Origin of the sequence: Lutispora saccharofermentans, assembly GCF_024363565.1 — a bacterium.
Lineage (GTDB): Bacteria > Bacillota > Clostridia > Lutisporales > Lutisporaceae > Lutispora > Lutispora saccharofermentans.
Genome location: NZ_JAJEKE010000011.1, coordinates 57,672 through 115,342, shown reverse-complemented (window position 1 = coordinate 115,342; position 57,671 = coordinate 57,672). Strand labels below are relative to the sequence as shown.

The following is a 57,671-nucleotide window of genomic DNA, read 5'->3' as shown; positions in this document are numbered from 1 at the left end:
ACCATGGGCCAGGCAGGATGAAGAACTGATACCGGTGCGAAAAGCATACTCCTCAATACTAAAGGATAGGACCTGCTTTGCTTGTGAACGCTTTTGCGTGCCATACCCTGAAGCAGGATCCAAAGTGCAAAAATTGCTGCGTTTTTTCCGGCTCTCCAGAGTAAAAAGTATAAAGCTGTCCACATGGCCTGTCCAATGGTTTTCACCGCTGGATATACATTTTGAAATACCGGACAAAGAAAGCACAAGAGAGGTTTGCTTTGTGCATCCCGGAACAGGGATCACACATACATTGTACTTCCAGGATTCGGAGTTTGTTGAAATACCGATGGACCAAGACAAGAGCCGCAGCCTTTACACCGTGCAGGCCACATATGAAATAGATCCCGCTTTGCCTCAGGGAGATTCGCTGCAGTTTAACAGCAGCATACAATATGCGGAGCCTCCGGAAGACAGATTCAGCCCTGATGCGGCCTCATCCATCGGTATTATTGGCGGTGCATGCGGTCCCACAGCCATTTTTCTTGCGGGAAATGACAGGAAAAAAACAATTCCTCGGGGCTTGCACGGATTACCGCTGCATAGCTGCTTTTCTGTTCCGAGCTTTTATAAAGAAGATAACTTGCACTTTATCCTTGAGGGCATCAATATAAAAAAACATGATGAAAAAGAGTATAGCTTTCCGCAGCGAATTATAGGATAATGCAAGCCATAGAATATTCGGTGATGGACTTGAAAGAATAATATTTTAAAGCTTTATGGAGGAAAATAGGCTTGACTGTTGAATAACAACATTGAAGTAAGATATGATGATCGGGCGTGCAGGCTTACAAAATCGGAGAGCAGCAAAGCTGTACGACATGTACAAGATGTGTGTAAGCTTGAAGAAGGAGGCAATTATGTTTTTTAATCTTGATAAATGAGTGGGGCATATTACTGAGAATGCGATAAAGCAGATCTCGGAAGCCTTCGGTCGAAGGCTGCAGGATACAGGCATAACACGTGTTCAATGGATTGCACTTTACTATGTAAAAGCTAAGGGAAGGATTTCTCAAAGAGATTTATCCAACCTCATGAATGTTAAGGATTCAAGTGCAGGCAGATTGATCGATCGCCTGGAACGGGACGGTTTGATTGAAAGAGAGCGTAATGATTTTGATAGAAGGGTTATTTATATTAAGCTCACGGATAAAGGAGATCAGCTTATTTCTGATTTAATGCCTATAGGTTTGCGATTCAATGATGATTTGCTGAAAGGGATTGACGAGCAAGAGCTGATGATATATGAAAAAGTTCTAAATAAAATGCTTTCAAATGTGATCGAGTGAGTAGGAAGGCGCATAAACACTTGCTTCTAATGGCATACTAGATGCTATTAGAAACAAGTGTTTTTATTTTGTCAAAAAAAGTTTGATATTTAACAAACTGTTTGCTATACTTAATATAAATAGTTGCTATGCTTAACGTTGCATAAGCAAACAAAATAAGGAGGAAATAAGATGGCGTATAATGTAAGAGAAATGCTTAATTCATTTGTGGGAGGATTGGAAAATCTTTCAGCAACAAATCCTGAAAATGTAGGCGCCTTTATGGGATTATTAGGCGCTTCATATGAGCCCAAAACATTGGATTTAAAAACAAAGGAATTGATGAGTGTAGCAATCGGCTGTTACAACAGATGTGAATACTGCATCGTATACCACTCCTATAAAGCTTTTGAAGCAGGTGCATCAAAGGAAGAAATCTTAGAGGCAGCTATGGTAGCAGTAGCCTTCGGCGGGGGACCGTCTATGGCATATTCGGTAACATTGCTGAAAGATTGTATAGCTGAATTTGAAGGTGATTTCAAATAGAAAGGGCTTTGCCCTTTTTTGCTTTGATTGAATTTTGGAGGAATCGAAATGAAATATGATTTGATTATAGAAAAGCTTTCCGGGCATGACACGTCCGGCAAAGTAGGTAAAATAAACAAGAAAACCGACGATATTTTAAATTCCGGAGATGTAATATTCACCATCGAATCCGGTAAGGGAACCATCAAATATATATCAAAATATAAGGGCACTCTGGAAGAATTATTGATTGCTGAGGGGGATACTGTCAAGAAAGGGCAGGTTATTGGCAGAGTAGAGGGAGAATTGATTCAGCAAGAACTGAAAAAGACAACTTACTCCTTTGGGCTTGCTAAGCCTTTAAGCAAAAGCTATGAGGTAGATGTAGCAATTGTTGGAGGAGGTCCCGGGGGTTATGTCGCCGCCATAAGGGCAGCCCAGGGCGGTAAAAAAGTGCTGATAATTGAGCAAGACAGGCTGGGAGGAACGTGCCTCAACTATGGGTGCATCCCTACAAAAGCTCTTGTCAGCAGTATCGATGTTCTAGAAAAGATAAGACACGCTCAAAGCTTTGGCATAGAAGTCGGAGGAGTAAAAGCTTCTCTTGAGAGAATAATGCGAAGGAAAAATGAGGTGGTCGATACATTGGTATCCGGAATTGAGCATCTGATGGAGGCTCACCAGATAGAGTATATAAATGGCGAGGCAGAAGTCAAAGATGCAGAAACCCTCACCGTTAAAAATAAATCTATTGATGCCACTATAAAATTCGGAAAACTGATAATAGCTACTGGTTCTAAACCGGCCATCCTTCCGATAGAAGGAGCTGGCAGCGAAGATATTCTTACCAGTCAGGATTTATTGGAATTAACGGAAGTGCCTTCTTCAGTCACAATCATTGGCGGCGGCGTTATTGGGATGGAATTTGCCTTCATTTATAATGCTTTAGGTGCAAAAGTAAATGTAGTTGAGTATTTCCCACAAATTTTAAACACTATGGATGAGGATGCAGCAGATATAATAAGAGAATCTGCTGCCCAGAGAGGAATTAATCTCTATGAGGGCGCCAAAGCATTGTCGATAAAAACTGCATTAGATGGAACGAAAATTGTTGAGATAGATGAAAATAAACAAACAAAGTATTTAATAAGCGAAAAAGTGGCTATGGCGGTTGGAAGGAAAGCAAATCTGGAATCTCTTGATCTGAAGATGCTCAAGGTTGAGCTGAATGAAAAGCGCAATGGCATCTCGGTGGATGCCCATATGCGAACAAGCAATCCAAATGTATACGCCATAGGAGATATAACAAATAAAATTCAATTGGCTCATGTTGCTTCACATCAAGGTATTATAGCTGCTGACCATATCAATGGAATACAAGATGAGATGTGCTATGATTTAATACCGAGTGCAATATTTACGATGCCTGAGATCGGCCATGTAGGATTGACGGAAAAGGACGCCGTCTCACAAAAGCTTGATTATATAACCGGAAAGTTTCCATTGATGGCAAACGGTAAAGCGCAGGCCATGGGAGAGACGGAAGGGTTCGTGAAGCTTATTGCCGGCAAAGAAACAAGAAAAATAATTGGAGGGACTATAGTGGGGGTGCATGCCACCGATATGCTCAGCACAATCAGTAATATCATTGCTTCAGGCTTAACCATAGATAAAGCGGCCCATGTGATTTATGCACATCCTACAACAGCCGAATCCATTCATGAAGCATTATTAAGCATAGATGGCAGGGGAATTCACTTTGCATAAGAAATTTAAAATATATATTTCAGAATCCTTTGATCCTAAGTTCAATCTTTCCGTCGAAGAATGGTTGATGGCATGCAGCGGGACTAACGATATGGTGCTTTTTCTTTGGCAGAATGCAAATACCATTGTCATAGGAAGAAACCAGAATCCTTATAAAGAATGTGATGTTAAAAAGCTGAAAGAGGATGACGTCCATCTGGTAAGAAGGCTATCAGGCGGCGGTGCCGTATATCATGATCGCGGGAACTTGAACTTTACCTTTATTACTCCTGATGAAAGCTACGATGTAGAGAGCAATATGGAAATTATCTTGAACGGGGTTTCGCGCTTTGGGGTCCATGGCTGTTTTAACGGCAGAAATGATTTGCTGGTGCAGGGAAGAAAGTTCTCCGGAAATGCTTTTATCAGCGATAACGGAATGAATTGTCATCATGGTACGCTGCTCGTTGATGTTGATCTGGATAAGCTATCCAAATACCTGACTGTATCCCCTTTAAAGCTTAAGTCAAAGGGCATTGATTCGGTATCATCCAGGGTGATTAACCTGAAGGAACTTTCTCCGCAAATAACTGTTGACAGCTTAAAGGATGCCCTTATAATGAGCTTTAATGAGTTTTACAAAACAGAAGCTCAACCAATCGTTTTAAATGAGAAAGCAATCGATGTCACAGCCTATATGGAAAAGTATGGCTCATGGGAATGGAACTATACAGAGAGCCCTGATTTTGCTATTACCGCAGAAGATAAATTCAATTGGGGTATCTTTGAAATTAATTTGGAGGTTTCTGACGGGATGATCAAGGATTGCCAGGTATTCACGGATGCCCTTGTACCCGAAGCCTTTAAAAGCCTGGAAAAACTATTTCAAAATAAAGAATTTAAGAGCCATAACATGCTGGAGGCCATAGAGAACTGTATCATAAATGAACAGATTAAGCATGATCTCTGTTGTCTGGTGAAGGATAAAATTTTAACAAACTAGCAATAAAATTCTATATCTAATAATATGAAGCAGATAGCGGTTTAAGTAGAGATATAAAAATCAGCTTATCTGCTTTTATTTTTATAAAAACGGAACGCATAGCAAAAGGCCTGTGAGATTAAAAGCATATAAATAGAAGTTTGACAAAATAGGAAAAGTACTTCAGCGATTTCTATGGTAACATATGATCAGCACGATATGACCGATAGGCTAAAGGGGGAATCTGTATCTGATGGACTATATAGATTTAATTCAAAAAACAATCGATTATATAGAGGATAAAATCACTGATAAAATTACTGTAGAAAAGCTTGCTGATATATCAGGATTTTCCAAGTTCCATTATTACAGAGTATTTCACAGCTTCGTTGGCATACCGGTAATGGAATATGTGACGAGAAGAAAGCTGGTGCATGCTCTTTTTGACTTGAGCAGCGGGGAGAAGATAGTTGATATAGCCCTAAAATACGGGTTTGAAACTCATGCCGGCTTTACAAAGGCATTTAAAAAGTGCTTCGGTTATTCGCCTAACTTTTATAGAATACACGCACCTGAAGGATTTCCTAAAAAAGTGAACCTGAGAAGTCTAAAAGAAAATAAGATTGGAGGAATTATAATGGAACCTAAAATAATTACCAGGGATGCTTTCAAAATAGTTGGATATGAATTTAAGACTACCTTGAGAAACAATGCCCACTCGAGAGATATTCCGGCCTTTTGGGATAAATGCAATATTGAGGGCAAGGAGAGCAAGCTGTATGCTACTCAAGATGTTCCAAGGCATGGTGAATACGGAATCTGTGTAAATACCAATATAGAGACTGATGAGTTTTCATATATCTTAGGCGTGGAGGTTAACGATTTTAATAATGCAGAGGAGGAAATGTATAAGCTTAATGTTCCGGGAACGGTTTATGCAGTTTTTACAACTCCTGCAGTGGTTGAAGAGGATTTTGCAGAATCCATTAGAGGCACGTGGAAATATATTCTTCAGGAATGGTTTCCAAGCTCGGGCTATGAAATTGACGACTCCAAATTGGATTTTGAGTTTTATGATGAGCGCTGCCATCCATGGGAATATGAAAAACTAAGCATGGACATCTATATACCGATTAAATAGAGAATATTAAAATTTAAATTTCCCTTGCTTTATGATAGAATATATCAAAGTCTAAAGGAAGGTGGGGGAATAATATGAAAACTACAGCAGCTTTTTTTGATATAGATGGAACGTTGTATAGGGAGGGCTTGATTTCCGAGATATTTAAGAAGCTCGTAAAAGCGGAAATCATCGATAATGAGAAGTGGTATAACGAGGTAAGGCCTGAATATCAGAAGTATGATAAAAGACAGGGCAACTACGATAATTATCTGTTAAAGATGGCTGAGATATATACCCAGGCTATAAAGGGGCTTCATAGATCTCAGGTTGAGTTTATTGCCAGGTTGGTAATAAACCAGAAGGGCGACAGGGTATATACTTATACCAGGGATAGGATAAAGTGGCACAGAGAGAACGGGCATAAGCTGATAACTATATCGGGAAGTCCTATTGAGCTTGTCAGGGAGATGGCTCTGAAGCATGGCTTTGATGATTTCAGAGGAGCGCTCTATGAAATTGATGATAATGGAATATATTCCGGGACTATTATTCCCATGTGGGATAGCGAAAGCAAGAAGCAAGCGATGAAGGAATTAGTTGAAAAATATGATATAGATCTTTCCGGAAGCTACAGCTATGGGGATACAACGGGTGACTATGCAATGTTCGAAGCCGTTGGTCATCCGGTATGTGTGAACCCGACGAGGGAGCTGGTAACCAAGGCATTGGAAAATCCTGCACTAAAAAGCAGGATCAGTATCGTGGTTGAAAGAAAGGATATGACATATTATCTTGATCCGGAGTGTATCGACCTGGGAAAAAGCTAATAATCCAAGATTAGCCTATTATATAAATCTGTACGATTAGCGTAATATGATCAATATTTTGGATATGGTTCCTTTATATTTGTTCTGTTCAAGAGATAATCCGTACTTGTATTATGCAAGTCCGCCAGTTTAATTAAGATTCCGGTGGGTATATCAACTTCCCCTCGTTCATAATTGCTGTAAATTCTTTGGCTGCAATTAAGATATTTTGCCACCTGAGTTTGCGTCATATCTTTATCTTCTCTCAGATTTCGAATTCTTTCAAACATTAAAATCACCTCAATATAATTATATTTTAGCGAATTATTCGCTATTGACATTTAGCGGAAATATCGCTAAACTAATTTTAGGAAAATGATTGAAAAATGGAAAGAAGGGAGAATATGAAAGCCATTTTGGAAGAATTGTATAACGGTAACATATATCCTGCTGAATTGATTGTTCCTAAAGCACCTAGATATAGGCAAATAAATAAAGAAATATACGAAATGTTGAAAGCATGGGAAAACAAGCTTCCGGAAGGTGACTACAAATTGCTTGAAGAGCTTTTGGATTTGCATTGCCAATCAAGTTCGATGGAAGCTTTTGCATCCTTTGTGTACGGTTTTAGGCTTGGTGCAATGATCATGCTTGACGTGTTGAATGAAAAATGAGCTACTTTAATTAAGAATTCCTCAATACTGTAATAAAGCCATTTAGTATTTGATGACTTATTTTGAAGCCTTTATCCAGATAGAATTTCAATGCGCTGTCGTTTCCATTCGATACAAATATGAGCAGATCGCTTATTGAGTTAAATGAGCTCAGCCAATCCATAGACTTTTCAAACAGTACGCTGCCAATGCCGATATTACGATAATCTTCTCTAATGAAAAACTGGGAAAGGCAACCCACATCATCATTCTTTACGGAATCGAAGTCGAAGAAGGCGTCGCATTGCAAGGTAGCAAAACCGCCGGAGTAGGTCTCCTTCGGGGAAATAGTGCTATACGCATATCCGACGATTTCATCGCCATCTTTCGCTGCCACTATATAGTTAGCCTTGGCACTCTTGACAGAAGGGATCACTCTGGTTTCAAAGCACATATCGTCAAAAAATTCAGGATGGATATATACTTTAGATTTTTGATAAGCCATTAAGTCATTGCACAAATCCTTAATGCATATGAGATTGTCCTCAGAAATGACTTCATAACAGATACTCATTTTAATCTTCCTTTCTAAAAAAAGTGTAAAACATATTTATTGGATCGATCAACTTTGATATCATTATATCAGCTGCAATTATTGCAACAAGTATGCAGTATTTTCTGTTTAAGGAAGTAAAAACTGAGTATCGGAGTGATTTTATGGATGGCCACGCAATGTATAAAAACAGCTTTGACAATTGCCCGCTGACATTTGCGCTGAACCTTATAGGCGGGAAGTGGAGATTGCCTATTATTTGGGCGTTAAATAAAAATGGCTCTATGCGATATAACGCGCTGAAAAGAAGTATTCATGGGATTACCAATATGATGCTGACTCAATCATTAAAGGAATTGGAAACCGATGGCATAATAAATCGAAAACAATATATGGAAATACCGCCGCGAGTTGAGTATTCGCTTACTGAAGACGGAGAGAAACTTATTCCGGCTCTCAAAGCGCTGGCAAACTGGGGCGATAGGATGAAAAGCATTGCCAATACTAAATAATATGTGATATTAAGCTCTGAAACCCCGATAATATCAACGCTGCAGCAGTTTGTTAAGCGCCTCGTCGATATTGGTACTGCCTCCATGCTCGAGCCATTCCTGAGGGATAATAATGTGCTTGCAGGCGCTGGACTTTAGATATCCGTATATTATCTGCGCTTCATCGATTTCATCTTTTGCAACCTTCGTGGATGCAGCGGATATTTCATCATGAAAATATGTTAATATATTTGCTTTTATCACCGCGCTCAGGTTTTCTATATCTGAGCTTTCCCGGATGTATTTTTCACTAAAAAGCACTTTGGCTCCCTTGATCAGGAAAAGCTTGACGGAATTGGGGCTCAGGTCCTCGATGATTGCAATATTTTTATTTTCTTCTGCGAACTCAATAACTTTTTCTTTGTTTATGAGATAATTTACTGCATCTATATAGTTCCTATACTTGGCTGCAGCTTCAAAATCAAGCTCCTCAGAAGCATATATCATTTTTCCCTTCATTTCTTCAAGTATGCTTAAGTCAGTGCCATTGAGCATAGCTATGATCCTGGCGATTATATCATGATACTGTTCAGCTGCAGATCCTCCCAGGCACACCCCGGTGCACAGGCCTAAGGAGTAGCTTAAGCATGGGGTATTCTTTTTCAAAGGATGGCTGCAAAGTATTTTATAGAATTCTTTTATGCCGTCTAAAGCACTATCTACGGTATTCTTGCTTGAATATGGCCCGAAATACAAATTGCCATCATCTTTAATGCGAGCATAGGCAGTTTCTATATCAGGATATTCTAAGCCTGTCCTAACAATTATATATGCATAAGACAGCGGACTTTTCATCTTCCTATTGTACCTTGGCTTGATCTCCCTGATTAATTTGCATTCAAGCATTAAAGCGTCAAATTCAGTGTCTGTAACAATATATTCAAAATCCTTTAAGTTTTTTATAAGCTTTTCAACCTTTGAGGAATGGGGTCTGGATTCTTGGAAATAAGATTGAACTCTTTTTTTCAGGTTCTTTGCTTTGCCGACATAAATAATACTGCCAAGAGAATCTTTCATAAGATATACTCCGGGAGCTGAGGTAAGATTTTTGACTTTTTCCTTGAGATTCACATCTATCCCTTCCTTCACCAGACAGCAAGCCTATATTATTTTAGCATAATAGTTAAATAGGACGCAATGCAGTGGAACCCTTAATAAGCAGCATGTTCGTCAAATGGAGTGCCGATGCCAAAAAGAAGGTATTGACATTATGAGGTTACAAGAGTAAACTCTTATTTAGGTTACAAGAGTAACCTGGAAGGAGGAAACAATTTGAGCAAACTAGCGTCGAGGATAACGGATGCAGAAGCTGAAGTCATGCGTATATTATGGGAAGCAGGCCGTGAGCTTCCTATATCGGATATTAGAAAAACCCTTGAGAAGACGAGCAAATGGGAAACCTCTACGATAAAAACATTGCTTCGCAGGCTATGTGAAAAGGGTGTAGTTTTAGCGAGGAAAAAAGAAGTGTTTTATTACAGGCCCTTGGTCAGTGAGGCAGAGTATAATGAGTATGCTACTCAAAGCTTAATTGACCGCTTATACTCTGGCAGTGCAAAAGAGCTTGTGGCGTCTCTTTTAGGAAGCAAGAAGCTGAATGATTCAGATATTGATGAGCTGCGTGCTCTATTTAAGGTGGGTGATGGAGATGAACGAAACAATTAAGCTTATACTGTCCCTATCTTTATCAGGAAGCATTCTGGCTGTATCGGTATTTGCTTTTAAGCCCTTTATAAAGCACAAGCTGTCAAAATCTGTACAATACTATATATGGGTAGTGGTGCTGCTCAGACTGGTGCTCCCATTCTCCTTTGAAGGAAGTATTATGAATAGTGTATTTTATGGAGAAACGGCATCATTGGGTGCAGACGTTCAAAAAAACTTGGCTTTGCCAATATCTGGTACAGGTAAGGATTTAGATTCATCAACATCGGCCATTGTCCGGGGAAAAGCAGCTAATGGTATCTACGACAGCGATATTGATCATAGCAGATATATCAGCCAGCTATTTAGCAAATATATTTTTGGCATTTGGCTATTTGGTGCTATCGCGGTATTCGCTGCTAATATAGCCGGATATGCCAGGTTTTCAAAACACTTAAAAAAAGCAAATAAGCCGGCTGACGATGCACAAAACAAAATGCTGGCTGCATTATTGGATGGATGCAGCGGTGTAGGGCTTGTGCGCAACAGATTTGCTGCCACCCCGATGCTTATAGGGCTTATAAGGCCCAGTATCATAATTCCTGATATTGATTTTGATGAAAACCAGCTTAAAAACATTCTGCTTCATGAAATTTCACATCTGAAACGCCATGACATAGCAGTAAAATGGCTGGCAATGATAGCTTCATCAATTCACTGGTTTAACCCGATAATATATTTTATTAAGAAAGAGATCAATCATTCCTGCGAACTGGCTTGTGATGAATCGGTAATAAAAAATCTCAGCCCGGCAGAAAAGCAAGCCTATGGAGACACATTGATATCTATTGTAGCGGAGCATAGATATCCTTATGGAGCATTGCAGGCAACTATGTCCGAAGAGAAAAACAATCTGAAGGAAAGATTGCTGGCAATAATGAGATATAATGAAAAACCGAAATTCATCATTGCTTTATCTGGAATTCTGCTGGGAGTTGTTATATTTAGCGCAATATACTTAGGTGCTGGGGTCGGAAAGGATATCCTGCCCGATGCTGACTTTAACAATGGGGGCGATGAAATCAAGGCTGCTGCAGGAGGTTATGATTTGAATGAGATTATAAAACATAAAACGCCCTATGTGGGCGATGCCAGTAAGGTTTATGCTATTATTTCACTCCTGCCTGTTCCTGATGATTATTTCAAGCAGCAGTATATGTCTATGAAGACCAGCGGCAGACCATACGGCCTAACTATATATTACGAAGCGGCTTCGGATGCCGAATATGAAGGGGAGTGGCCAATAGTTGCTCCTGATACTGTCATCGAGATGAATTCCAGATTCAATGCCTTAGTCGCATTTTCTATGATCGGCAACCTGGAGGAAGTAAGCTTTGCATTTCGCAATTCCCCGTCTCACGGAAGCCTGGACGAATCAAAATATAATACCGTTTTTACATTCCCAAGGGATGCTTTCGAAGAAAAATATGGAGATATTTCTGCTCTCGGTGAGAATTTAGATTTGCTTCAGGATATACTGGCTGTGAAAAAATCTGCATTTTCTGACGCCGAAGTCAGTGAAGCACGTGGGGTTGTCGAGGAATACTTCCGTGCCATTGCAGCAAAAGATGATAAAGCTATCTTGAAGACCTTAACACCATCTTATAACCACCCGAATGTAGTCTTATACGGTGAAGAAATACGCACTTTGCTGTCAATAGATTATGACTCTGATGACCCGATGAGAGAAAGCTATGTTAAACATGGAAGAGGAAAAAGCAATGGCACTAAGCTGGAGAATGTCATTGTGTTTAAGGTAAATTTTAATGTAAAGTATCCAGAGGAAGTTTCCGGCTCATTTAATGAAGGAGAGTATAAAAACTGGAGCATGATTTTGATCCGTGACGGAAAAACTTCATCATGGCTGATTGATGATCAAGGATATTAAATTTTTAGCCGTTAAAGGAGCTATATTCCTTTAGCGGCTTTTTATATATCCGGTAATTGTGTATGGCTTATGCCTTGAAAGGATTCATATAATTATGGCGAAAATAGCAGTATTGAGGTAAAATAGCCTATGAGATCAAATTTAAAATTGTGATGAGAAGTGATGAAAAATGAAGTTTATAAAAAAATTTTTATTCCATAGAGTTGCTTTTGTATTTTTTGCAATATCAATGCAGTTGTTGGTTTTGATAGGCACAATAATAAGATTCAAGGATTACTTTGCTTTTTTCTATGGGGCAAGCTTGGTTATCAGCATGATCGCGGTATTGTGGATTATAAACAACAATGATAATCCGGTATACAAAATGGCATGGATAATTCCTATCATGCTATTTCCCATATTTGGCGGATTGTTTTACATATTTTTCGGACGCAACAAGCTAAGCAAAAGAACAAGACGCAGAATGAAGTTTATTGAAGATAAGACAAGAGGGGTATTATCTCCTAAAGAGCATCTCCTGGATGAAATATTATTGGGAAATGAAAATGCTGCCAATCAGTCAAGATATATCCAGAATTATGCTTATTATCCTCCCTACAAAAATACGATAACCGAATACCTTCCAATAGGTGAAATAAAATTTGAGAGATTAAAGGAAGAGCTTAAGAAAGCAAAGCATTATATCTTTCTGGAGTATTTCATTATTGAAGAAGGGGTGATGTGGAACAGCATACTGGAAATACTGGCAGAAAAAGCATCCGAGGGTGTAGATGTACGGGTGATCTATGATGATGCAGGCTGTTTGTTCAAATTGCCCTATGGATACGATAAGAAGCTGGAGGAACTGGGGATCAAATGCTGTGTTTTTAATCCGTTGATACCTATATTGTCTCCTAGATTAAATAATCGGGATCACCGCAAGATTGCGGTAATCGACGGATATGTAGGATTTACAGGAGGCATTAACCTGGCGGATGAATATATAAATGTAAATGAAAAGTATGGGCATTGGAAGGATGCTGCCGTTATGCTCAAAGGCGAAGCGGTATGGAGCTTGACTGTAATGTTCCTGTCTATGTGGGATTATCTAAGGGGAATGGATGAAGACTTTAATGAGCATAAGAAGAATATTCCCATAGGGGTCGAAATTGAAGAGAATGGATATGTACAGCCTTTTGCGGATAGCCCATTGGATGATGAGCCTGTCGGAGAAATTATTTATCTTAACCTGATAAACAAAGCTAAAAAATATGTTTATATAATGACTCCGTATTTGATCATCGACAATGAAATGGTAACAGCCTTATCTACAGCCGCCAAGGGCGGAGTAGATGTTCGTATAATCACTCCTCATTGTCCTGACAAGTGGTATGTTCATGAGGTTACCAGATCATATTATAAAAACCTTATTGAGAGCGGCGTAAAAATTTATGAATATACTCCTGGATTTGTTCATGCAAAAACTTACATAGTGGATGATGAATATGCCGTAGTAGGGACTATAAATATGGATTACAGAAGCCTGTTCCTGCATTTTGAGTGCGGAGTCTGGCTCTATAAGAGCAGTTGTATTCGTGATATGAAAAATGATTTTATAAATACCTTGAAAGTGTGTCAGGAGATCACGACAAGCGATTTTGAAAGCATTAAGTGGCATAAAGCTCTGCTCAGCTCATTGCTGCGTGTTTTTGCTCCATTGATGTAGGCTGGCATTTAAAAAGCGGAAAGAGGTTTATTATGTCAGGATTGAAAATTGAACCAATGAAAGAGCCCGATAAGATCATTAATTATTGGAAAAAAGAAAAATTTACTGTAGCATGCATTGTAATATTCGGCCTTACCTTTAACAATGCCATTGTTTTGGGACCTATTTACCAAGGCAAGCTGCTGGATTCCATCGCCGGAGCTGAAAGCCTGGACTCAGTCATAAGGCTGGCTGTGTCTTTTGTTTTTTTAATCGGAATGATACAACTATTGCGTTATTTTAAGCGCTTTTATATAAGGCGCTTTGCCAATAACACCAGTGCCGTTATGAAGCTTATGATATACAATAATATAATGCATAAAAGCCTTGAGGCGCTGGAGAATGAAGATATAGGAAACTTGATGACAAGAGCCGTTTCGGATGTTGATGTGTGTGTCGAAGGAATGCGCAAGTTTACTACAGAGTTGTTCGACACCGGAGTGCTTATGGTATCCTATCTCGTATCAATGCTTGCATACGATGTAAAAATAACGGTCCTTTCCACACTATATATTCCCATTGCCATGGCCCTTGCTGAAAAGCTGAAAAACGTTATTTATAAATATTCAGCTTCCTTCCGCTCAAAAAGCAGTTACATAGCCGGTATTGTATACGACGCTATTGAAAATGCCATGCTCTATCGCGCCAATGGTATGGAAGCTCAAAACGGACAAAAGTATAATGATGATTTAGAGGATTTGCAAAGCAAGGCGATCAAAGCCAATATTCTGGAGAATTCCATGCAGCCCGTATACAATGTTATTGCCATGCTGGGAGTTATAACTGTGATCTATCTTGGCGGTGCAAAGGTTATTGAGGGCAGCTGGACTGTAGGCATATTTTCTACATACATTGTCATGTTTGCCGCTATGGCCAATAAAGCAAGCAAAGCGGCCAAACTCTTCAATTCTGTGCAAAAATCACAGGTATCATGGAAGCGCATCAAGCCTTATCTTGCAGAATATCAAAGTAAGGATGAGGCATCAGATATTGATAATAGCAGCACTGAGCTATCAGTAAAAAACCTTAGCTTTTGCTATCCTGCAGCCAGGGAGCCCATAATCGAAAACATAAGCTTCGAAGTTGATCAAGGAGAAATCATAGGCGTGACAGGCCCTATTGCCTCCGGCAAATCTACTCTCGGATTCTCCTTGCTGGGACTGTACCCCTATATAGGCAGCATAAGGATAGATGGCAAGGAGCTGAAAGATTATTCCGAATACGAGCGCAGCATGATGATTTCATATCTTGGTCATAAGCCGCAGCTGCTATCCGATACCATATACAACAATATCACTCTCGGGAATGGGAAGGACATAAACTCTGTTATGGAAGATGTCTGTTTCGATATTGATTTGCAATCCATGCCGGATGGTGTAGATACATTAGTGGGCAGCAGTGGAATAAGGTTAAGCGGGGGCCAGCAGGCAAGGATCGCACTTGCAAGGACACTTTTGAACAAAAGCAAAATAATAATTTTAGATGATCCGTTTTCCGCAGTCGATATGAAGACGGAAGAAAGGATCATTGAAAACCTGAAGGCTAATTATAAGAACAGTATAATAATACTTATTTCTCATCGCTTAACGATTTTCAGCAGGATCAATAAGATTATATTTCTATACAGCGACAAAACAGCAGGCTATGGAACTCATAATGATCTGATGAAAAGCTCCGGGTTCTATGCAGAGATATTCAATTTACAATGCATGGCAGGTGATAACAATGATTAAAAATAGCTTGGTAAAAAGATCTGTCATCAATGTGATCAAGCAAAATATTTTATTAAGCGGGCTTTTAATTTTTGCTGTTTGCGGCGTTGTTGTTTCAAGCTTGATTCCTCCCCAGATATTGAAGCATATTATCGATAACAATCTTGTACCTGAAAAGGGAAGCGGTTTGTTTGTATTGGCAATCGCGTATATGGCGGTGCTGCTGTTTATAGGTTTGTTTGATTTTATCAAGGGAGCAATCCTTACGATCATAGGTCAAAAGATTATCAAAGAGATCAGGCTTGAAATGATACATAAGCTGGAGAAAATAAATGCACTCTTCTTTTCTTATAATGAATCCGGTGCAGTGGTATCACGATTTACTAATGATGTTGAAGCCGTGAGTTCATTGTTTACCGGCGGCATTGTGGGAATGATGATCGATTGCTTTAAAATCATAGGCATTATTGCTTCCATTTGGATGTTCAGCGAAAAGCTTGGAATTGTCACCTTGCTGCTGCTGCCTTTTATTTATGGGATTACCAGGCTTTTTCAAAAGCGAATGCTGAAAGTGCAAATGGAAAACCGGGTTTTGGTGGGCAAGGTGAACAATCATATTTCAGAAAGCTTAAAGAATATTGAGATGATCAAATCCTGCAGCAAGGAAAGCTATATGGAAAATAATTATGCTGAGTATCTGCTGGAAAATTTCAAAACGGTGGAAAAAGTAAATTTTTATGATTCTGTATTTTCTCCCATCATACAGCTCACCCGTGCTGTTGTGATCGGCTTTATGGTAATACTGTCCTCCGGACAGCTCAACTATCTGGGAATATCATTGGGAATGGTGGCTGCATCTATTGACTTAATCTCTAACTTGTTTTCGCCTATCGAAAACCTGGGTATGGAGCTTCAGAGCATTCAATATGCAGTATCCGGCATCCGCAGAGTCAATGATTTTTACAATGAGCCTGAGGATGAATGTAAAAATAATCAAATAAAAGCGGATGATGTCATCCAAAACCGTGAGGAAATAAATATATCATTTAATGATGTAGCCTTTAATTACGAGAAAGATACTGATGTTTTACAGGGTATCAGCCTGCAGATAAAACCGCAGGAGAAGGTTGCATTTGTCGGAAGGACGGGAGTAGGAAAATCTACATTATTCAAATTGATCATGGGCCTGTTGAAACCGGCTAAGGGAAGCATCACCATAAACGGATATGATGTATACGGCATACCGAACTCTGAAAAACGCAAAATATTCGGATATGTAGACCAAAGCTTTCATATGATAAAAGGCACAGTTGCCGAACAGATAAGCCTCCAGGATGAGAGCATAACAAAAGAGCAAATCTGCAATGCGCTGGACTTTGTGGGTCTTGCAGATTATGTAGAATCTTTGAAAAATGGTATTGAAACGGAGATTGCAGGTGATTCTCTTTTTTCACAGGGCCAGAAGCAGCTTCTATCTATAGCGAGAGCCATTGTGACCAATCCTCCCATTTTATTGCTTGATGAAATCACTGCAAACCTTGACTCAATAACAGAAGAAAAAATTGTGTCAGTTCTGCAAAAGGCAGGACACGCCCATACCATATTATCTATATCCCACCGCCTGTCTTCCGTGGTTTTCAGCGATACAGTCGTTATTTTGGAAAACGGGAGGATAAGAAGTATAGGCTCGCCTGAAACGCTATTGAAAAATGATGATTGGTATAGGAAGCATGCCGCATTGGAGAGGTTGACCTGGGGATAACAAATAGTATAGTGTTTGTATGTTTTTATTCCCATGAATGCTTGACAGGCATAGAAATATTTGATACGGTATTACTGTACCGTCCAGACGGTTGAGAGGAGTTGTTAGCTCATGGATATCTCTGTTAAGGAAAGAATTTTATGTGAAGCAAATAAAGTTATTGCGAATAAAGGATTGAATTGTTTCACATTGGAAGAGGTAGCCAGAAAAGCCGGTGTAAGCAAGGGCGGCCTTTTATATCACTATCCGAGCAAAGATAAGCTGATAAAGGCCCTGATTGAATATCATATGGAGCAGTTTGAGTGTCAGATCACTTCTGCAGATTGGCTTACATCTTTTATCAAAGAGCAATTCAATCAAAATACGGCAGATACAAATACCATGGCAGGTTTTCTTGCGGCAATAGCGATGGATCACGAGCTTTTGGAGCCGGTAAGAGAAAAACGGAAAGAGTGGTTTCAAAATATCAGCAACATGGAGGACCCTATAATGGCCATGATCATCTGCTTTGCATGCTATGGAATTGCATTTTCCAATCTTTTTGGCCTTGAGGCGCTTTCTGATGATGATATGAAAAAAATAGAGGACAGGCTGATCAATCTGTCGGAAAAATGTTAGCAAGCATATGATCAGAACTATAATGATGCTGAGGAGGGGGATATATGTTGCCCAAAAAAGAAGGCTTGCCTAAGTTTATTGTAGTAGCTCTTATTATTACCCTGGCAATCAATTGGATGATGTCGTTAATTTCGCAATCAGCTTTCCAGGAGATCGAATACAGCGAATTTCTTAAAATGCTGGATAATAATGAGATAAAATCAGTTCAAATCACTGGAGATAGAATCATAATAATTCCTAAGACTGATAAGGATGCTTCCATCGGGGATAAAAAAATGTTTTATACGGGCAGATTGGACTATCCGGAGATTTATGATAAATTATACAGCGCAGGCGTGGGTTTTAAAACACCAGTTGATAATAAGCAGTCCCCAATCGTAAATTTCATACTTTCATGGATTTTACCGTTTGGTATATTTTACTTGTTCAGCTCCATGCTCATGGGATCGCTCAGCAAGAAGATGGGCGGCGGTACCATGTCCTTCGGGAAAAGCAATGCCAAGGTATATGTTGAAAAAAGCACCGGGGTTACCTTTAATGATGTGGCCGGCCAGGAAGAGGCCAAGGAATCCTTAAAGGAAATAGTTGATTTCCTCCATAGCCCGGGGAGATATACCAAGATAGGAGCAAAGCTGCCAAAGGGAGCTCTCCTGGTAGGCCCTCCGGGTACAGGCAAAACCCTTCTGGCCAAGGCTGTAGCAGGTGAGGCTAAGGTGCCGTTCTTTACACTGTCAGGCTCAGACTTTGTAGAGATGTTTGTAGGAGTCGGTGCTGCAAGGGTCAGAGACTTGTTTAAACAAACCGAGAAACAGGCGCCATGCATAGTTTTTATTGATGAAATAGATGCAATAGGCAAGAGCAGAGAAGGCAATATCGGAGGCAATGACGAACGAGAACAGACCTTAAATCAGCTTCTTGCTGAAATGGACGGCTTTGATTCTTCAAAGGGAGTGGTTATACTCGCAGCTACCAACAGGCCGGAGGTTCTTGATAAAGCCTTGCTGAGGCCTGGGCGTTTCGACAGAAGAGTCATCGTTGATAAGCCGGACCTGAAGGGAAGGGAAGAGATACTTAAGGTTCATTCGAAAAATATAGTGATGGATGAAGGGGTGAACCTCAAGGAAATCGCGCTGGCTACAGCAGGCGCTGTAGGGGCGGACCTCGCCAATATGGTCAATGAAGCGGCCCTCAGAGCGGTGAGGATGGGAAGAGATAAGGTGAGACAGGATGATCTGTTTGAAGCGGTGGAAACTGTTATTGCAGGCAAGGAGAAAAAGGACAGGGTTATGGGGCAAAATGAGAAAAACCTTGTCGCTTTTCATGAGGTAGGGCATGCATTAGCATCAGCCCTCCAAAAGAAAACCCAGCCTGTACACAAGATCACTATAATACCAAGGACTATGGGAGCCCTAGGCTATACGATGCAGATGCCTGAGGAAGAAAAGTTCTTGATGACCAAAGATGAAATAACCGAACAGATTGTTGTGCTGTTAGCGGGAAGAGCTGCCGAAGAGCTTGTGTTTAATGAGATAACTACCGGAGCGTCAAATGATATTGAAAGAGCCACACAGCTTGCAAGGCAGATGGTAACCATGTACGGCATGTCTGATAAATTTGGGATGATGGGCCTCGAATCTATTCAAAACAGATATCTTGACGGCCGCCCGGTTCAAAATTGTTCAAGCGAAACCTCTGCTGAGGTTGACCGGGAAGTCCAAGAAATTTTGAAGAACTGCTATGAAAAGGCAAAGGATTTGCTGAAGGAAAATATGGAGGCATTGGGAAAAATATCATCATACCTCATTCAAAAAGAAACTATAATGGGCGATGAGTTTATGGATATTTTAAACTCCGTTTCAAAGGAATAGCAATTTGTGGAAGTATCTGTGCTCTGGCACAGATACTTTTCTCTAATTGGTGCTAAACTGCTATTGAAGTCTAAACAGCCTTTTGCTATTATTTAAGTGATATAGTTATTTGAAAGGTTTTCCATAGCTTAAACCATTATGGTAAAGCTGCCAGTTGCGATTGCGTATGGGAATACCTGTCATGAAAATGGTTTTAAGAAATTCGCAATTGCTGAATATTTTTGAAAGGAGGATGGCTATGAAAAAAATAGTTAAGTTTTTTAACAAACGCTCGCTGTCAATACTAGCTTTATTCGCACTATTTGTTGGGACAACCTCTGCTTCAGTAGCAACAATGGTGTTATCACAACAGCCAAAGTGCCCGGAAGAACTATTAAAATAAGGGGTTAAAACCCCTTATTTTAATCATTTGTGGAGGGAGCCTTTCATGAAAGAGCTTATTATAAACGAGATTTTTTTTGCCATATTGGAAGGAATATTTATTTTTTTGATATTTTCAATAGTTTTGATCAGTGAACGGAAAAAGTATATACATGAAAACAAGCATAAAGTATGGCTTTTTATCGCAATTTATACGACTTTTTCATTCTGGATCACCTTAAGCTTTCCTTTTGGCTATCATACTTTGATATTAAATATTTTTTCCGCTATAGTATTGAGCGTGATAACAAAGAACAGCCTTATATTGGCAATCGTGGCCTTTACGATACCTACAATATTACTAATTATTACAGAACTGCTAATAACGGTTTTGTTAAATTTATTTTTTCAAATAAGTATAAACGATATTATAGCCAATCCGGCAATAAAAATGAAATTTTCTGTGATTGCAAAGACAGTTCAAATGACCATCGGCGTATTATTATTCAGAAGCAATTTAAAACCGGTAATAAAAGCTTCTGAAAATAAGGAAAGTACAAATTTGCTTAACTATTCTGTTCTCGGTATTTTTCTGATGAGCATTTTTTTACAAAGCTTAAACTATATCATATATAATCCCAGAGATCTGCTTCAGTATGAAATATTGCTGTTCTTTATATTTTTAGTATATATTCTTTTTGGAATTTTTGATTATCTTGACAGAATAAAGCTGTTATCCATAAAGCAAAAATATACTTTGCAAATAGAATATATAAATAATCTGGAAGCCGTGGTCAACATTTTAAGAAGAGAAAAGCATGACTACCTAAATCACCTGAATGCAATAAATGCCATATGCACACTGAATAAGCCCAATTCGGCTGAAAACATAAAAAGCTATGTGGGCAAGCTTGCCGATGATCTAAAGGAATCATATAAAGTTTTCGATACAGGAAATGTTTATATAGACGGACTATTGGTTGTAAAGAGCAACTTTGCTCATAGGAATGATATAAGCTTAGATGTGGAAATTGAGGCGCCATTAAGCCATTTAGATATTAAAGACAATGATATAATAAGCATTATAAGCAATATACTGGACAATGCTTTTGATTCCATAACCTCCATCGAAAACCACGACAGCAGAGTTGTGTCACTGTGTACATATATAGAAGGCAATGAATACTTTATTTCTATCGCAAATACCGGGCCTAAAATACCGGAAGATATACTTCCGAAGATATTTGAAAATGGATTTTCAACCAAACCGCAGAAATCCGAGCATGGATTAGGACTGTATATTGTAAATAATCTAGTGAAAAAGTATGACGGACATATTGAAGCATATAGCAGTGATATCGAAACACAATTTTTAATCAAATTTCCCCTAAAGGATGAGAAGCATGGATAAGATTGCAGGATACCTGACAAAGCATATTAAGAATAATGTACCGGGCCTCACTGATTTGCAGTTAATAAAGATAAAGTTCGGGTTTGAATGCCTTTTTAGCGAAGCTTCAAAGATTATAATTTACCTGGTTATTTTTTCTTTTTTTTCGTACACTTTGGAATTTATTACTGTATTAATATTTTTTACTGTAACAAGGTCTTTTGCCGGAGGATATCATGAGGAAACATACTGGAGATGCTTTACTACAACATTGGCCATTTTTACCGCATGCTTATACATCGGTATAAGCTTCGAAATGGCAAGGTCAGTAAAAATAGCTCTTTTGCTTGTAAGTATTATTCTTGCATATATCTATGCTCCCGTGGATCATCCCAATAAGCCCATTATAAGCGCAGACAGAAGAAGAAGGTTAAAAAATTTTTCTGTCATTATAATTATAATTTTAGGCCTAATAAGCTTTATATTGCCTGATAGATATTCCAATCTTGCGATAATGAGCATTTTAGCGGAGGCTTTATCTCTCATTCCCGGATATCTGAAGAAGTCGGATAAAAATCTCCTTTGTAGAGAAGCTAAATAATAGATAAACAATAATCCGAGGAAGGAGATAACCGACATGTACAGCAGTATTATAGAAAGAAGAAACGTAAATGATGGCCGGCACAGCGTGGTGCTTGAGATTCCGGCAGATGAGTATAATAAAATTTATGATCGGTATAGTGATGAGATTGCATCAGAAATTTTACAAAATCACCTGGAGAACAGAGGCGATGACGGAAGGCCATCGGATGTTCATATCCAGCATCCAAACAACAGTACGGTTGTGAGGATCAGCGCAAATATAGATTACTTGGGAAACGACCATACAGAATTCAGAGGGCATTGGGAAGCATGAAATAAATGGCTTGGGAGAATCACAGGAGCAATCATAGAACTGATTTATGATTGCTCTCTTTTATAAACTTACATGTAGTTAATAATTATGTTAAAATGAAAGCATTTCAATATGCATAAACTTGGAGGGATATTATGAATAAGAGAGACCTCACCCTTGCTTTATTAGTAGTAACAGTTTGGGGAGCTAACTTTACGGTCATCAAGCTGGGGCTTGGCGGCGTACCGCCTATGCTGCTTGCCGCTATGAGATATACCTTTACGGCTTTGCCTGCAATAGCTTTTGTAAAGCGTCCCGCTGTGGAGTGGCGCTACTGTATTGCATATGGATTGACCGTAGGAGTCGGCCAGTTTTCCTGTTTGTTTTATGCAATGGATATAGGCATGCCGGCAGGGATTTCTTCGATCATACTTCAATCTCAAGCCTTCTTCACTCCCTTGTTTGCGGCAATAGCGCTCAAAGAACCATTAAAGGCCAATCAAATATCCGGGCTTGCTGTTGCAGCGCTTGGGCTCGTCTTAATAGGAAGTAGCGCAGGGACGGACGGCTTGACCTCGATACCTCTCGGAGCACTTTTTCTGACTGTATTGGCGGCTGTTTTTTGGGGGCTTTCAAATATAATAGTCAGGTATGCAGTGAATAGGGCGGCATTAAAGGAAGAAAAATTAGATATGCTAAGCTTTGTGGTCTGGTCAAGCCTCGTACCGCCGATCCCTTTTATTGGCCTGGCTTTGATGATGGATACGCCGCAGACATTGATGCAAGCAATAAGCAGCTTAAATGCCACATCTTTATTTGCTGTTTTTTATCTGGTCTGCTTTGCTACATTGTTTGGCTATGGCACATGGAGCGGGCTGCTTGCAAAATATCCGGCAGGCAAGGTGGCTCCGCTTTCTCTTATGGTCCCCATAACAGGTTTGATCACTGCTCGTATCATTCTTGGTGAACAACTTACCGAGATGCAGTGGTTGGGCGGCTTAGTAATAATTCTTGGATTAGTGATAACGAATATTGGGTGGCCATCGATAAAGCAAATTTTTGGGAATAAAGATATACCATAGAAACCGTTGTTGACAATGATTTACACAGCTTATATAATAAAAGTGCTGAAGTATTTAGAAAATAAGAAATTTTATATAGGAAAGGGGTAGTGTTTTATGTCTGAAATATATATAGAGGTGATTTTTAGCTAATAAAATATCGGCATAGGTATACAATGTGCCTTATTGAGGGCTTTATTTGCGTTACCTGTGCAGCTTCTTACGAGCAACCTGAATCGTGTATTTAATGAATATTGGCACGCACCGGTAGCGTGTTTTTTTATTGCTTTTGTGCAAGTCCCGCAGGTGGTCGTTATCTGCGGGATTTTTCTATGCTTTTTTGCTTGACCGCGATATAGGTGAAAACTAAAAAACGATTAAGAAAGGATAATAAAATGGGCATAAATGAATATGGGTGGAACGAATATTTTGAAAATCAATGGAATGAAAAATTCAAGGAGGGATTGTTCCCGGGCAGGATCATTGCAGACTATGGACAAATCCTGCGAGTAGCTTGTGAACATGGTGAGATTTGCGTCAACAGGCCGGTGCAAAAAACTGGTGGCGATTTCCATATGGCAGTCGGAGATTGGATTGCGCTGGAGTCAACAGATGGCATTTCAACATGCATCAGATATGTATTGCAAAGGAGGACGAAATTTTCAAGGACTGCTGCAGGAATAGAGCTTAAAGAACAAATTGTAGCATCAAACGTGGATACTGTTTTTCTTATTCAATCCTTGAACAGAGATTTCAATATGAGGAGGCTTGAAAGATATCTTATTGCTGCATGGGAAAGCGGTGCAGAGCCTGTGATTGTACTGACTAAAACTGATTGCTGCAGCGATGTTTCCGTTAAGATGGCAACAGTGTATGCTACTGCACCGGGCGTAGAGGTTCATGCGGTAAGCAGCGTTACTGGAGAGGGCATAGATGAAATAAAAAAATATTTCCAACCTGGAAAAACCATTGCTCTGCTCGGCTCCTCAGGTGTCGGCAAATCAACTTTGGTAAATGTTTTGGCTGGAGAGGAATTGCTGAAGACTCAGGAAATCCGTGAGGATGACAGCAGAGGAAGGCATACTACAACTCACAGAGAACTGGTGCTTTTACCTGGAGGAGGATTGATTTTGGATACACCAGGAATGCGCACGTTATCCCTGTGGGAAGCAGAAACCGGCATGGAGGTCATGTTTGGTGATATTGAACAATTGGTGAAATCATGCCGTTTTCATGATTGCAGTCATGGAAATGAACCGGGCTGTGCAGTCAAGGAAGCCTTAGAGACAGGTTACCTGGACGCTGTGAGATGGGAGAACTGGCTCAAGCTGCAAAAAGAATTGGCACATCTCGAAGCTAAGAAAGAGGGCAAGCTCAGACTGCAGCAAAAACAATGGGGCAAGCAGATTGCCAAGCTCCAGAAGCAATATTATAAAGGGAGGAAATAGATAATGAATATAAAAATACGAAGTGAAAGAGTAGCGGATTATAACGGTATAGCAAATGTCAATTACGAGGCGTTTCTCGGATGGCATCCCGATAATCAGTACGTTTCAGAAAGTATAATGGTGGATTTGCTTAGACATAACTCCTTGTTCGACCCTGACTTGTCTTTGGTCGCAGAAACAGGCGGTCAGATTGTCGGATACGCGCTTTTTTCTCCGTTTAAATTTATTGTACTTGGGGCTGAACAGCTGGGAGTTGTGCTGGCGCCTGTTGCAGTAAAGCCTGAATTTCAAAACAGGGGCATAGGAGGCATGTTGATTGAGGAAGGGCATAAGAGGGCAGAGAGCAAAGGCTTTTCTTTCTCCTTGCTCTGCGGCCACCCAAGCTATTATCCGAGATTCGGCTATAAGACAAGGATGTTTTCATTGTCCGGTGCCAAAGTCATGGTTGACGCAATGAGCTTTAACGGCGATAGCTTTCATGAAAGACCTGTCAGCCTAAAGGATCTTTCACGGGTAATGGAATGCTGGAAAGATATTCATGATCATGATGGCCTTGCGCTTTTTCCGGGCACGAGCATAAGCGAATGGAGCAACCATGGTCTTCAGTGCCGCTGTACCATGGTATTGAAGAATGACAGGGTGTTGGGATATGCAAGATACGTTAAGACGAATGTGCTGAGCATCAAGGAACTGCTGGCAAAAACAGAGGATGCTGCCGATCTGTTATCTTATCTGGCATGGAAAAATTACGGCAGCAAACAGGGGGAAATTCATATCCCACTTTCGGCTGAAAAAATGAACAGCCTGATCAATGTCAATGACTTTTTTAATGCGCTGGATGAAAGAAACAATCATGAGGCCTTCATGATAAAGGTCTTGAAAGAAAAAAGCAGTATTGCCGGATACTGCGAACAAGTTGAAAAAGGTGAAATACAGCCAGGTATCATTGCTTTTCCGCCAATGTTTGATGTGGACGATGGCAGGGTTGAATAAAATTTACAACCCTGCAAACCTTCTTGCCTTTTTGAGCTCCGGATTTGGAGAAAAACGATTAATTCTTTCTAAGATTTCATCCGCTGCATCCTTGGGATTTATGCTCTGTGCTTTTGAAATAAGCTCCTCGCCTGCCCACTTTTCAACCGTTGAATAGGCCGTGGCAGGCCAACCGTATGAGTCTCCTTTTGCACTGACTTTCTGTTTGATTCCATTTATTGTGATAAACATTCCCATTTGCAGTTCGCACATAGCAGCTTCAAATTTTGAATTAGATTCCCTTGTAAAGCCTGCCATTGATTTTATCTCAAAGAGGGCCAGGTTTTCATGCTTTTCAAACAAAGCATAGATTTTCTTTGCGTAGCTGCTTATAAGACCTTCCGAGTACATGTTTTCGAAGCTCCGTCCCTTTCTTCGTGCAGCAAGAAAAACAGGGTACCATTGGAGAGATATAAATCCCGGTTTCTTGTCAAACAGCTTTGCGTATGCAGCCTTATTATCCGCTTCTATCCTTATCCTCCATTGCCATGGATCTGGTGCCAGCCCTGTATGCCATTGCTCCGGCAGAGTTAGATCTGAAAGGTTGATAAAATCAATACAATTCTTCGATAAGGGCATGAAGCCCACATCTTCCACCATATCGAGAAACTCGCCGTATTCAGTTATTTTTGTATTTGTATAGTTATCAGTCATTGCTCTTCACCACACAATCAATCAAGAAAGAATTCCTCGAAATTGTTCTCAAGCCAAACCTGTATGTATTTTGCTTCGAATTTTAAAACGCAGTAATTAGGATCTGTTACCCCAAGAGGAAAATGATCGATAAACCAATCAACCCAAAGCTGCTTTTTTATATCCATATCTTCGACAATTGCAATTTCGCCGATCATGGTAATATTGCCGCCTTCTGAATAATAGCATACGCTTGCTTTGCTATTCCTTCTGAAATTCTTTGTTTTGTTTGATTTTGTCCCCGTCGAAAACCATACAGTTTTTATTCCTTCTGTTTTTATGCTGGACATTGCAGCAGTTCTGGGATAACCGTTCTCATCAATAGAAGACAATGCAGCCGTTTCTGCATTCTTTATAAAGTCTTCTGCTTTTTTTAACAATTCATTTGCCATTATAAAACCCCGCTTTCTTTTTTCATAATGCATGGGAAAGTATAGGTTAACTTAATACCTGCTTTCCCTTAAATGCATCGCAATAAAGGCCTTCTTTATAAAGAGTAGCATAACGAATATGTCAACAGCATGTCATGTTCATTTATACATATCTAAAATATTTTTGGCATGAGCTTTTAGCTTTTCGATTATATGCTCCGGCGCCAAAACTTGAGCTTTGTCGCCAAAGCCTAGTATAAACTGCATTGCATAATCATGATTGGTATACTGCAAATCAAATTTGATGCGGTTATCCTCCGTTATTTCATAAGACCCGACTCCATAGCTTTCAACTATTTGATATTCAAGGGATCGGTCTATGAGCATAGTGACGGTTTGTGTATCCCTAAAATAATTATCAAGCTGTGCTCTTTCATCTGGTATATCGCGCGTATCAAAGGTCGCATCGGTTATTTTCAGATCATCCATCCTGTTTAGCTTGAAAAGCCGGAAATCTTTTTTAAATTTGCAGTAGCCAAAGACATACCATGAAGACCATTTAAAGGTTATGAAATATGGTTCCATGTACCTTTGGGATATTCCCTTGCTGGAATAGTAGTCAAAGCTTACTTCCTTTTTGTTGTTCATTGCTTCCTTTAATTGGTTTATCTTCTGGGAAAGGCTTGTCTTATAAAAAGATGATAAATCAATAAATATATTATTGCTGACAGACATGATATCCTCTTGCTTCGGACTAAGCTTTTCCATAAGCAATTTTACCTTAATATCCTGTGATATGCTTTCAATACCTTTTAAGCCGGTAATTATATTGTCAAGCTCATCTACGGTCAATACGCTTTTGTCAAATTTATACCCTTCTGCAATGCTGATTCCTCCGGCTCCCCCTTGATAGGTCACAATCGGTATGCCTGCCATGCAAATATCTTCGATATCTCTGTGGATGGTGCGTATGGATACCTCAAATTTTTCGGCTAAATCCTTAGCCTTTACTTTATCATTGTTTAAAAGCATGGTTATTATTCCGAGCAAACGATCAATTTTCATCATTCTTCACCTCTTTCTCAAGAGCAGCTTCTTGTTTATCAGACAGTTCAGAGCTTTTCTTATATACCGGACTCAAAATGCGAATGCACCCATAGCAGCTTGCATAGCCTGCTTCCTGGGTTTTCCCAAAAATGTAAATCTGATGACTTAAAGTACATAGAATCTCCTTTTGTGAGATGATATACATCTTTATTGTTTAGTGTTATGCGTAATTTGCCGGATAACACATAGATGAACTCTTCGCCGTGGTGCTTGTGGGCTTCGGCGGAATTGCTGCCAGGTTCGATCGTAAATAGCATAGAATCAAGAGCATGGCTTTTTTGAGATATAAGAGATTCTATGGTGACTCCCGGCAAGCCGATTTCTGTCATCTCTCCCGAGCCGCTTTTCACCACATGCTTTTCGTCATCACCTTTTTCAAAAAAATCTAGAATGCTTCCTCCATAAAAATTAGCCAGCTTGTTCAGCAAATCAAATGAAGCATTGGCTTGGTTGTTTTCCAGTTTGCTAAGATATGAGGGTGATATGTTTACTTGACGGCTTACTTCTTCAAGCGTTATATTCATGCTCTCCCTATAAGCCTTCCATTTTTTGCCCAGAAACTTTTTTGAATACTCGGTTGATACATCTGCGGATTGTATCTTAGGCATCAACAATTTTTTTATTGCCTTGCCCCCCATTTTTTCCTCAATAGACAACGCTCTAATTTTTTTCAAGACCTCAATATCATCGAGGCTATAAACCCGGTAATTATTATCCTTCCTTTTTGCAGTAAAAAGTCCGTTTTTTTCCCAATTCAATATTGTAGCCGGTGAAATACCAAGTATTTTTGCTACTTCATTCCTGTTGAAAACCAACTCATCGTCTTTCGTTTTGTTGTTCATTAAAGGCCCTTCCTTTTCTATAATAAATGACATGTTGGCGAGTTATTGAACGAGACTTCATTCAGTGATATACATATTTTAACATAGTACAGTGATAAATGCACTATCCTAACAATATATATATTATTGACAATGTTAAGAAATATATGCTATTATTTACTCCAATAACATATATAAACACAATTATAGAGTTAGGAAATTAAATTAACTTGTTATCAGCTATATATAACGCATTAAATATTTTACAAAACTGTCATTCTGAACGAAACAAAGTGGAGTGAAGAATCTGGCTAAGATTCTTCGCATACGCTCAGAATGACGGCATATGCCTTTTTAAAACTACAAATGCATTTATTGCGTTATATATAGCAAACAGATTAAGTTATAAATACATGGTGATTATGATAATATAGGGAGGGGACTTGAATGAAAGAAAAATTTGAATTGAGTGAGGCGTTTGCCGCGAAATTGGATGGGGAAGATCCTATAGCAGCATTTCGGAAAAGATTTTATCTGAAAGAGGATGAAATCTATATGGATGGGAATTCTCTCGGTCTTATGTCAAAGGATGCGGAGAAAAGCTTGTTCAGGGTTATAGAAGAGTGGAAAAATCTAGGCATAAACGGTTGGTCAAATGCAGAGGTGCCCTGGTTTTATTTTTCTAAAGCATTGGCTAAGCTTATGGCTCCTCTGGTCGGGGCGGAGGAGGATGAAATCACGATTCATTCATCTACTACGGTAAATATCCATGCAGTGATATCGACTTTTTTCAAACCTGATGACAAGAAAAATAAAATATTGATTGATTCCTTGAATTTTCCTACCGACAGGTATGCAATTGAAAGCCAGGTCCTGCTGAGAGGATTGGACCCCAAGGAGCATATTGTGGTTGTGGAAAGCAAAGATGGGAGAAATATTGATGAAAAGGATATAGTTGCAAGGATGAGTGATGACATAGCCTTAGCTTTTTTGCCTGCAGTTTTGTATAGGAGCGGGCAACTGCTGGATATGGAATACCTCACCGCCGAAGCGCATAAAAGAGATATCATGATAGGATTTGACTGCTGTCATTCTGCAGGTGCAGTGCCTCATCATCTTTCTGAATGGGGAGTGGATTTTGCAGTTTGGTGCAATTATAAATATCTGAATGCAGGGCCCGGAGGACCGGCAGCCATATATATAAACAAGAGGCATTTTGACAAGGAACCCGGGCTGGCAGGCTGGCATGGATATGTTCATGATAAAATGTTTGATTTGCTGAATGAATTTGAATCGGCCGACAATGCAGGGGGATGGCAAATGGGAACCCCTCATATGCTGAGCATGGCGCCCTTGGAGGGTTCACTGAAGATGTATAATGAGGCAGGGATAGAGAATCTGCGGGAGAAATCCTTAAGGCTTACTGATTACATGATGTATCTGATAGATAATGAATTATCCCGATATGGCTTCACTATAGGAAATCCAAGGGAAGATAAGAGACGGGGAGGGCATATTGCGCTGGAGCATGAGGATGCAGTGAGGATAAACGCTGCTCTGAAGGATATGGGTGTGATTCCGGATTATAGGCGACCTAATGTTATACGATTGGCCCCTGTACCGCTTTATGTTTCTTATCATGATGCATGGGTCGTAATACAGAAGATAAAAGAGATAATGGACGATAGAATCTATGAAAAATATGAAAACAAGAGGGGCTTTATAGCATAGCCCCCTTGATATAAACTCAAAGATTAAATATACTATAACAAGTGGTAATTTGCTATACCGCGCTGAAATAATATAAGAAATCGAGTTAGTGTATTTCATCGAACTCAATCTCATGTTGAAGTATTTCATTGATGCGCTTCTCAATTCTGTCTAAGTCAAAGTCAGCTTCCTTCTTTATGCTTTTTCTAAGCATAGGCCCGATTTGCAATATATCATCCCGTATGTCATATAGAAGCTCTAGAGCCGCAGAGGCCTCCAATTCATTTCTCGGTATTTCTACCATGCTTGCCAAAATTGAATTCTCGGTGCGAGAAGCTATTATTGGAGACTTAACCTCCTCAACATGTATAACTGTCCTTCTGCCCGGACCGCGGTCATCTTCGATTGGTTCAAGGCTGATTATTTTATCAGAACGAGCAAATTTGCCATATCCAAGAGGAACCATAACTCCTTCTTTGATCTCCATTTTTACACCACCTTATTTAATATAATCTACACCAGTAATATTGTTGCTTATATTTACTTATTTTATTTATAAAAAGCTAAAGACAACACATAAAATGTGACAACGAGAGGAGGCTTATGGTCTGACTGGTGAATTCCTGCCATGCAAGTAAATGCCAGACTCTATATATTTTAAGTCTGGCACTGTATACTATGCGAACTAATTGTTATCCTCTATAGCAAGTTATCTATCTTATACTCTTCGTATTTATCCTGAAGCCAAGTGTCGTAGGCGGCTGACAGCTTCTGATCTAAAAGAGTTTCTTTGACTTGAGCCTTGCTCTCTTCATAATTGGCTTCTTTTGCCGGTTTCTTTTCCTCTACTTTGATGATATGGTACCCATATTCAGTTTTTATGGGATCGCTTACCTTGCCGATTTCCATTGAAAATGCTGCATCCTCAAACTCTTTTACCATATCTCCCCTTGAAAAAAATCCAAGTTCCCCGCCTTGGTCTTTGTTGCCGGTATCTGTGGAATATTGCTTTGCCATTTCAGCAAAATCTTCGCCGGCTGATAACTTGTTTTTAACCTCCAGGGCCTTTTCCTCGGTATCCACTAAAATATGGCTGGCCTTTACTTGCTCTTCTTCATTGAAGGTATCTTTGTTTTCTTCAAAATAATTTTTCATCTCATCTTCTGTTATAGTAATTCCAGGCTCAAGCAACTTCTTTATCTCCAGGTTTTTCTTCACATCTGCCTTTACGTTTTCCATCGAATAGCCATATGCTTCAAGAGCCTGTTTAAAGGCTTCTTCACCGCCATATTGAACTGAAATATTCTGAATCTCTGTTTGCACAGCTTCTTCCCCAACTGTAATGTTCTGCTTTTTAATCTCCAATTCGATTATCTTATCTGAAATAAGGGAGTCCAATACTTCCTCGCCATTTTGCTCTACCAGAGCATTATATAGATCATCTTTAGTAATGGTCTCGCCATTGACCCGGGCAACCGCTTCTCCTGATTTCCCATTGAAATAAACAACTCCGGCTAAAATAATTAAAAGAAATACGACCAGTATTGTTATCTGAAAACTTTTTTGCTTTATTAGTTTTGCCACAAAGCTTCACACCTTTCTGATTATTACTTTTACTATTTTACAACAAAATGCTTAAATAAACCTTAAATTTACAAAAAAAATATGTATGAAAATATTGGATCAAAAGCATGATAAACCGAATTACATTTCATCGTTAAAATTAAGTGACAAACTTTTGAATAGAATTTGTTGACAAAGTGAGCAATACTTAGCAAGAAAATGGAATCTCAATCTTTGGAAAAATCCTTTTCTATATATTACCTTTGTAATAGGAAGTAATATTCCAATAAAAATTATAGGGGGAAGTATTGTGAGTAGAAAGAGATTATTCTCAATCTTATCTGTGCTGCTTGTATTGTCAATGTTCTTTGCCGCCTGCTCTCCGCAGCAGCCCGCAGCAACAGAACAACCGGATGAAACAGCAGCAGAGCCGGCACAAGATGAGCAGGTATTGAGGCTAAGCCTGTTCCAGGAGCCAAACACATTGGATTGGCAGAGAGTTACAGCAAATATCGAACTTTATACCCTAAGCTGGGTTATGGATGGCCTTACAAGGTATAAGCATGGGAAGATAATACCTGCTCTAGCCGAGAAATGGGACATCAGCGATGACGGCAAGGTTTATACCTTCCATCTGAGAGATGCCAAATGGACAGACGGCCAGCCTGTAAAAGCCGATGATTTCAAATATGGATGGTTAAGAGCCTTAGATCCGGCAGACCCCATGGATTATGCATACTTCTTATACGATATTGTCGGTGCGCAAGAATTCAACAGCAATAAGGGAAAAGCAGAGGATGTAGCAATAAAGGTTATTGATGACAAAACCTTGGAAGTAACATTAAAAAGACCTGTGACATATTTTGACTATCTGGTTTCCTTTGCTACCTATTATCCTACGAGAAAGGATATAGTAGAAAAGTATGGCACGAAGTTCAATGCTGAAGCAGAGAATTTTGTTACCTGCGGACCCTTTAAGGTAGAAACATGGAAGCATGAATCTGAAATGACATTCGTGAAAAATATGGATTATTGGAATGCATCAGAAATCAAGCTTGAGAAAATTATTGGACCTTACATCGCAGATGATCAAACGGAATTTAATATGTATGAAGCAGAAGAGCTGGACATGACTATTGCTTTGAATGGAGATCAGAAGGCTGCCTTGACAAAGGGCGGAGTAAAGCAGTTTAACAATGGCTCTACATGGTTCTTCAACTTCAATGTAGCTCATCCTATCCTAAAGAATCTAAACATCAGAAAAGCTCTGACTTTGGGAATCGATAGGAAAAGCTTTATCGAAAATGTTGCCAAGAGGCCTTGGAAACCGGCGTTTGCTCTGGTTCAGCCTGATATAATACCCGATGCTGACGAAAACAAAACCTTTAGAGAAGTTGGCGGCGAATATTTTAAGGATAATGATATAGAAACTGCAAAACAGCTTTTAGAGCAGGGTATGAAAGAATTAGGCCTGACAAAGATGCCTAAGTTTAAATTCATGTGTAATGATAACGCTACCGGACAGCTATATGCTCAAGCTTTCCAGGAAATGTGGAAGAAAAATTTAAATGTTGAAACAGAGCTTGAACCTGTTCCATCCTCCGTAAGGATAGACAGGCAGTCTAAACATGATTTTGAAATCTCCTTAGGCGGCTGGGGTCCTGATTATCCTGACCCGATGACTGATCTTGATCTATATACCTCCTGGTCAGGCAATAACGACCCGGGATATTACAATGTGGAATATGATGAATTGATAAAGAAAGCTCAGAATGAACCGGACAGAGTTGAGAAATTTAAGCTGATGCACCAGGCAGAGGATATACTTATGAGGGATCTGCCAATAGGCCCTATATGGTATGGTTACACTGACTATGCCATAAGAGAATATGTTAAGGGCGTTTATAAAAAAGGAGTCGGAGTAGAGGTTGACGTTGTTTATGCATATATAGAGGGCAAAAACAAATAGCGGATTCTTATATTGATTAAGAAGGTATATGTGCTATGCATATACCTTCTTAAATAAGGGAGGTGTAGATGTTGGTAAAATATATTGGAAAAAAGCTGTTATATGCCTTTATAACGATTTGGATAGTGGTGAGCGCTACATTCTTCATGATGCAGGCCATACCGGGAGATCCGTTTATGAATGAAAAAAGAGTTATACCGGAAATAAAAGAAAACCTTAGGAAGTATTACGGATTAGATAAACCCTTGCATGAACAATATTTCATATATATGAAAAATCTTATGACGGGCAAACTGGGCATGTCCTTCCAATATAAAAACAGAACGGTGAATGAAATAATCACAAATGGATTTCCCATTTCGGCAAGTCTTGGAATGAGAGCGCTTATAGTGGGGCTTATTGCAGGGATCTCCCTTGGGGTGATAGCGGCTTTGAATCATAATAAGGGGTGGGACAGATTTTCAATATTTGTAGCGATAATCGGAGTATCCATACCCGGATTTGTAATAGCGGCGTTGCTGCAATGGGTTTTAGGAGTCAAGCTGAGGGTACTTCCCGTAGCTCAATGGAAGAGCTTTGCCCACACGATCATGCCTACATTTTCCCTATCCTTAGGCTTGATCGCAAACCTGGCAAGGTTCATGCGCTCCAGCATGTTGGACGTAGTAGGACAAGACTATATAAAGACTGCAAAAGCAAAGGGTCTGTCGCCTTTTGAAATAGTATGGAGGCATCAGCTAAGAAATGCTATATTGCCTGTTATAACCATTTTAGGCCCATGGATAGCAGTAATAATAACAGGCACCTTTGTTATTGAAACGGTATTTGCCATCCCGGGATTAGGCAAATTTTATGTACAGAGCATAAATATGCAGGATTATACTCTGATAACGGGAATTACAGCATTCTTTGGAAGCATATTGGTGTTGATGAACATGTTTGTAGACATAGCATATGGATTGATAGATCCAAGGATAAGAATAAGCAAGCGCAGTTCTTAGCGGGAGGTATTATATATGGAAATCAGCAGAGAAGATTTTGTAGTCATAGGAAAGAATATTGAGCAGAGCCAGGTTTTAGTGCGCCCAAGCATGACTTATTTCCAGGATGCCTGGAGAAGGCTTAAGTATAACAAAGCTGCATTGCTGGCATTGGTTTTCCTTGTGCTGCTCACTGTTATGGCCGTATTTGGCCCTATGATGTATTCTTACTCATATTCGGATCAGGATCTCAGCATGGTAGATAAGGCGCCTGGAATAGGAGGACATATTTTCGGCACTGATAGCTTAGGCAGGGATTTATTTGTAAGAATATGGGTAGGAGCCAGGATTTCGTTGTTTATAGGCATCGCAGGAGCAGTCATAGAATTCTTTATAGGCATCGTATATGGAGGTATAGCCGGCTATTTAGGCGGATATGCCGATGAAGTTATGATGAGGATAGTGGATATCCTTTTTACAATACCTAATCTGGTTATAGTAATTCTACTCATCATGGTTATGGGGCCCGGCCTTCATACAATAATTATTGCCATAGCCCTGACAAACTGGCTTGGAATGGCGAGGCTTGTAAGAGGGCAGACCCTTCAGCTTCGTGAACAGGAGTTTGTCCTTGCGGCCAGAACCCTCGGTGCTGACGGTAAAAGAATCATTATGAAGCATCTTATACCCAATACTATAGGACCAATAATCGTAAGGCTGACATTTGCAATACCCGGAGCAATATTTACAGAAGCCTTTTTAAGCTTTATAGGATTAGGAGTGCCCGCCCCCCTTGCCAGCTGGGGCTCACTAGCGGCAGCAGGTCAGAGAACATTGACCACATCTCCATGGCAAACATTCTTTCCGGCTTTATTCATAAGCTTGGCGATGCTGTCTTTCAACATTATTGGCGATGGTCTAAGAGATGCCTTAGACCCAAGGCTTAGGAAATAAAGGGAGGATGCAAATATGAGCAAGTTGTTGGAAGTAAAAGATTTAGAGGTTTCCTTCGATACCTATGCGGGAGAAGTAAAGGCCGTAAGAGGGGTAAGCTTTGATCTCAGGAAAGGTGAGGCTATAGCGATAGTAGGAGAATCAGGCTGCGGCAAAAGCGTCACTGCGCAGAGCATTATGAGGCTGATACCCTCACCTCCGGGGAGGGTAAAGAACGGTACCATTATTTTTAATGATATAGAGATACTGAGCCTTAACGAAAGGCAAATGCAGGCAGTCAGAGGTTCGGAAATGGGCATGATATTTCAAGACCCCATGACCTCCCTCAACCCTACTATGACTGTTGGCAGGCAAATACAAGAGGTGCTGACAAAGCATAGCAAAATCACAAAGAAGGAAGCTGCATTAAAATGTGCAGAGATGCTTCAGCTAGTCGGAATACCAAATCCCATTATGAGGCTTAAGCAATATCCCCATGAGTATAGCGGAGGTATGAGACAGAGGGCTATGATTGCAATGGCTTTAGCTTGCGGACCCAAGCTTCTTATTGCTGATGAGCCTACAACTGCATTGGATGTGACCATACAAGCACAAATCCTTGATTTGATGAGGGAACTGCAAAGAAAGCTGGATACAGCAATCATCCTGATAACTCACGATCTGGGAGTGGTTGCAGATTTGGCCGAAAGGGTTATCGTCATGTATGCGGGAAAGATAGTAGAATACGGAAGTGTTGAAGATATATACTATAATCCTAAGCATCCCTATACTTGGGGCTTATTGAAATCGGTACCAAGGCTCGATAGCCACAACAAGGAGCAGTTGATGCCGATTGACGGAACTCCGCCGGACTTGTTTTCACCGCCAGTCGGGTGTTCTTTTGCGGCAAGATGCGATTATGCAATGAAAGTATGCCATCACTGTGAACCTGATTACTTTGATGTCAGCAATGGGCATAAAACTGCTTGTTGGCTTATGCATGAATATGCTTCCGGCATAGAGATCAGTATTCTAAAGGGGGTAATTTAAAATGTGGGATAATGCTAAGCCCCTTATTAATGTTAAAAATCTGAAGAAGTATTTTAATGTTGGCAAAGGTCAAGTACTAAAAGCGGTTGATAATGTAACCTTTGAAATCGGCCAGGGTGAAACTGTAGGATTAGTAGGTGAGAGCGGATGCGGAAAAACTACGGTAGGGCGGACCTTGATAAAGCTGTATAAACCCACTCAGGGGGAGATTTTCTATAAAGATAGGAATATAAATGACTTAGATAAAGCCGAAGGGAAAAAATATGCAAAGAAAGCTCAAATGATATTTCAAGATCCTTATGCATCGCTGAATCCGCGTATGACTGTAGGAGACATAATAGGAGAGGGAATAGATATACACGAGATATACAAGGGTAAAGACAGGCAAAGCAGAATATATGAGCTGCTGGAAAAGGTAGGTTTGAACAGAGAACATGCTAACAGATTTCCTCATGAATTCAGCGGAGGCCAAAGGCAGAGAATTGGGATAGCCCGTGCATTAGCCATAGAGCCGGAATTCATAGTGTGTGACGAGCCGATATCGGCCCTTGATGTATCGATACAGGCTCAAATAGTCAACTTATTGATGCGGCTCCAAAGGGATATGAATCTGACCTATATGTTTATAGCACATGATCTAAGCATGATAAAGCATATAAGCGATAGAATTGCGGTGATGTATTTGGGAACCATTGTTGAGCTGACAAGCAGCCATGAGCTGTATTCCAATCCAGTACATCCCTATACAAAAGCTCTGCTTTCTGCTATCCCCATACCGGACCCCAAAATTGAAAAAGGCCGAAACAGAATATTATTGGAAGGTGATGTGCCAAGCCCCATAAACCCATTGCCAGGCTGCAAATTTAGAAAAAGGTGCAAATATGCTATGGATGTTTGTGAAATAAAAATGCCTGAGCTAAAGGAAGTTTCTAAATCCCATTATTCGGCATGTCATTTGATTAGCCGGTAGATTTCTACCGGCTTAAGTTTTGTTTATAGATGCTCTATCAACAATGACGAATGCGAACTCTCACCAGCTAGAGCAGGTTTATGTAGAAAAAACTAAAGGCATATGGTAACATTTAGCTATATAAGTGAAGGATTGGAAGCCAAGTATATAAAAGCATACAAAACTTGCAGGAGTTAACACAATATTATCTGCGGCCATCACGGCCGCCATGAAAAGAGGATGAAGATGAAGAAAGATATTAGATATTATACTGACCAAAACAGAGAAGCATGGAATGAAGCCATGCCAAAACACCAAGCTGCATCAAAAGAAAGATTGGATCAATTGTTTTCAAAGCCAGGCTATATCTATCAAGAGGACGAGAATCTTTTACAAGTATTGAAAAGGATAGATGTCCAAGGTAAAGATATAATTCATCTTTGCTGTAATAATGGAATCGAATTGTTATCTTTAAAAAATATGGGTGCTAACCATTGTGTAGGTATTGATATCTGTGATGAAGCAATAGAAGAAGCACAAGAAAGAGCAAAGAAATGTGGGATTGATTGTGAATTTATACGCTCCGATGTTTATGATATTTCAGAAGAACTTTATAACTCTTTTGATATTGTTCAGCTTACCGCCGGTTGCATTGGATGGATACCAGATTTAAACGAGTTCTTTAGGATAATTTCTCATTTATTAAGAGTGAATGGTTTTGTTCTTATACATGAAATTCATCCTTTTAGTGAAATGTTACCTTTCGATAATAACTATATTGAAAACAGGCTGCAAATTATTGAACCTTATTTTAGAGATGAGGCAATTGTTGAAAACGGCAGCCTGGATTACGTAGGAGGGACGGATTATGTTGCCAAAACGCAATACTGGTTTGTTCACACAATTTCCTCATTAATCATGGCGTTAATTAAAAATGGTATTAGAATAGAGCATTTTTCTGAACATTCTAAAGATATATCTGCCGGACATAAAAAGCAAGAGGAATTAGATGCCCAAATTCCATTAAGTTATATTTTAGTTGGTAAAAAAGAATAAAAAATATCTGTAAGCATCAGTCTTTCGTTAGGGTGGGAGTGAAAATGTTGTTTAAAAAACTTATTATAACAATAGCTTCTTTAATTATATTAGCAATATTAGCGTTTGGATATTCTGGAAATAAGTTCATTCCGATAATGTTTACAGATGACACATGGATTAATGATCTAGGATATAAAGAGAATCAAATTCATAGACTTGCATTTAACTGGCCAGGGGATAGAAGTTGTCCAGAAATACCTATAGAAATTAATAATAAAATATTTGAATTGGGATTTGATACAGGTTGTGGAGTTGGTATATTTTTTACTGATGTAATCGAGAATGAGCTCAATTATACATTATTAGGTAAGGTCGAAGCACTAAACAGAGATGGCTCTCACCGCGGCTGGAGCAAACGTATTATTATTGATGAGTTTACTGTATTTGGAGATACATATGATAATATAGAAACTACTATATCTAATTGGAATATGTATTCCTCAAAAGAGTTCAATGGAACAATAGGTCTTTCATATTTTAAATCTAAGATAATCTCACTTGATTATGCTGGACATAGAATTGCAGTAAGTAGCAATCCTATTAATTATGACAATTTAAATTCAGATAAGTATGTAGTACTCCCATTATATAAAGCAACTAGTAAAAACCAAGAATATTTACCATTTTTTGAAGCAGAATTCAATGGAGAACCTGCTATCGTATATTTAGATACTGGTAAAAATTATTCATATGTATATAATCCAGCTAGTAGACATTCTATGACTGATAAATCGAATAATTTTATCGATGTTCCTATAAAAATTGGAAACATTGAAATGATGCTAAAAGATATGATTGAAATAAACGATATGGCGCAGGCAGAGGGGCTGCCATTTCCTACGACGATTGAATTGAATTCTGATCAATTATGGAAAAATAAATTATTGGTAACATTTGACTTGATTGATCAAAAGATAATATTTAGGAGATTACCAGAATAACACTAAGCACACGAGATACTCTCAAACCAATATTGGAATAGGGGAAAAACCACCTTTCTCTTTATCTAAAGGTGGTGAATACTCTGATTCTACCTCGTAACAAAGTAGTACTAGATGATGCTATCGGACAAATTCTTTTATATTATGATTATGGTGTTTCTTTCTATAGCTGTTAGGTGTAAAACCGCACATTTCTTTAAATACTTCACAAAAATACTTGGAACTGGAAAATCCCACTGCCGCTGCAATATCGGCTATGTTTAACACGGTTCCCGTCAGCATTATCCTTGCTTCTTGGATACGGGTCTGCAGCAGAAGCTCTTTAAAGGTATAGCCTGTCTTTTCTTTCATAAGGTGGCATATATGGGTTTCGCTGAGATGAACCTCATCCGAAAGCATTGAAAGGCTTATGTCTTTTTTATAATTATTCTTAACAAAGTCTATTATAGTGCTGATCCTTCCATCATCCCGCTTTATGGCATCGATATAGGTATATGGAATGTTGTTTGGCGATATTCCCATAGCAGAAGCTGCTTCAAGATATTTTCTGTAGTACAGTTTCGTTTTTTTGCAGTTAACTGAGGAATAAAGCTTATATAGCTCGTAATATCCCATGCTTTTATATATAAGATTGCCTGAGACTTGGGCATATCTTATGCAGCGTATAAGACATTTTCTGGCTTTAATGCTGTCACCTGATGAAAGAAAGACGAAATAAGCAAAGAAAAACATAGAGCATAGCATGTATTTATGAAATCGGGATTTGGTTTTGTAGTTCAAATTCAAATCCATAATAAATCTTCCGGCTTTAAAACCAAGCATACTTCTGCATGCCATTATTCTCACATTTATAAAATCTTTCATGTAAGGCTCATTTATTTCATCATCGTAATTGATAAGCGCCTTTTCATATAATTTCATCGAATTCTTGTAGTCCTTGCACCTGAATAGATGATCTCCTGCGATGATGTATAAGCGTAAATAAGAAATATGATATAAAGGTATGGTCACCCAATAGGATCTGTTCAAAAGCTTATTAACGAGCATTTCATAGGATATATTCATGTTTTCTCTATCGCCTATTGCTTCAGATATAGGCATAAACAGCAAGTTTAGCAAGGTCTCGGTAAAATCATTTTTGAACTGGAATTTTACATCCTTTAATGCCTTATAGTAATAGCTTGCTCTGTTGAATTCGCATTTAAAAGTATAAAGCTGGATCAAATTGATATGCAGATGAGGTAAAAAAGTTCCCTCGTTTACTGATGCTTCATAAGCTTTGAGATAGCTTATTTCTGCATTTTCCCAATCTCCGATAGACATATAAGCACATCCGATCGTATTTTGGTATTCGCAGAAGATATCATTATCCATATAAGCCAGCCCTTTTTTTAAAATGCTTACAGCAGCTCTTCCCTTGTTAGCATAAAAATAATAGTTGCCGAGGATGAAGCATCTCATAGCTTTAGTTTCATTTATATCATCGCTTTCCGGCTTTTTCAGCTTTTTTGTAAGCTTGCGGTTTAGCTGCCTTGCAAGAATAAGAGCATCGCACTTCTGGCCATTTCTCAACAAAAGTATGATATAGCAGGACATAGCATCGTAATAATTTAAGGAATCATCATCATTTAAGTATTGCATTAAGCCATATATTTGAGCTATATTATTATTCATCAATTGCACATTGCAGCGTAAAAATAATTTGATAATGAAATTGATATTATCTGGCGCAAATCCGAATTTATTAAATAATGAGGCAATATGATAGCTGTCCGTAATCTCTAGAGAATCTGACGGTGTTAATGCTATATGCTGTATGAAGTCATCAAGCTTAAATTGGGTTATAAGTTCTGTGTTCCAGGCATTCTTTAATGTACATATGATAGTGAATCTATTGTATGGAATGAAACATGAAAATTCCTTAAGCAAATCCAAAGACTTGGGTCCATAAAAATCGACTTCATCTATTAGCAAGACTAAGGGATGTTCTTCTGCAATGAGCTCAAGCACATCAAGAATTAAGGTGTTTGCTATCTTATTAATGCTTTTTGCTGCTGATCTGAGATTAAAGCTTTGCATATTAGAAATTTTTTTATAAACATCCGGATACCTTGCATTGCATTCATTGAGGAGATGTTTCAGCACAGAACTGTACGAATCAAAATCTTCACCTTTGATAAAGCATGAGAATATTTCAGCTTTCAATTTCAAAACATCCTGAGTAAAATTGATCATTGTATTTCTCTCATGACTATTTTCACCGGAAATGAGCACAAGCTTTCCGCTGCCTCTCAAGGTAGAAGTTATCACGTTGTTGATAGTTTTTATTTCACTTTCCATACCTTTAAGCCGAGCTTTACTAAATGTCATAGGAATCCCCTCCTATAACTGTTTGCATTCTTTTAAATATTATAATTGAAAATTAAGAATTATTTGAAAAATATCGATGAAAATTCTGGCAATTTTTTGTGAAAAGTTTTTGAAATTTCAGAATATTGTTTAGCAAAAAAGTGGTATTCAGATTCATAGCTGAAAAATCATGCAATTGTTAACATAGATACATAAATAATTCCCCAAATTTTACTTAGGCGCTCTTCGGAGTGCTTCTTTTTTGAAATGAATCCAAATATATTAAGAAATACTAAGGTGCCGAGCACTTCTTTTAAAGTTTAACAAAATATGCGAATTAAAAAACTGATAGAATAAAACAAAGGGGAAAGTCTGCTTATTTTTAAGATAGCCCCTATAATTGGAGGTTGATAATATATGAATACATACATATTAATTTACGAAGGATTTGCGAACTTTGAAGTAGTAATAGCAAGCTTATTATTAAAAAATAAAGGCAATTGTAATATTATAACAATTGCAGTAGACAGTGATCCTATAACATCATGTGAGGGTTTTAAATATGTTCCGCATAAACTGTTAAGTGATATAGATATTGATGACATAGATGTTCTATTAATTCCAGGCGGTGATCCAAATGAATTATATGACAAAGGAGAAGTTTATGACCTCATACGACGAGCTAATAAAGCACAAGTAATTATTGGTGCAATATGTGCAGCTCCAATTCATCTAGCTAAAGCAGGAATAATTGAAGATGTAAAGTATACTGCCAGTAATGATGTTAAGACGCATAATGATTTCAATAAAGGCAATTATGAAGACTCGAACATAGTGATTGATGGAAATATAATAACTGCGAAACCAACAGGATATGTGGATTTTGGTATTGAGATAGGCAAGATGATGTCCATATATGAAAATGAGGCGGATTTAGAAGAGACCATCAATTTCTTTAAATGCTTTAGGGATTAGAAATAGTTCAGCTGTCAGACTTCACCAGAGTAATTGCATTGTTCATTTGTTTTATTATGTGAAACAAATTTTTTGAGTTTTGTGAGGAGTGAGGAAAATGGAAAATGGATATGAAATAACAATTCCGAGAGAAGATGAAGCCGAGCATATAGGCAATATGTTGCTGCAATTTAATCTCGAATCAATATCGCTTACTCAGGAAAAACCGTTTATCAGCATTAACAGATGTATAAAAAATGGGAACGGAGAGATTATTGGCGGGATTTTGGCATGCTCTGCATTGTGGCAAGTTCTATCTATTGATACATTATGGGTAAAAAAAGAATTTCGCAATCAAGGAATTGCGAAACAATTGTTGAGTGTTGTGGAAGATAAGGCGAGAAGTATGGGGTGCCATATTGCATATTTAAGTACCTACGATTTTCAAGCTAAAGACTTTTATTTTAAAAATGGATATGAAATTTTCGGTATATTGGAGGATTGCCCTAAAGGCCATAGGCTTTATCATTTATCCAAAAAATTATGAGCTATAGTTAAGGCATACTTTTCTTATTATATGAAATATGAAGCGGACACCGAGAATAAATGAAATAGACGAAAATCAGTCAGGAATAGAAGAATGTTTTACATGATACGGAAGCGAATATGTTTGAAAAGCCCGGTTCGGCAATTCTGCATGCCGGGATTTTTGCGGGGTGTGCGAGGGAACCGGCGCGCCTACTGCGACTGGGAAAATCTGGATACACGAAGGCTGATTATTGCAAGATAGGAGATGGAAAAGAGTATGATAAATTTAAGTTATGAAATCAAATCCAAAGAGAATTTATTAATATTTTTTTTAATTTCGATAGGTGCGCAAATAATAGCTTATCAAGTTCATGAGTTTGGACATTATTTAGTTGGTATGATTTTAGGTATAGAGCAACGATTTGTGTTAACAGGAGTAATGCATGAAGAATTAACCAATTTGCATCAAGCGCTACACAGCTCGGGCGGGTTAGTTGTAACCCTTGTACTTGCTTTAATATCTTTGATTTTGTTAATAAGTTCAAAAAAATCAAATTCTTATTTACTGTCATTTGTATATGCAAATACACTTTTGAGAATACAGCCAATGGTTGATAGTTTAGTTAGCAAGAATATGCAATATCAGGATGAGTATAAAATTGCAGAAAGCGTAGAAATACCTGGGCAGCTATTATGTATTATTTCTTTAGTAATATTTTCAGCTATATTTGCAACAGCAATATATTACTCAGGTAAAAAAAAGATGTTAAAGGTTATTGTATTTATTTTTGCAAGTGGAGTGGCAGCGATTATAATCAATACTTTAGGAAGCGTGTTATTTTATTAATCTAGCAAATCTGGAATTTTGTAAGTTTCTTTGCTCTTGAACCTGCGTCCAAAACCCCTCATCAATATTCTTGATATTATCCACTATGCTATCGGCAAGTAGTATTAACTGGGAATCCATGTTATTTATGACTTTTAATGCATTTTTGCATTGCTCGCTTAAATCTTCAATGTTACCGGTATTCTCCAGGCTAATACTGTTAACTGCACCGATGAAAAAGCTGTCTATTAAATCCTTTGTCTTTAACGCATCCGAAGATTGGTTAATCAGAGACATAGTGTTTTCATTGGAACCAATATATTTATTATAGAAGTCATTATATAGATTAGCCAAATTGTTGACTTTTTGAATATAATCGTTGAAAGTTCTTTCTTTAAAGGAATTATACATTTTCTCTACATACTCTGGATCTTCCATATTTTTTTCGAATTGATTTTTAATGTCATCTAATTTGATGGAATTGTTGGGAAAATCACCTTCATTAAGTATCATTTGTAGAGTTATTGGGGATTGATATGGCTTAGCCTCATTAGCTGCATCCTTGCAAGCTTGTTCGTTTACAGAGAGATATACACGTTTTAAACCTTCACGGTACATTTCCTCATTTTTATTTACTGCATCATTAATTACGTCTTTCACATATTGTTCATGGTCTTCTGATAAATTACTACAATAGTTTATCGCATCTTCCAAAGTGCCTGAAATCTCATTTAGGATATAGTGCTCAATTCCGAGAGTTTGATTGGCATATTTGATATTGTTAAGCTTTTCTTCATCTAAATGCTCGGCTTTAGATAGCTTATTTAATTTAGCTCTCATCGCTCCGGCTTCGGATAACTCAACAATATCAGTTTGCAATTTTTGCTGAATAGGATTCTTAAACTGTCTATTTTTTGAATAGAGAGGGCTGAGGTAATTATTCATACTTGAACCTTTAATTGAATAAATCATAAATATATACATTCCTTTCGCAAGCTCAAGGCACAAAATGTAATGAAAAATGTTGCCTGAGCTTCTTTTTATTTTTCTACCGTAATATTTTCCTATAAATTTAATGTAATGCTACTGAATAAATATATAGCTTATTGCGCGAAGCTATATATTTATTACTTATAAGGGGTAATAGTTACACAAATAATAGAATGGTTCTACGGTGATAGCGTTGCCACCCTGCATTATTGCATAAAGTATAACATATCCGTGAATCGATACACTGGTCTGATATGAGTAATCACCAGAACCCAGCCAAGGATTATTATGATGAATGATTATACTAAAGTTGCCATCTCTATCGGTATAGCCGGTTGCTGTGCCTTCAGTTATTTGGTTCGTGGAATCCATTGGATTAACATACTTTACAGTTGCTGTAACCGGGTAGTTAATAGAAGGAGAACCGCTGGAATTCCGTGCTGTACCGAATATTGTATAGGTCGGCTGTAAACCTTGTATTCTATAAAAATATCCTTGACCGTAATTGCATTGGTCTGCTGGAGAAATACCTCCAAAACTTATAGTTGATGGAGTATTGTTAGTACTTACAATATAAAAGGATTGAGACCATGTATTAGACCAAAGTCCGGTTTCGTCCTGGCACCTGAATGTCATGGTATAGATTCCAGGAGTAGAAATTTGTGTTGCAAATCCTATTGTATTACCGGATGAATCATTAACATATCCAATTATCGAGTCGGATGGAATTCCTCCGACTTCCATACTGACAATAGCATCTCCGTCCGGGTCATATGTAAAATCTGTGCCGGAATATGACCACAACCATGCTATTTGAGTATTTGTAGTAAAATTACCTTCAGGTGAAAGAGACGAAGAATTCAAAATAGCATATCTTAAGTCTGCAACCGGCGGATTATAAACAGCTTCAGCAACAGTAACCGCTTGACTTGAATTAATCTTGTTTGTGGTTTTTGTGTTAATGATTAAATTTGTATTTGTTTTTAGGTTTTTATTTTCTTTTATTGTCAAATCTTTGGCATCTTTTATTTGGAGATGTTCTATAGGATTATCGGTTTCTACATCTGTAACCTTTATACTGCTTTCCAAGCTTTTTTGAATATTTCGAGTTATAGTTTTAGACTTATCTGCTGAAACCATAGAAATGTCCGTAAAAGTAAATACAAACGTCATCACTAGAACCAGTGCAAGAACTTTTTTAATTTTCATAAAAACATCACATTCCTTTCGCTATGCCTTAGGCACAAAATTATATTCTTGAGTCGTTCTCTGTAGTAAAATGCAGGTAAGCTACAGAGAACAAGAAGGTTGTAGTTGTCACGATTATTACTACTAATGGCAAAAATGATACATAGTAAGCTATATACTACTTGCTCTATCTTTACCTTTCAAAGATCAAATTTAAATTATTACTATCAATAGCTGTCATTAAAATCTTACCATACCCCTTTTGGATAATGAATACAAATATGGTATTTAAATACCTGGCTATTTTTCATAAATCACTAGGTAATATCAAAAGAGGCTATAAAGATCATATTATTGTAGACGAGGATAGTGAGATAATACTTGTATCAGTTTAATTTAGGTGATGAAAAGAAGCTTGTGGAACTGGTGGAAAAAGTAGAGAAAGACTTAGAGCTGAAGCCGTAAGAAATCACAGCAGATAAAGTATATGGAACAATCACAAATATATTACTATATAAAGGTGATAATGTGAAATATTCAATTAATAATCATTCATGCCAAGGGAAAACTTCTTTTTTATAGACGCTTTTCAGTATTTTTCCAGGCACCAGAATTATATTTTACATTGATAGTGTTAATTTATGAAAAAGAAAGTTATACTTGCTTTAAGCATTCTGCTAAACCTCGCAATAAATAATATTAGACTTCGAGTTGCAAAATCAAATGTTGGCGCTAAAAGATTTTATGAAAGAAATAATTTTGTTGTGATTGCGTGTTTTGCAGAGCACACCTATAGATAAGTATTATAACATTATTAACAACAAATTCCAAAGCGTAATAAAGAGATTTTAAGGAGTTGACCTCCATGGCGACCCCTAAATAAGGGATATTCATGCTAAAGATAACAAATACATCTTCACAGGGGCGCCAAGGCCTAAAGTATGAAGTAGGTGCACATTATTGTGCTGAAAGCCGAAGGAGGCAAGTAAACTGTTGCGTTGGAAAAACGGGTGAATCGAAAAGTTCTAGTCCGGCTTGGAGGAGGGGGAAAAATGAAACATCAATTAATCCTTGTAGATGGCCATTCAACAGTTGGAAAATCAACGACATCTAATAGTGTATATAAACAAATTGCATATCAGGATAAAATATATTGGCTTCATGAAGAATGCGAAAAGCATCCGATAAGGTATAAAGAGTTTGAAGCAGGCGATATCCATTCATTAGACGGTATGGAATTAAACAGGCAGGTAATGTTGCAGAAATGGGGAAAATTTAAAGAGGAGATTAGGCAAGGTAAGCAAGTTTGTATTACAGAAGGATGTTTTTTACACTCTTTAGACAGGTATCTTTTAAATAGTGCATGGAATGAAGAACAGATAATGAACTATTTCCAACGGATCCTTGAAATAATAAGACCTTTAAATCCACTAATAGTTTTCCTATACAGACCAGATATAAGACAGAGTTTTGAAAAAGCGTTCAAGGCACGTGGTGATCGGTGGAGAGAGCTTATTTTAAGTGTTCCAGGACCTTACGGCTTTTTTAAAACACATGAATATATAGGAGATGATAGCATCTATGCTAGCTTAGCTTATGAACAGGAGCAAATGGCAAAAATATTTGATACTTTATCCTGTAACAAGTTAAAGATAGATACAACAAATGAGTGTTGGGATAGTTATATACGTGAAATAACAGAAACTGCCGGGTACAAATACTATGAGGAAGAAAACAAATTGGCGGAAATAGAAAAGTATTGCGGAACTTATCAGCTCGAAGGAGGAGCAGACACATGGAATATTAGCTTTGATGATGAAAAAAAGCTAATATATACATCGTTGTTTTGGCCATACATGCCAATGAAATATATTGGGAATGAACAATTCGAACTAATATCATTTCCTGTTATGCTTCAATTTGATATTATGGCAGAGAAAATGCAATTCACAGTTAGCGGAAATTATGACTGGCAGTATAACAATAAAAAATTTATTAAAATCTAATAGATATAGTAGTTTATTTAACTGTCCTTGCCGGTAACAAGCATGAGTTGCCTCAGTATTTGCGCAAGGTTACACGGGGTACAAGAAAACAATGACAGAAATAATGGTGAATTTGGTGAATTAGAAATTGATTATTTACGAGCAAAACTGATATAATGATTACCAAGCTAAGGCCTATTGCTTAAAATTTTCATTTTACTGCACAGGTCTAATTTCATAATATGATAGTATGATGCTATTACTATAAAAGGAGGATTCCATGATGAAGTTTCAAGATTATAAATACATAAGGCCTGATCTGATAAAAATTGGTGAACAATTTGAAATCCTACTGGACAGATTTAATGCTGCAGATTCTTTTGAAGAGCAAAATGAAATAATGAGAGAGATCAATAAGATACGTTCAGGCGTTGAAACCATGGAGAATTTAGTTTATATCAGACATTCCATTGATACCGAAGATGAATATTATGCAAGAGAAAAGGATTTCTTAGACGAAAATATGCCTGAGTACCAAAATATTGCATCTAAATATTATAAAGCTTTGGTAGGCTCAAGATTCAAAGAAGAGCTGGCGAAGGTCTGGGGCAGACAGATTTTCACATTGGCTGAATTGGAGTTGAAGACTTTTTCTGAAGAGATAATGGAGGATTTAGTAAGAGAAAATAAATTGGTAACTGAATATGATAAGCTTATTGCATCAGCCAGTATAAGCTTTGAAGGTGAAGAGAGAAATTTAAGCCAAATGGGACCTTTTATGGAGTCTAAAGACAGAGCTATGAGAAAGAAAGCTTACGAGGCCTATATTGCCTTCTTTGAAGAAAATGAATCCAAATTTGATGAGATATATGACGAGCTTGTTAAGGTAAGAAATGAGATGGCTAAAAAGCTAGGCTATAAGAACTTTGTAGATATGGGCTATGCCCGCATGTCGAGGTCTGATTATAATGCAGAGATGGTAGCAAATTACAGGAGACAAGTCTACGAAGATTTAGTGCCTGTCGTATCTGAATTGAAGGATAGACAGAGAAAAAGGCTCAGCCTTGATGAGCTTAAATATTATGATGAACCTTTGGAGTATACAACAGGTAATGCTGTTCCGAAGGGAGCTCCTGAATGGATACTGGATATGGGTAAAAGAATGTATAAAGAATTATCAAAGGAAACTGACGAGTTCTTTAAAAATATGACGGATAGAGAACTGCTGGATCTGGTCAGCAAAAAAGGAAAGATGAGCGGAGGCTACTGCACTTATATTCCCGATTACAAATCTCCCTTTATTTTCTCTAATTTTAATGGAACGAGCGGAGATATAGATGTGCTTACCCACGAGGCAGGCCATGCTTTTCAATCCTACTTAAGCAGAGATTATGAGATTCCGGAATATAATTTTCCTACTTCAGAAGCCTGTGAGATTCATTCTATGAGTATGGAGTTTATTACATGGCCCTGGATGAAGTTGTTTTTTGAGAATGAAGAAGACAAATACAAATTCAGCCATCTGAGCGGAGCCGTAAATTTTATCCCATATGGGGTGACGGTAGATGAATTTCAGCACTTTGTATATGAAAATCCGGAGGCTTCTCCTGCGGAAAGAAAAGCAAAGTGGAGGGAAATAGAAAAGAAGTATATGCCATTCAGAGATTATGCGGATAATGACTTCTTAAACCGGGGAGGCTACTGGTTCAGGCAAGGCCATATATTCCAAGTACCCTTCTATTATATTGATTATACCTTAGCCCAAGTTTGTGCTTTCCAATTCTGGATCAAGTCCAGAAAAGACAGAGAGAGTGCGTGGGCAGATTATATAAAGCTTTGCAAAGAAGGGGGAAGCAAACCTTTCTTAGAATTAGTGGAGACTGCAAATCTAAAAAATCCCTTTGTAGACGGAACTATTAAACAGGTTGTAGGACCAATAAAAGAGTGGCTTGATACAATAGATGACAGCAAGCTTTAGTCCGAAACAAGGGCAAGCCGCATGGAGAGATCCTTGCGGATGCCTGGGGCATTTGCAATCGTTATCAGTCAATATAAAAGCTATGTAACGTATTTATTGCAACTTATATAGAATAGAAAGCTTGAATAAGGGTGAGCGCATGTTTAAATCGGTAAATGTTAAATGGTTTTTGATTCTGAGCTTGGCAATAGCTTTGACAATTCCGCATATAAGGATTATTGAGGGTGAGACGGATCCTTTCTCAGAATTACAAGAGGAGCTGGCCGGGATATCCGAAGATGAAAAGAAAATATTCCAAAGTTTATTTACGCTGGCTCAAGAGATGGGGATAATAGAAGCACAAGAAAAGGAGATTGCCCAGCAAATAGAAAAAATTAACGGGGAAGCCCAAGAGCTTGAATTGGCAATCGCTGATGCTGAGCATTCCTTTGAAAAAAAGCAGGAAGGCTTGAAACAGGTTTTGAGGAGCTACCAGAGGATGGGCCCTATATCTTACCTTGAAATAATTCTCAATTCAGACAGCTTGTCTTCCTTTATATCGAGGATTAATACTTTGCGGGATCTGACCCGGGATACGGGGGTATTGCTGGAGCAGCTGGAGTCAAGCAAAGAGCAGCTGAATGGCGCTAAAGCTGAGCTCATGGAAAAGCTGGCCTTATTAGAGCTTAAGCATAAAGAATTAACGGCAGCGATTGCTAAAAAAGCAGAATTAAAAAATGATATGGAGGAATATTTGACATCCCTGACAGTGAAAAAAGGGTACTATCAAAAGCAGCTTGCTGATATGCAGCATGTATGGAAGGAACTTAAGCTGCTGTTTTCGGAAGCTGAAAAAGAGTTTTCCGGCATCATCGAAGAAGGCAATTTTCCTCCTGACGCTTTGACGTTTGATTTCTCCATATTTGGGATCAAGGCGTCCCTAAATGAAAAAAGCTTTAATGATATAGTTTCCAGCCAGGTTGATATTGCTGAGATGATATTTGATTTTAAACCTGGTAAGATTGTGATTGAACTTCCTGAAAAGAACTTGAAATTATCAGGAGTATTCATCATTGCAGAAGGGCATATTTTAGAATTTGAAGCAGAAGAAGGGGTTTTTTATGGCATGCCGCTGGCAGCAGGAACCATAGAGGAATTATTTAAAGAAAAAAAACTGTCGTTGGATCTGGAACCCTTGCTCGGCAGCTACACTCTGCAATCTGTAGAGATCATGGAAGATCACATAAATTTGACCGTTAAACCTAATTTATATTGATTAAAAATGCAGGAGGCGATGGACTTGATTGAGGCAAAGAACGTGAGTTTAAAGTACAGTGACGGTACAATAGCGTTAAACGATATAAACTTACAGGTTGAACCGGGTGAACTGATCTATATTACAGGTCCCAGCGGCTCAGGCAAAACCAGCCTCTTAAAGCTTTTTATGGGAGTGGAGTATCCTACATCAGGTTCTTTAGCGGTTCTAAAACAGCCTATAATCAGAGGACAAGCCTCAAAAATAAGGAAGCTGAGAAGATCTATCGGCCCTGTTTTTCAAGAGTTCAGGCTTATAAAAGGCAGAACAGCCGTTGAAAATGTGATGCTAGGTATACGTTTTTTGAATATTCCACAAAAACAAATGAAGGAGGATGCGATTAATGCCTTGGTGAAGGTGGGACTTAAACACAAGATTTCCACACTGGCAGAAAATCTATCCTGGGGGGAGTGCCAAAGAGTAGCTATTGCTCGGGCAATAGCCAGGCAGCCCTTATTGATACTTGCCGATGAACCTACCGGAAACCTGGATAAAGATAACGCCTTAAATATATTGGAGTTATTGACTTCTTTTAAAGATAAGAATACGGCGGTGATCATTACTACCCATGCAACTCATTTGATTGAGAGCTTTAAAGAAGGAAAGCTGATCTGCGTAAGCAATGGAAGCATCCGTCAGGAAAGGCTGGGTTAATAAATAATGAAAAATATAATATACAATATAGGATATTTTTTCAAAGAAGCCAAAACAATAATAAAAATTAATCTGCTGACTAATATATTTTCTATTTTAAGCATAGGGCTTATTTTCTTTATACTCATCATGGTGCTCTCAAGCTGGTGGATAAGCGGCCATGTAGTCGAAACAATACAGAGCGAAGCAGAAATAAACGTATTTTTTGGTGAGAGCGTTGAAGATGACGGTATTTTGCAGATGGTGGAAAGCATTAAGAAAATTAATGGCGTCAGGGATGCCCAGCTTGTTGATGAAGATGAAGCCTATAACAGGATGTCCGCAATCCTGGGGAAAGAAGCAAAAGTTCTGAAATACCTGGATGATAACCCCTTCAGCCCATTCATAGAGGTAAAGATCCAGCTTGAGGAAATGGAAAAGGTTCTTGGAGGCCTGAAGTCTGTACCCGATATAGAACAAATAAGGGACAACCGGGATGTTTTGGAGCGTTTGAGGGGCATTATAAGAGTGTTCGAAGCGCTGGGGTGGCTGATCATGGCTACTGTAAGCGTAACAACGGTGATAACGATATCACATATTATAAAGAGCGGAATATATAATAACAGGGAGCAAATAAATACCCTAAGGCTTTTAGGTGCCCCTGAAGCATTCATCGCATTCCCATTTTTGATTGAAGGCTTGATATTGACTATGGCAGGAGCCATGGCTGCGTCTGTTCTTGCAGTGCTCGCTTTAAAAGCTTTCTATAGTCAGATGGCCGGCCCGCTCCCATTTATTCCGCTGCCTTCCCGTGAAGCTTTGGAAAACAGCTTCTTTGCTCTGAGTGTATTGACAAGCCTGGTTTTGGGAGTGATCGGCAGCATTTTCGGTTTATTGTCGGCAAAGGTCGAATAAACCGCAGGCAGGCTGGTTAAAGAATCAAGAATGCCCTCCATATCGGAGGGCATTCGCTTTTACTATTTGTTTTTGTCCCATTTCAATATCAGATTCCTTGCGGCTTTGGCTTCATCTATTCTTCTTACCGGTGTGTCATGGGGAGCGGTTTTTAAGATATCCGGGTTTTCTTTTGCTTCCTCTCCTATTTTTATCATCGCATCGATGAAGCCGTCAAGAGTCTCAACGCTTTCGGTTTCGGTAGGTTCGATCATTATAGCTTCACTTACGATGAGCGGAAAGTAAATTGTAGGAGGATGGTAACCATAGTCAAGCAGGCGTTTAGCCACATCCAGAGTAGAAATATGGCTTTCATCATCGAGAAGTCCGCCTAAAACGAATTCGTGCTTGCATACTTGATCTATGGGCAGGTAGTAATGCTTCTTCAGCTTGCTCATTATATAATTTGCATTAAGCACAGCCTTTTGGCTTACTTCCTTTAAACCGTCGGCACCCATTGACAGTATATATGCATAGGCTTTTACAGCAACCCCAAAATGCCCGTAAAAGCTTTTAACCTTGCCTATGGAGTTGGGTTTATCATAGTCCAGCACATATTTGCCTTCCTTTTTTTCTACACTGGGCACCGGAAGGAATTGAATCAGATCCTTTCTGACTCCGACAGGCCCGCTTCCAGGCCCGCCTCCGCCGTGAGGAGTGGAGAAGGTCTTATGCAGGTTGAGATGAATTACATCAAAACCCATGTCACCGGGTCTTGCCATGCCGATAATGGCATTTGCATTTGCGCCATCATAGTAAAGGAGGCCTCCGGCTTCGTGCACAAGATCTGCTATCTCTTTTATGTTCTGCTCAAAGAGCCCCAAGGTGCTCGGGTTTGTCAGCATTAAGCCCGCTATTTCATCACTCAGCACGGCTTTCAGTTTTTCAAGATTTACAGCTCCGTTTTTATCAGATTCTATCTCCACTATTTCAAAACCTGCGACAGCTGCACTGGCAGGATTTGTTCCGTGAGCCGAATCCGGAACTATGATTTTATTTCTTTTTCTGTCTCCTCTATTATCATGATAGGCCTTGATTATCATCAAGCCGGTCAGTTCACCATGAGCTCCCGCAGCAGGCTGAAGGGTTACTTTTTCCATCCCCGTTATCTCCGAAAGCAAGCTGTCAAGTTCATACATGAGCTCAAGAGCTCCTTGCACTGTCTCTTCGGGCTGAAGGGGATGAATATTGCTGAACCCTCCCAAAACCGCCAGATCTTCGTTTATTTTAGGATTATATTTCATGGTGCAGGAGCCTAGCGGATAGAAGCCGGTATCCACTCCATAGTTTTTATTGGAGAGATTGGTGAAATGCCTTATAACATCGACTTCGCTCACTTCCGGCAGTTCAACTTCTTTATCCCTTAAAAATGAATCAGGGATCAAGCTATTCAATTCTGCTTCATCTACATCGCATGGGGGAAGACTATAGGCTTTCCTGCCTTCTTTGGAAATTTCAAAAATCAGCTTATTGTAATCCTTCATCATATCACCTCCATAGCTTGAGCAAGCTTATCGATTTGCTCTTTAGTCCTTTTTTCAGTGACACACAGCAGTAAGCCGTTCTTAAATTCATGATAGTCTTTTTCCAGCTCATAGCCTCCGAGAATATTATGCTTTAATAGCTCCTTATTGACCTTGCTGCTTTCTACAGCGCTTGTAACCGCAAATTCCTTAAAGAAGGGCTTATTGAATAAGGGCTTGAATTTGCCGCTGTCTGTAAGCTGTTTCATGGCATAATGAGCTTTTTTTGTGCTTTGCTCAGCCACTTCCTTAATACCTTTTTTACCCATTGTGGTCATGTAAATAGCAGCAGTAAGGGCATTAAGGCCTTGATTAGAGCATATGTTGGAGGTTGCCTTATACCTGCGTATATGCTGTTCCCTGGCTTGCAATGTAAGAACAAAGGCTCTTTTTCCGTCCACATCATCGGATTGCCCGACAATCCTTCCGGGCATTTTTCGCATCAGCTTGGTATTGGTAGCCATGAATCCAAGGTATGGCCCTCCATAGCTCATGCTGTTACCTAAGGACTGACCCTCTCCTACAACGATATCGGCGCCGGATTCGGCAGGGCTTTTCAGTATCCCCAGAGAAATGGGATCTACATAATCTATCAATACAGATTTATTTCCATGGACTATTTTTTCAACCTCAGACAGATCTTCTATTATACCGAAAAAATTGGGGTTTTGCACAATAACACCAGCGGTATTGCTTCCCACCAATGATTTCAGCTTTTCTGCATCAGTAACACCGTCTGCCATATCAGCTTCGATCACTTCAACATCGCGGAACCTCATATAGCTTTTCAATACTTTCCTGACTTCAGGATGAACTGTTTTTGAAACGATTATGGAGTCACGCTTTGCGCTTTCTACAGCCATCATAGCAGCTTCCACGCAGGCGGTTGCTCCGTCATACATAGATGCATTGGTCACATCCATGCCAGTGAGATTGCAGATCATAGTTTGATACTCGAATATCACCTGCAAGGTACCCTGGCTTATTTCGGGCTGATAAGGTGTATATGCAGTATAAAACTCGGATCTCATCGCCAAATGCCTTACGATGGAAGGTATATAATGATCATAAGCCCCTGCTCCAAGGAAGCAGACCAGATCCTCAGTGCTTTTATTTGCATTGCTCAGATCTTTCATATGAGCAGAAAGCTCCAATTCGGATAGAGGGCCTGGAATATTGAGCTTTCTGTCGAGACGTAGATTTTTTGGTATATCTACAAACAGGTCTTCAATGGATTTTGCACCGATGCTTTCAAGCATCAGCTTTTCATCAGCTTCGGTATTTGGTATATACCTATGCATATTAATCCTCCTTACTGCAGAATTCCTCATATTCCTGCGCATTCATAAGATTATCAAGCTCGGATTTATCGGACATTTCTATAAGCACGATCCAGCTTGCATATGGATTTTCATTGATAAGCTGTGGTGAGTCCGATAATTCTTCATTAACCTCAAGGACTTTGCCTGAAACCGGAAGATATGAGTCGGAAGCCGCTTTAACAGATTCTATGACCCCAAATACCTCTCCGGCATTAAGTTCATTGTCAACCTCTGGTAATTCAACATATACTATTTCTCCCAAAGAATGCTGCGCATAATCTGTGATTCCTATATAGGCTTTTTCCCCCTCGACTCTTACCCATTCATGGTCATTTGAATAAAACAAATCCTTTTTTACTTCCATTTTTACTCCTCCTAAACTTTTTTTAATTATTCATTGATCAGACTGCAAAACTTTGTTTTAACCTGTTGTACTGACTGATAAAAGAGTGCGTTGTGAAGGGACTTAGAGTTTGTTAGCGCAGTATAGGAAAAGTTGCGTCAACTGTTTGAGCCTATATGCTGTTAAATCAGAAAACTTAATAAGTTACTTGAATTTTAATAGTAATGATAAACGCTGCATGCGAGTTTTGACGCAACCCTATGCAAGCTTACAAACTCTTAGTCCCGGAGCTTTTGCAATCGTTATCAGTCAGTACAACAGATGTACCAATGAGTTATTGCAGTAAAATCTTGATTACTTTTTGTAGTGCTTGGTATAAAACTTTCTGTTGACAACCTTAGCTTTCGCAGTCTTTTTCCTTATTTGTATTTCTATTGGAGTATCAAGCTCCGAGTATTTGATATCAACCATTGCAAGGCCGATATTTTTCTTTAGTGTAGGAGAATTATAGCCTGTTGTTACAAAGCCAATAATTTTTCCGTCAGCTAAAACATCATAGCCATGCCTTGGAATGCCCGGCTCGATCATTTCAAATCCTACTATTTTTCGTTTTAAGCCTTCTGCTTTTTGCTTTTCAAGGGCTTCTTTCCCAATAAATCCAGGCTTGTTAAGCTTTACAAACATCCCAAAACCAGCTTCCAGGGGTGTGATTTCCGCGGAAAGCTCATTGCCGTAAAGGGGCAAGTTTGCTTCAAACCTTAGAGTATCCCGGGAACCAAGGCCTGCAGGCTTTGCGCCTTTATCCTTTCCGGTCTCCAGTATTTTATCCCATAAATATTCGGCATCCTCATGTTTCATGTAGATTTCAAAACCGTCCTCGCCTGTATAGCC

At 38.8% G+C, this 57,671-nt stretch carries 55 protein-coding genes (2 of these 55 cut by a window edge); 39 read left to right on the top strand and 16 right to left on the bottom strand.

The features are described from left to right. From LJD61_RS12770 to LJD61_RS12740, 7 genes are all read left to right on the top strand, one after another. Positions 1–703 carry the 3' portion of a sodium ion-translocating decarboxylase subunit beta gene (locus LJD61_RS12770; RefSeq protein ID WP_255227939.1) on the top strand. Its footprint begins 347 nt before the window's first position, so the window shows 703 of its 1,050 coding nt (coding positions 348–1,050); its start codon lies beyond the left edge, outside the window; its stop codon occupies positions 701–703. Between the two features lie 220 nt (positions 704–923). After that, entirely contained in the window at positions 924–1,328 is a 405-nt protein-coding gene (locus LJD61_RS12765) for a MarR family winged helix-turn-helix transcriptional regulator (protein WP_255227938.1), read from the top strand. 171 nt (positions 1,329–1,499) lie between these two features. Beyond that, the gene (locus LJD61_RS12760) at positions 1,500–1,853 is read left to right on the top strand and encodes a carboxymuconolactone decarboxylase family protein (RefSeq protein WP_255227937.1); all 354 of its coding nucleotides are present in this window, start codon (positions 1,500–1,502) and stop codon (positions 1,851–1,853) included. Positions 1,854–1,901: 48 nt separating this feature from the next. Then, complete coding sequence (gene lpdA / locus LJD61_RS12755) at positions 1,902–3,599, top strand: dihydrolipoyl dehydrogenase (RefSeq protein WP_255227936.1); 1,698 nt, start codon at positions 1,902–1,904, stop codon at positions 3,597–3,599. After that, on the top strand, positions 3,592–4,581 hold the full coding sequence (locus LJD61_RS12750; protein WP_255227935.1) for a lipoate--protein ligase: 990 nt from the start codon (positions 3,592–3,594) through the stop codon (positions 4,579–4,581). The genes lpdA and LJD61_RS12750 overlap by 8 nt, the downstream gene beginning before the upstream one ends. Positions 4,582–4,813: 232 nt before the next feature. Next, the gene (locus LJD61_RS12745; RefSeq protein WP_255227934.1) at positions 4,814–5,701 is read left to right on the top strand and encodes an AraC family transcriptional regulator; all 888 of its coding nucleotides are present in this window, start codon (positions 4,814–4,816) and stop codon (positions 5,699–5,701) included. Between the two features lie 74 nt (positions 5,702–5,775). Continuing rightward, positions 5,776–6,510, top strand: a complete 735-nt coding sequence (locus tag LJD61_RS12740; protein ID WP_255227933.1) for an HAD-IB family hydrolase — start codon at positions 5,776–5,778, stop codon at positions 6,508–6,510. A gap of 50 nt (positions 6,511–6,560) precedes the next feature. Here LJD61_RS12740 and LJD61_RS12735 read toward each other — a convergent pair whose 3' ends face one another. Next, entirely contained in the window at positions 6,561–6,779 is a 219-nt protein-coding gene (locus LJD61_RS12735) for a helix-turn-helix domain-containing protein (RefSeq protein ID WP_255227932.1), read from the bottom strand. 114 nt (positions 6,780–6,893) lie between these two features. Here LJD61_RS12735 and LJD61_RS12730 point away from each other — a divergent pair, with 114 nt between their 5' ends. Continuing rightward, positions 6,894–7,163 carry a DUF6809 family protein gene (locus tag LJD61_RS12730; RefSeq protein ID WP_255227931.1) on the top strand — a complete coding sequence of 90 codons (270 nt, stop codon included), beginning with the start codon at positions 6,894–6,896 and terminating at the stop codon, positions 7,161–7,163. A 10-nt stretch (positions 7,164–7,173) separates the two neighbouring features. Here the strand turns inward: LJD61_RS12730 and LJD61_RS12725 are convergent, their stop codons facing one another. Next, positions 7,174–7,716, bottom strand: a complete 543-nt coding sequence (locus tag LJD61_RS12725; RefSeq protein WP_255227930.1) for a GNAT family N-acetyltransferase — start codon at positions 7,714–7,716, stop codon at positions 7,174–7,176. Between the two features lie 143 nt (positions 7,717–7,859). Here LJD61_RS12725 and LJD61_RS12720 point away from each other — a divergent pair, with 143 nt between their 5' ends. Then, positions 7,860–8,207, top strand: coding sequence for a winged helix-turn-helix transcriptional regulator (locus tag LJD61_RS12720; RefSeq protein ID WP_255227929.1), 348 nt, complete (start codon positions 7,860–7,862; stop codon positions 8,205–8,207). 33 nt (positions 8,208–8,240) lie between these two features. On the opposite strand, the gene LJD61_RS12715 is transcribed toward LJD61_RS12720, so the two are convergent. Further along, positions 8,241–9,317 carry a GIY-YIG nuclease family protein gene (locus LJD61_RS12715; RefSeq protein WP_255227928.1) on the bottom strand — a complete coding sequence of 359 codons (1,077 nt, stop codon included), beginning with the start codon at positions 9,315–9,317 and terminating at the stop codon, positions 8,241–8,243. Positions 9,318–9,518: 201 nt separating this feature from the next. Here LJD61_RS12715 and LJD61_RS12710 point away from each other — a divergent pair, with 201 nt between their 5' ends. From LJD61_RS12710 to LJD61_RS12645, 14 genes are all read left to right on the top strand, one after another. Then, a complete protein-coding gene (locus LJD61_RS12710; RefSeq protein ID WP_255227927.1) occupies positions 9,519–9,911 on the top strand; it encodes a BlaI/MecI/CopY family transcriptional regulator in 393 nt (130 codons plus the stop codon). After that, on the top strand, positions 9,895–11,838 hold the full coding sequence (locus LJD61_RS12705; protein WP_255227926.1) for a M56 family metallopeptidase: 1,944 nt from the start codon (positions 9,895–9,897) through the stop codon (positions 11,836–11,838). Before LJD61_RS12710 ends, LJD61_RS12705 begins: the two co-directional genes overlap by 17 nt. A gap of 169 nt (positions 11,839–12,007) precedes the next feature. Next, entirely contained in the window at positions 12,008–13,543 is a 1,536-nt protein-coding gene (gene cls / locus LJD61_RS12700; RefSeq protein WP_255227925.1) for a cardiolipin synthase, read from the top strand. 32 nt (positions 13,544–13,575) lie between these two features. After that, positions 13,576–15,315, top strand: coding sequence for an ABC transporter ATP-binding protein (locus LJD61_RS12695; RefSeq protein WP_255227924.1), 1,740 nt, complete (start codon positions 13,576–13,578; stop codon positions 15,313–15,315). Beyond that, complete coding sequence (locus LJD61_RS12690; RefSeq protein WP_255227923.1) at positions 15,308–17,056, top strand: ABC transporter ATP-binding protein; 1,749 nt, start codon at positions 15,308–15,310, stop codon at positions 17,054–17,056. Before LJD61_RS12695 ends, LJD61_RS12690 begins: the two co-directional genes overlap by 8 nt. Positions 17,057–17,167: 111 nt before the next feature. Then, positions 17,168–17,674 carry a TetR/AcrR family transcriptional regulator gene (locus tag LJD61_RS12685; protein WP_255227922.1) on the top strand — a complete coding sequence of 169 codons (507 nt, stop codon included), beginning with the start codon at positions 17,168–17,170 and terminating at the stop codon, positions 17,672–17,674. Between the two features lie 44 nt (positions 17,675–17,718). Further along, on the top strand, positions 17,719–19,542 hold the full coding sequence (gene ftsH / locus LJD61_RS12680) for an ATP-dependent zinc metalloprotease FtsH (RefSeq protein WP_255227921.1): 1,824 nt from the start codon (positions 17,719–17,721) through the stop codon (positions 19,540–19,542). Between the two features lie 238 nt (positions 19,543–19,780). After that, a complete protein-coding gene (locus tag LJD61_RS12675) occupies positions 19,781–19,924 on the top strand; it encodes a cyclic lactone autoinducer peptide (protein WP_255227920.1) in 144 nt (47 codons plus the stop codon). A gap of 45 nt (positions 19,925–19,969) precedes the next feature. Next, entirely contained in the window at positions 19,970–21,313 is a 1,344-nt protein-coding gene (locus tag LJD61_RS12670) for a sensor histidine kinase (RefSeq protein ID WP_255227919.1), read from the top strand. Then, positions 21,306–21,893 (top strand): accessory gene regulator ArgB-like protein, encoded by a 588-nt coding sequence (locus tag LJD61_RS12665; RefSeq protein WP_255227918.1) that lies wholly within the window; start codon positions 21,306–21,308, stop codon positions 21,891–21,893. Before LJD61_RS12670 ends, LJD61_RS12665 begins: the two co-directional genes overlap by 8 nt. A gap of 36 nt (positions 21,894–21,929) precedes the next feature. Next, positions 21,930–22,208, top strand: coding sequence for a hypothetical protein (locus LJD61_RS12660; protein WP_255227917.1), 279 nt, complete (start codon positions 21,930–21,932; stop codon positions 22,206–22,208). A gap of 134 nt (positions 22,209–22,342) precedes the next feature. Continuing rightward, positions 22,343–23,269: an EamA family transporter gene (locus tag LJD61_RS12655; RefSeq protein WP_255227916.1), complete on the top strand. Its 927-nt coding sequence runs from the start codon at positions 22,343–22,345 to the stop codon at positions 23,267–23,269. A 374-nt stretch (positions 23,270–23,643) separates the two neighbouring features. Beyond that, complete coding sequence (gene rsgA / locus LJD61_RS12650) at positions 23,644–24,696, top strand: ribosome small subunit-dependent GTPase A (protein ID WP_255227915.1); 1,053 nt, start codon at positions 23,644–23,646, stop codon at positions 24,694–24,696. Between the two features lie 3 nt (positions 24,697–24,699). Next, positions 24,700–25,689: a GNAT family N-acetyltransferase gene (locus LJD61_RS12645; RefSeq protein WP_255227914.1), complete on the top strand. Its 990-nt coding sequence runs from the start codon at positions 24,700–24,702 to the stop codon at positions 25,687–25,689. A gap of 3 nt (positions 25,690–25,692) precedes the next feature. Here the strand turns inward: LJD61_RS12645 and LJD61_RS12640 are convergent, their stop codons facing one another. The 4 genes from LJD61_RS12640 to LJD61_RS12625 form a co-directional block, all read right to left on the bottom strand. Then, positions 25,693–26,382 carry an AlkZ-related protein gene (locus tag LJD61_RS12640; RefSeq protein WP_255227913.1) on the bottom strand — a complete coding sequence of 230 codons (690 nt, stop codon included), beginning with the start codon at positions 26,380–26,382 and terminating at the stop codon, positions 25,693–25,695. Positions 26,383–26,399: 17 nt separating this feature from the next. Then, positions 26,400–26,813 (bottom strand): pyridoxamine 5'-phosphate oxidase family protein, encoded by a 414-nt coding sequence (locus tag LJD61_RS12635; RefSeq protein ID WP_255227912.1) that lies wholly within the window; start codon positions 26,811–26,813, stop codon positions 26,400–26,402. 138 nt (positions 26,814–26,951) lie between these two features. Next, positions 26,952–27,860 carry a helix-turn-helix transcriptional regulator gene (locus LJD61_RS12630; protein ID WP_255227911.1) on the bottom strand — a complete coding sequence of 303 codons (909 nt, stop codon included), beginning with the start codon at positions 27,858–27,860 and terminating at the stop codon, positions 26,952–26,954. 56 nt (positions 27,861–27,916) lie between these two features. After that, entirely contained in the window at positions 27,917–28,741 is an 825-nt protein-coding gene (locus tag LJD61_RS12625; RefSeq protein WP_255227910.1) for a cupin domain-containing protein, read from the bottom strand. A gap of 426 nt (positions 28,742–29,167) precedes the next feature. Between LJD61_RS12625 and kynU the strand changes: the two genes are divergently transcribed. Continuing rightward, positions 29,168–30,451 carry a kynureninase gene (gene kynU / locus LJD61_RS12620; RefSeq protein WP_255227909.1) on the top strand — a complete coding sequence of 428 codons (1,284 nt, stop codon included), beginning with the start codon at positions 29,168–29,170 and terminating at the stop codon, positions 30,449–30,451. 85 nt (positions 30,452–30,536) lie between these two features. Here the strand turns inward: kynU and LJD61_RS12615 are convergent, their stop codons facing one another. Together LJD61_RS12615 and LJD61_RS20540 are read right to left on the bottom strand one after the other, a co-directional pair. Next, positions 30,537–30,917 carry a hypothetical protein gene (locus LJD61_RS12615; RefSeq protein WP_255227908.1) on the bottom strand — a complete coding sequence of 127 codons (381 nt, stop codon included), beginning with the start codon at positions 30,915–30,917 and terminating at the stop codon, positions 30,537–30,539. A 212-nt stretch (positions 30,918–31,129) separates the two neighbouring features. Beyond that, on the bottom strand, positions 31,130–32,014 hold the full coding sequence (locus LJD61_RS20540) for a peptidylprolyl isomerase (protein ID WP_255227907.1): 885 nt from the start codon (positions 32,012–32,014) through the stop codon (positions 31,130–31,132). A 289-nt stretch (positions 32,015–32,303) separates the two neighbouring features. On the opposite strand from LJD61_RS20540, the gene LJD61_RS12605 reads away from it, so the two are divergent. The 7 genes from LJD61_RS12605 to LJD61_RS12575 all read left to right on the top strand — a co-directional run bounded on the left by LJD61_RS12605 (position 32,304) and on the right by LJD61_RS12575 (position 39,913). Beyond that, on the top strand, positions 32,304–33,962 hold the full coding sequence (locus tag LJD61_RS12605; protein ID WP_255227906.1) for a peptide ABC transporter substrate-binding protein: 1,659 nt from the start codon (positions 32,304–32,306) through the stop codon (positions 33,960–33,962). A 71-nt stretch (positions 33,963–34,033) separates the two neighbouring features. Further along, complete coding sequence (locus LJD61_RS12600; RefSeq protein ID WP_255227961.1) at positions 34,034–34,963, top strand: ABC transporter permease; 930 nt, start codon at positions 34,034–34,036, stop codon at positions 34,961–34,963. A gap of 15 nt (positions 34,964–34,978) precedes the next feature. After that, positions 34,979–35,896: an ABC transporter permease gene (locus LJD61_RS12595; protein WP_255227905.1), complete on the top strand. Its 918-nt coding sequence runs from the start codon at positions 34,979–34,981 to the stop codon at positions 35,894–35,896. Positions 35,897–35,911: 15 nt separating this feature from the next. Beyond that, positions 35,912–36,925 carry an ABC transporter ATP-binding protein gene (locus LJD61_RS12590; RefSeq protein WP_255227904.1) on the top strand — a complete coding sequence of 338 codons (1,014 nt, stop codon included), beginning with the start codon at positions 35,912–35,914 and terminating at the stop codon, positions 36,923–36,925. A 1-nt stretch (position 36,926) separates the two neighbouring features. Further along, positions 36,927–37,895 carry an ABC transporter ATP-binding protein gene (locus LJD61_RS12585; RefSeq protein WP_255227903.1) on the top strand — a complete coding sequence of 323 codons (969 nt, stop codon included), beginning with the start codon at positions 36,927–36,929 and terminating at the stop codon, positions 37,893–37,895. Between the two features lie 225 nt (positions 37,896–38,120). Continuing rightward, entirely contained in the window at positions 38,121–38,930 is an 810-nt protein-coding gene (locus LJD61_RS12580; RefSeq protein WP_255227902.1) for a class I SAM-dependent methyltransferase, read from the top strand. Positions 38,931–38,977: 47 nt separating this feature from the next. Then, positions 38,978–39,913 carry a hypothetical protein gene (locus LJD61_RS12575; protein ID WP_255227901.1) on the top strand — a complete coding sequence of 312 codons (936 nt, stop codon included), beginning with the start codon at positions 38,978–38,980 and terminating at the stop codon, positions 39,911–39,913. A 120-nt stretch (positions 39,914–40,033) separates the two neighbouring features. Here the strand turns inward: LJD61_RS12575 and LJD61_RS12570 are convergent, their stop codons facing one another. Beyond that, positions 40,034–42,283, bottom strand: coding sequence for a helix-turn-helix domain-containing protein (locus LJD61_RS12570; RefSeq protein WP_255227900.1), 2,250 nt, complete (start codon positions 42,281–42,283; stop codon positions 40,034–40,036). Positions 42,284–42,679: 396 nt separating this feature from the next. Here LJD61_RS12570 and LJD61_RS12565 point away from each other — a divergent pair, with 396 nt between their 5' ends. From LJD61_RS12565 to LJD61_RS12555, 3 genes are all read left to right on the top strand, one after another. Then, positions 42,680–43,237 (top strand): DJ-1/PfpI family protein, encoded by a 558-nt coding sequence (locus LJD61_RS12565; protein ID WP_255227899.1) that lies wholly within the window; start codon positions 42,680–42,682, stop codon positions 43,235–43,237. 97 nt (positions 43,238–43,334) lie between these two features. Beyond that, complete coding sequence (locus tag LJD61_RS12560; protein WP_255227452.1) at positions 43,335–43,763, top strand: GNAT family N-acetyltransferase; 429 nt, start codon at positions 43,335–43,337, stop codon at positions 43,761–43,763. A 258-nt stretch (positions 43,764–44,021) separates the two neighbouring features. After that, positions 44,022–44,591: a hypothetical protein gene (locus LJD61_RS12555; protein WP_255227898.1), complete on the top strand. Its 570-nt coding sequence runs from the start codon at positions 44,022–44,024 to the stop codon at positions 44,589–44,591. Here LJD61_RS12555 and LJD61_RS12550 read toward each other — a convergent pair. Together LJD61_RS12550 and LJD61_RS12545 are read right to left on the bottom strand one after the other, a co-directional pair. Next, entirely contained in the window at positions 44,580–45,542 is a 963-nt protein-coding gene (locus LJD61_RS12550) for a hypothetical protein (RefSeq protein WP_255227897.1), read from the bottom strand. The genes LJD61_RS12555 and LJD61_RS12550 overlap by 12 nt on opposite strands. A 159-nt stretch (positions 45,543–45,701) precedes the next feature. Next, positions 45,702–46,769 (bottom strand): hypothetical protein, encoded by a 1,068-nt coding sequence (locus LJD61_RS12545; protein WP_255227896.1) that lies wholly within the window; start codon positions 46,767–46,769, stop codon positions 45,702–45,704. A gap of 1,031 nt (positions 46,770–47,800) precedes the next feature. On the opposite strand from LJD61_RS12545, the gene LJD61_RS12540 reads away from it, so the two are divergent. From LJD61_RS12540 to LJD61_RS12520, 5 genes are all read left to right on the top strand, one after another. Beyond that, a complete protein-coding gene (locus LJD61_RS12540; RefSeq protein ID WP_255227895.1) occupies positions 47,801–48,754 on the top strand; it encodes a P-loop NTPase family protein in 954 nt (317 codons plus the stop codon). 262 nt (positions 48,755–49,016) lie between these two features. Continuing rightward, positions 49,017–50,711, top strand: coding sequence for a M3 family oligoendopeptidase (locus LJD61_RS12535; RefSeq protein ID WP_255227894.1), 1,695 nt, complete (start codon positions 49,017–49,019; stop codon positions 50,709–50,711). A gap of 139 nt (positions 50,712–50,850) precedes the next feature. Further along, the gene (locus LJD61_RS12530) at positions 50,851–51,966 is read left to right on the top strand and encodes a coiled-coil domain-containing protein (protein ID WP_255227893.1); all 1,116 of its coding nucleotides are present in this window, start codon (positions 50,851–50,853) and stop codon (positions 51,964–51,966) included. An 18-nt stretch (positions 51,967–51,984) separates the two neighbouring features. Continuing rightward, positions 51,985–52,659 carry a cell division ATP-binding protein FtsE gene (locus LJD61_RS12525; RefSeq protein ID WP_255227892.1) on the top strand — a complete coding sequence of 225 codons (675 nt, stop codon included), beginning with the start codon at positions 51,985–51,987 and terminating at the stop codon, positions 52,657–52,659. 6 nt (positions 52,660–52,665) lie between these two features. Continuing rightward, positions 52,666–53,553 carry a cell division protein FtsX gene (locus LJD61_RS12520; protein ID WP_255227891.1) on the top strand — a complete coding sequence of 296 codons (888 nt, stop codon included), beginning with the start codon at positions 52,666–52,668 and terminating at the stop codon, positions 53,551–53,553. Positions 53,554–53,615: 62 nt separating this feature from the next. On the opposite strand, the gene gcvPB is transcribed toward LJD61_RS12520, so the two are convergent. The 4 genes from gcvPB to gcvT form a co-directional block, all read right to left on the bottom strand. Beyond that, positions 53,616–55,079, bottom strand: a complete 1,464-nt coding sequence (gene gcvPB, locus LJD61_RS12515; RefSeq protein ID WP_408615388.1) for an aminomethyl-transferring glycine dehydrogenase subunit GcvPB — start codon at positions 55,077–55,079, stop codon at positions 53,616–53,618. Continuing rightward, complete coding sequence (gene gcvPA / locus LJD61_RS12510; protein ID WP_255227889.1) at positions 55,076–56,416, bottom strand: aminomethyl-transferring glycine dehydrogenase subunit GcvPA; 1,341 nt, start codon at positions 56,414–56,416, stop codon at positions 55,076–55,078. Before gcvPA ends, gcvPB begins: the two co-directional genes overlap by 4 nt. 1 nt (position 56,417) lies before the next feature. After that, positions 56,418–56,801, bottom strand: coding sequence for a glycine cleavage system protein GcvH (gene gcvH, locus LJD61_RS12505; protein ID WP_255227888.1), 384 nt, complete (start codon positions 56,799–56,801; stop codon positions 56,418–56,420). Between the two features lie 333 nt (positions 56,802–57,134). Continuing rightward, positions 57,135–57,671: the final stretch of a glycine cleavage system aminomethyltransferase GcvT gene (gene gcvT / locus LJD61_RS12500; RefSeq protein WP_255227887.1), read on the bottom strand. Its footprint extends 570 nt past the window's final position; the window shows 537 of its 1,107 coding nt (coding positions 571–1,107); its start codon lies beyond the right edge, outside the window; it ends in the stop codon at positions 57,135–57,137.

What these genes read in the sequence shown, in the direction of transcription:
- LJD61_RS12590 (WP_255227904.1), top strand. Translation starts at nt 35,912, where the DNA reads ATGAGCAAGTTGTTGGAAGTAAAAGATTTAGAGGTTTCCTTCGATACC.
- LJD61_RS12570 (WP_255227900.1), bottom strand. Translation starts at nt 42,283, where the DNA reads ATGACATTTAGTAAAGCTCGGCTTAAAGGTATGGAAAGTGAAATAAAA.
- LJD61_RS12720 (WP_255227929.1), top strand. Translation starts at nt 7,860, where the DNA reads ATGGATGGCCACGCAATGTATAAAAACAGCTTTGACAATTGCCCGCTG.
- LJD61_RS12540 (WP_255227895.1), top strand. Translation starts at nt 47,801, where the DNA reads ATGAAACATCAATTAATCCTTGTAGATGGCCATTCAACAGTTGGAAAA.
- LJD61_RS12675 (WP_255227920.1), top strand. Translation starts at nt 19,781, where the DNA reads ATGAAAAAAATAGTTAAGTTTTTTAACAAACGCTCGCTGTCAATACTA.
- LJD61_RS12525 (WP_255227892.1), top strand. Translation starts at nt 51,985, where the DNA reads ATGGACTTGATTGAGGCAAAGAACGTGAGTTTAAAGTACAGTGACGGT.
- LJD61_RS12530 (WP_255227893.1), top strand. Translation starts at nt 50,851, where the DNA reads ATGTTTAAATCGGTAAATGTTAAATGGTTTTTGATTCTGAGCTTGGCA.
- LJD61_RS12585 (WP_255227903.1), top strand. Translation starts at nt 36,927, where the DNA reads ATGTGGGATAATGCTAAGCCCCTTATTAATGTTAAAAATCTGAAGAAG.
- cls (WP_255227925.1), top strand. Translation starts at nt 12,008, where the DNA reads ATGAAGTTTATAAAAAAATTTTTATTCCATAGAGTTGCTTTTGTATTT.
- LJD61_RS12625 (WP_255227910.1), bottom strand. Translation starts at nt 28,741, where the DNA reads ATGAACAACAAAACGAAAGACGATGAGTTGGTTTTCAACAGGAATGAA.
- LJD61_RS12695 (WP_255227924.1), top strand. Translation starts at nt 13,576, where the DNA reads ATGTCAGGATTGAAAATTGAACCAATGAAAGAGCCCGATAAGATCATT.
- LJD61_RS12665 (WP_255227918.1), top strand. Translation starts at nt 21,306, where the DNA reads ATGGATAAGATTGCAGGATACCTGACAAAGCATATTAAGAATAATGTA.
- LJD61_RS12645 (WP_255227914.1), top strand. Translation starts at nt 24,700, where the DNA reads ATGAATATAAAAATACGAAGTGAAAGAGTAGCGGATTATAACGGTATA.
- LJD61_RS12760 (WP_255227937.1), top strand. Translation starts at nt 1,500, where the DNA reads ATGGCGTATAATGTAAGAGAAATGCTTAATTCATTTGTGGGAGGATTG.
- gcvH (WP_255227888.1), bottom strand. Translation starts at nt 56,801, where the DNA reads ATGGAAGTAAAAAAGGATTTGTTTTATTCAAATGACCATGAATGGGTA.
- LJD61_RS12630 (WP_255227911.1), bottom strand. Translation starts at nt 27,860, where the DNA reads ATGATGAAAATTGATCGTTTGCTCGGAATAATAACCATGCTTTTAAAC.
- LJD61_RS12730 (WP_255227931.1), top strand. Translation starts at nt 6,894, where the DNA reads ATGAAAGCCATTTTGGAAGAATTGTATAACGGTAACATATATCCTGCT.
- ftsH (WP_255227921.1), top strand. Translation starts at nt 17,719, where the DNA reads ATGTTGCCCAAAAAAGAAGGCTTGCCTAAGTTTATTGTAGTAGCTCTT.
- LJD61_RS12560 (WP_255227452.1), top strand. Translation starts at nt 43,335, where the DNA reads ATGGAAAATGGATATGAAATAACAATTCCGAGAGAAGATGAAGCCGAG.
- LJD61_RS12550 (WP_255227897.1), bottom strand. Translation starts at nt 45,542, where the DNA reads ATGATTTATTCAATTAAAGGTTCAAGTATGAATAATTACCTCAGCCCT.
- LJD61_RS12735 (WP_255227932.1), bottom strand. Translation starts at nt 6,779, where the DNA reads ATGTTTGAAAGAATTCGAAATCTGAGAGAAGATAAAGATATGACGCAA.
- LJD61_RS12520 (WP_255227891.1), top strand. Translation starts at nt 52,666, where the DNA reads ATGAAAAATATAATATACAATATAGGATATTTTTTCAAAGAAGCCAAA.
- LJD61_RS12535 (WP_255227894.1), top strand. Translation starts at nt 49,017, where the DNA reads ATGAAGTTTCAAGATTATAAATACATAAGGCCTGATCTGATAAAAATT.
- LJD61_RS12615 (WP_255227908.1), bottom strand. Translation starts at nt 30,917, where the DNA reads ATGGAGATCAAAGAAGGAGTTATGGTTCCTCTTGGATATGGCAAATTT.
- LJD61_RS12705 (WP_255227926.1), top strand. Translation starts at nt 9,895, where the DNA reads ATGAACGAAACAATTAAGCTTATACTGTCCCTATCTTTATCAGGAAGC.
- LJD61_RS12690 (WP_255227923.1), top strand. Translation starts at nt 15,308, where the DNA reads ATGATTAAAAATAGCTTGGTAAAAAGATCTGTCATCAATGTGATCAAG.
- LJD61_RS12745 (WP_255227934.1), top strand. Translation starts at nt 4,814, where the DNA reads ATGGACTATATAGATTTAATTCAAAAAACAATCGATTATATAGAGGAT.
- LJD61_RS12580 (WP_255227902.1), top strand. Translation starts at nt 38,121, where the DNA reads ATGAAGAAAGATATTAGATATTATACTGACCAAAACAGAGAAGCATGG.
- lpdA (WP_255227936.1), top strand. Translation starts at nt 1,902, where the DNA reads ATGAAATATGATTTGATTATAGAAAAGCTTTCCGGGCATGACACGTCC.
- rsgA (WP_255227915.1), top strand. Translation starts at nt 23,644, where the DNA reads ATGGGCATAAATGAATATGGGTGGAACGAATATTTTGAAAATCAATGG.
- LJD61_RS12595 (WP_255227905.1), top strand. Translation starts at nt 34,979, where the DNA reads ATGGAAATCAGCAGAGAAGATTTTGTAGTCATAGGAAAGAATATTGAG.
- LJD61_RS12670 (WP_255227919.1), top strand. Translation starts at nt 19,970, where the DNA reads ATGAAAGAGCTTATTATAAACGAGATTTTTTTTGCCATATTGGAAGGA.
- LJD61_RS12545 (WP_255227896.1), bottom strand. Translation starts at nt 46,769, where the DNA reads ATGAAAATTAAAAAAGTTCTTGCACTGGTTCTAGTGATGACGTTTGTA.
- LJD61_RS12565 (WP_255227899.1), top strand. Translation starts at nt 42,680, where the DNA reads ATGAATACATACATATTAATTTACGAAGGATTTGCGAACTTTGAAGTA.
- gcvPA (WP_255227889.1), bottom strand. Translation starts at nt 56,416, where the DNA reads ATGCATAGGTATATACCAAATACCGAAGCTGATGAAAAGCTGATGCTT.
- LJD61_RS12660 (WP_255227917.1), top strand. Translation starts at nt 21,930, where the DNA reads ATGTACAGCAGTATTATAGAAAGAAGAAACGTAAATGATGGCCGGCAC.
- LJD61_RS12640 (WP_255227913.1), bottom strand. Translation starts at nt 26,382, where the DNA reads ATGACTGATAACTATACAAATACAAAAATAACTGAATACGGCGAGTTT.
- kynU (WP_255227909.1), top strand. Translation starts at nt 29,168, where the DNA reads ATGAAAGAAAAATTTGAATTGAGTGAGGCGTTTGCCGCGAAATTGGAT.
- LJD61_RS12655 (WP_255227916.1), top strand. Translation starts at nt 22,343, where the DNA reads ATGAATAAGAGAGACCTCACCCTTGCTTTATTAGTAGTAACAGTTTGG.
- LJD61_RS12685 (WP_255227922.1), top strand. Translation starts at nt 17,168, where the DNA reads ATGGATATCTCTGTTAAGGAAAGAATTTTATGTGAAGCAAATAAAGTT.
- LJD61_RS12555 (WP_255227898.1), top strand. Translation starts at nt 44,022, where the DNA reads ATGATAAATTTAAGTTATGAAATCAAATCCAAAGAGAATTTATTAATA.
- LJD61_RS12725 (WP_255227930.1), bottom strand. Translation starts at nt 7,716, where the DNA reads ATGAGTATCTGTTATGAAGTCATTTCTGAGGACAATCTCATATGCATT.
- LJD61_RS12635 (WP_255227912.1), bottom strand. Translation starts at nt 26,813, where the DNA reads ATGGCAAATGAATTGTTAAAAAAAGCAGAAGACTTTATAAAGAATGCA.
- gcvPB (WP_408615388.1), bottom strand. Translation starts at nt 55,079, where the DNA reads ATGATGAAGGATTACAATAAGCTGATTTTTGAAATTTCCAAAGAAGGC.
- LJD61_RS12740 (WP_255227933.1), top strand. Translation starts at nt 5,776, where the DNA reads ATGAAAACTACAGCAGCTTTTTTTGATATAGATGGAACGTTGTATAGG.